The sequence below is a fragment of the Rhodococcus sp. IEGM 1341 genome (genome assembly GCF_030056895.1).
Lineage (GTDB): Bacteria > Actinomycetota > Actinomycetes > Mycobacteriales > Mycobacteriaceae > Rhodococcoides.
Map to the genome: position 1 here is coordinate 113,640 of NZ_JASHKV010000007.1, position 57,671 is coordinate 171,310.

The following is a 57,671-nucleotide window of genomic DNA, read 5'->3' on the forward strand; positions in this document are numbered from 1 at the left end:
ATCTCGCCGAGTTTGGTGTTCATGGCCTCGACGCTCCCCGCGTACTGCTCCGATGCGGTGTCGAGGGTGGACTTGAGCACGCTCATGCCTGGTACCCCAATCGTTTTGCAGCCAGCCCGGTGAGGATCTCGGTCGTCCCGCCGCCGATGCCGAGGATGCGCATGTCGCGGTACTGCCGCTCGACCTCGCTCTCGCGCATGTAGCCGAGCCCGCCGAAGAGCTGCACGGCTTGATTGGCGACCCACTCTCCGGACTCGACGGCGGTGTTCTTGGCGAAGCAGACTTCTGCGATGAAGTCGCTGTCCTCCAGCATGGACCGTTCGGCGATACTGCGGGTGTAGACGCGGGCGATGTCGATCTTGCGGGCCATCTCGGTGACGGTGTTCTGTACGGATTGCCGTGCGATGAGCGGCTTTCCGAAGGTCTCCCGATCACGGACCCACTGCAGCGTCAGATCGAGGCACCGTTGCGCGCTGGCGTAGGCCTGCGCGGCGAGGGCGATGCGCTCGGTGAGAAACGCCTGCGCGATCTGCGCGAAGCCGCTGTTCTCGGCACCGACGAGATTGGCGACCGGTACGCGGGCGTCGACGAAAGACAGCTCCGCGGTATCGGATGCACGCCAGCCCATCTTGTCGAGCTTGCTGGTGACCTCGAACCCTGGCGTGCCCTTCTCGATGACGAGCAGCGAGACGCCCGCTGCGCCCTCGCCTCCGGTGCGCACCGCGGTGACGATGAAATCTGCTCGGCACCCCGAGGTGATGTACGTCTTCGAGCCGTTGACGACGTAGTGATCGCCGTCCTTGACGGCCTTCGTCCTGAGGTGCCCGACGTCGGAACCGCCACCCGGTTCGGTGATGGCGAGCGAGCCGATCTTCTCCCCCGCCAGCGTGGGCCGCACCCACTTCTCGATCTGGTCGGCGTCGCCCGCAGCCACCAAGTGCGGCAACGCAATTCCACTGGTGAACAGCGATGCGAACAGTCCGCCCGACGCACCGGCCTGGTGCATCTCCTCACAGATCACGACGGCGTCGGCCAGATCTCCACCATCGCCGCCGACCTCCTCGGGAAAGCCTGCTCCGATCAGTCCGAGAGCCGCTGCCTTCTTGTGCAGCTCACGCGGAATCTCGCCGTCGGTCTCCCACTGATTCATGTGCGGCGCGATGTCCTGCTCCACGAAACTGCGGACGGTCTTGCGCAGCTGCTGACGCTCCGGCGTCGTCCAGATACTCATTCGAGTGCTCCCTTGTACGCGAGTGTTTCGGGGATGTCGATGTGCCGCGACCGCAGCCATTCACCGAGCCCCTTGGCCTGTGGATCGAACCTGGCCTGCGAGGCGACGCCTTGGCCGAGGATGCCCTCGATGACGAAGTTCACGGCCCGCAGATTGGGCAGTACGTGACGCGTGACGATGAGCGGCTCGGCCTCGGGCAGCATCTGTTTCAGAGCTTCGATCGTCAATGCGTGCACCAGCCAGGAGAATTCGTCGTCGGTGCGGACCCAGACTCCGACGTTGGCGTTGCCGCCCTTGTCGCCGCTTCGAGCCGCTGCGATGGTTCCGAGTGGAAGGCGAATGGTCGCTTCGGCTGCTCTGGGTGCAGGCAGCACCGGTTCTTCCACGGGCTCCAGTACCTGCGTCTCGGTCGACGGAGCGATGGTGGACTCGACGCCATCGGCCAGGTGCGCGACGTGGGTCACCTCGGCTGCGTCGACGAAGCCTGCGGTGAACACTCCGTAGGGCGCACCGTTGCCGGGTGGGGCGGTGACCGAGAATCCGGGATAGCTGGCCAGTGCCAGCTCGACTGCTACGGCGGAGAACTGACGTCCGACGGCATCGGGGTTGCTGTCCCGGGCAACACAGCGCAGCAGGGCGCTGGCCGTCTCCTCGGTCTCGGCGTCGGGCTTGTCGGTGCGCACCAGAGTCCAGTCGAGCTCGGTGGGGCGAGCCGGAAGCCAGGACTCGAATTGCCGTTGTGCCAGTGCTGCTTTGGCTTCGATATCGAGGCCGGTGAGCACCATCGTGAACTCGTTGCGGAACCCGCCGAGTGCGTTGAGCGAGACCTTGTAGGTGGGCGGCGGTGCTTCGCCGGTCACGCCGGTGATGGACACCCGATCACTCGACTCCTGCGTCAGGATCGCCGAATCGATGCGCGCGGTGACGTCGGGGTTCGCGTACCGCCCGCCGGTGATCTCGTACAGCAACTGAGCGGTGACGGTGCCGACGCTGACGGCACCACCGGTGCCCTCGTGCTTGGTGATGACGGACGAACCGTCGGACTCGATCTCGGCGATGGGGAATCCGGGACGGGACATGTCTGCGATTTCGGTGAAGAACGAATAGTTGCCACCCGTCGCCTGCGTTCCGCATTCGATGACATGTCCGGCGATCACGGCCCCGGCCAACGCGTCGTAATCGGTGGGTGCCCAACCGAAGTGGGCTGCAGCCGGTCCGACGATCACGCTGGCGTCGGTGACGCGCCCGGTGACCACGACGTCGGCACCGGAGTTCAGGCATTCGACGATGCCCCACGCGCCGAGGTAGGCATTTGCGGTCAGCGGGTTGCCGAGGCCGAGTTCGGCGGCTCGGCCGAGGAGGTCGTCTCCGTCGACGTAGGCGATCTTCGCGCCGGAGTCCAATTTTTCCAGTACCTCGGCCAGGCCTCGGGGGTTGAGGCCACCGGCGTTGGCGACGATCTTGACACCCTTGTCCAACGCCAGCCCCAGGCAGTCCTCTGCCTGCCGCAGAAAGGTTTTGGCGTAGCCACGGGTCGCATCCTTCATCCGATCGCGGCCGAGAATGAGCATCGTCAGCTCGGCGAGGTAATCGCCGGTGAGGTAATCGAGTTCGCCGCCCTCGAGCATCTCTCGCATGGCGGAGAGGCGGTCTCCATAGAAGCCCGAACAGTTGCCGATCCGTACGGTCATGCTTGCTCTCGTCCTGACTGTGTCCGTCCGGCCCTGTCTCGTCCTGCTCCGGGAGGGCCTGCGAAGGCTTGGGCGATGGTGAGCCAGTGCGCGGCGTCGGTTCCCTCGGCGTGAACGGCGAGGTCGTCTCGGTGGGCACGCTGAGTGACGAGAAGGCAGAAGTCGAGTGCCGGACCGCTCACTCGTTGGGTGGCGTTCTCGGGTCCCCAGATCCAGAGCTCTCCCGACGGTGCGGTGAGCTCGATGCGGAAAGGTTCGGCGGGAGGCGTCTGCTGGTTGATCGCGTAGGCGAAATCCCTTGTGCGGACGCCTATGTGTGCGACGCCGCGGATTCGGTCGGTGGCGACGCGGGTGACGCCCACCGCGTCGGCGACATCCTGACCGTGCGCCCAGGTCTCCATCAGACGCGCCGTGGCCATGGACGCCGCACTCATCGGGGGTCCGAACCAGTCGATCTTGGCCCCCGCCGGAACCTGTGTGAGCGCTTCGTTCATGGCACGGCGTCGAGTACGCCAGGTGCTCAGTAGTTCGGGATCACGCGATTCCTCCTCGGCCGCCTCGTCGACGAAGCCGGTGGGGTTCTCCCATGCCTTCTTCAGAGTGAGAGCGAACTCCTCCTTGGCCTCGACATCGCCGGATGCTCCGGACGTGGTCCGCTCCGCGACGTGATCGGTCCAGGAGAGGTGCGCAATCTGGTGCGCGACGGTCCACCCCGCGGCCGGTGTCGGTGCCGCCCATTGTTCGGGGGTCAACTCGGCCACGAGTGCATCGAGGTCGTTGCCCTCGGCGCGTAGGTCGTCGACGAGAGAGTCGAGGTCTGCCATGGGCCCAGCTTCACAGGAGGTCTTGAAAAAAGCAAGCACGCCTGCTTGTTAATTCGTAACCTCGTGTTCGCTTGCCATCCCTACGGTGACGAACGTGAGAATGTCGAGACTCGTGGCCGTCACCGTTACCCTCGCCGTCATGGCCGCCGGTTGTTCCTCTGTGAATCCAACCGCCACGGACCCGGCCCCCGACGAACCGTCGAGCATTCGGGTGGCGACGTTCAATGCCAGCCTCAATCGGCCGGTGGCCGGGCAGCTGGTGACGGACCTGAGTGGAGAGGACGTCCAGGCCCGCGCGGTCGCCGATGTGATCGCAGCGAACTCACCGGATGTGTTGCTGGTCAACGAGTTCGATTACTCGGGCCAGGACGCGGTGACATTGTTCAACGACAACTATCTCGAGGGGCAGTACCCGTATTTCTTCACTGCGCCGGTCAACACGGGCGTCGACTCGGGCCTCGACCTGGACCAAGACGGCAAGCTGGGCGGCCCGGGCGATGCCTGGGGATTCGGGCAGTTTCCCGGTCAGTACGGGATGGTCGTGTACTCGAAGTTTCCGATCGCGACCGATTCGGTACGTACGTTCCAGAACTTCCTGTGGAAGGACATGCCGGATTCGCTGCTACCGCGCGACTACTACGGAGAGGTGTCCCACGCGCTTCGACTGTCCAGCAAGGCCCATTGGGACGTGCCGATCGACGTGAACGGGAAGACGCTACATGTGTTGGCGTCCCACCCCACTCCCCCGTCCTTCGACGGGCCCGAAGACCGCAACGGCAAGCGCAACCACGACGAGATAAGGCTCAGTGCCGATTACATCTCGGGTGCGGACTACCTGTACGACGACAACGGTGTGCGCGGCGGGCTGGAGGACGGCGCATCGTTCGTCATGCTGGGCGATCAGAACAGCGATCCGGTCGACGGAGATTCGGTGGCCGGTGCCATCGCGCAGGTTCTCGACCTTCCGCGGGTGCAGGATCCGGCACCCATGTCGGCCGAACATGGCACGGACACAGCCGATTTCGCCGACCCTACGCCCGGCGACCTGCGCGTCGACTACGTGCTGCCGTCGGACGATCTGACGGTGATCGACTCCGCCGTCCACTGACCCTCGGGCACCGAGCACCCGTCGGACCACCGGCTGGTGTGGGTCGACCTCGAAATATGATGTGCGAGTGACCGATCTACCGATTGTCGAATTCGCGTACCCAGGACCGCTGCGGGACAGACATGTTGCGGCTGTGCTGTCCGGTGAGAAGACCAGCACAGCGAGCCTGTTGATTCAGTACACCGAAGAGGAGCTTCCGAGGGTCGGTGAACGCGGCGCGGTGGTGGATTCGGCCGGAGTCGTGGTGGGAGTCATCGAAACCACGGGTGTCGATATCGTTGCGCTGAAGAATGTTTCGCTCCAACATGCCCTCGACGAGGGTGAGGGATACATCGACGTGGCACACTGGCGAGCCGGGCACGAAAGATTCTGGCACTCCACCGAGGTTCGCGCGGAACTGGGTGATCCCGATTTCACCGTCGACGACGACACTCGAGTGGTGTTGGAGCGATTCATACTCGTTCCGGAGTGAGTTGGGTGGGGATCGATGCCACTGGCCAGCGCGAAGAGGTCGAAGAAACCGAGAGCTCGGGTTCGGAATTTCGGTCGATTCAGCGAGATTCGCGGGGGGACGGTGACGAACATCGGCATGCCCTACAGGCCGCACAGGAGCTCGGGTGCGACGGCATCAGTTCCGGGAATCGATACCGGGCTCACCTCGAAGGCGGGGTAGTTCTGGCTCGTGATCATCCTGGAGCCTTACGCGGCGTCGGAGTCGAATAAAATTGTCGGCGGCTGGGTGTATAGGCCGTTTCGATCAATCCTTCCTCGGCACAACAGAATTGGGGTTGACGAACTTCGTACTGCGCCGTACCATCGAACGTACGTTCTACTTCTAGTCGGAACACGTGCCGGGGGGCGACTACACAGTGATCACATCCAGTTCGACGCGCAGTCGGTTCGCGGCCTATCTCGGGCCGCAACCGAAGCCGTATATCGACAGCACAGTGCTGGGCGAAATTCGCGACGTTGCGATTCTGGAGAATCAGGCGTGCGCTCGCAAGGTCGCTCTGGCCGCAGCTATCTGGGACTCGTGCATCCATCAGAACGTGCTTGTCGGTGATGTCATTCAGGACGCGGGCAACTATGCGGCATCCGAAGTTGCACGCGTTCTCGGTTGCTCGAAGACTGTTGCGAACACGTACGCCGAGGTAGGAATGGACCTTCGGCTACGGCTTCCTACCGTCGCGGCCGCGTTCGAGGCCGGCGAACTCGACCTTGCCCGCGTCCGCGCAATATACCGCTGTACCCACAACCTGACGAAGGACGCGGCGACGGCCGTCCAAGGCGAGGTTCTGCACGCTGCCCGACGCCTGTCACCTGGTCCCCTGGCGACGGAAATCTGGTCGATCATGTATCGCATCGCGCCCGAGCAGGCCGCCGCTCTGCGTAAGGACTTGGAACGGCACACGAACGTCACGTACACCGACAAAGACGTGCTGTCGACGCTGAAGGCCGACCTCACCGCCGCCGACGCCGCAGCTGCCTGGCAGTTGATCAACGAGATGGCCGCTACCGTCTGCCGTCGAGATCCGCGGAACAAGGGGCAGAAGCGTGCAGCAGCGTATGTTGCTCTACTGCAGCAGGAGTCGTCGGTGGTCTGCAAGTGCGAACCCGATGACGACAATCCTTGTACGGCCGATTCTGTGCGTCCTGATCGACGGGCACCGCTGACGGTGATCACGGTGGACCTCGCCACGCTCGCCGGTCTGCTGTCCAATCCTGCCCACCTTGCCGGCCACGGTCCCATCGATGCCGAGTACGCCCGTGAACTCGCCGACAACGCACACTGGCAGATCCTGCTCACCGAAGCCCGCGATCTGGCGGAGAATCTCGGTTACGGCGAAGACCTGGAGTCACTCATCGACCTCGATACCGATACCGATACCGGCGCAGGCGCAGGCACTGGTGACAAAGGTGCCGAGAGCAGAGCCGACAGCGGCACCGGCACCGGCAGCACGAACAACAGCAGATCGAAAAATGGCCAGAAGAAGCCCAGAGGATCCAAGGTAGGCAAATCGAGTAACAGCAGGTCCAAGGGCAGCACCTCACATCTGGTGTTTCATCCGCTGGGGCGTGGTCGTCGCCGTGTCGGCGGTATTGCTCCTCGGCACCCGCGGGCGCCGAAGTCCGCACAACCACCACGGAACAGCTGTGTCGCCACTCCGTATCGCGGTACTTACACTTTCGTTGCCGAACTCGAAGCAGCGATCGCATCGGATCCAGCTCTCGGGATCGCGCTGTACCCGGACGGTCACGGCGGTCTCGAGCTGCCACCACCCGGAACCCTCATCTATCGCCCGACTGTCGCACTGGCGGAACGTATTCGGTACCGCGATCGCACCTGCCGACATCCGGGTTGCGACGTCCCGGCCGAACAGTGCGAAATCGACCACATCGTCCCGTACTTCCATCGCGATCCCTCGTCGGGAGGCTGGACCATCGACACCAACCTGCACTGCCTGTGCCGCTACCACCACAGCCTCAAGACCATGGGTCTGTGGACTCCGGTGATGCTCGCCGATGGCGTCGAGTTCTGGGTCTCGAATGCCGGCACTTCAGCGGTTACGGTTCCCGGCACCACGCAACTCGCAGACCTGAGCCACCTGCCCGCCGTCTATCGCAGGCCCAAAGGTCAAGCGATACAGTCGGATACGTCGAGCCTGGAGATCATCCAGCCGCTGCCCGCGCCGGTACCTACCTCAGCATCGGACGATGATCCTCCGCCTTTCTGATGAATCTCGGTTCAGTACACAGAAGTTCCACCGCAGTCGAAGTGTCCGCGGTGGAACAGCTGTGCCTTCTGGCTGTCGCTCCGTTCGGTCGGTGTCAGCCTGTGTAGGTGCTGAGGTCGTACACCGTCGCGCTGCCGACCGTGGTGGCGGTGAAGTTCGCCTCGACCCATTCCTGGATCTGTGAGGACGTACTCTCAGAGTCGCCGCCCAAACCTCCGCGCGCCATGCCCCCGCCCATACCGCCCGAGACGTAGTACGTCACTTCATGATCGGCCACGTACTGGATGAACTCGTCGAGCGACGGCGCAGGATCTCCGCTCCACCCGCCGATGGCCATCACCGCCGTGTCGGACGCCAACTCGTAACCCGCAGCCGACATCGAACCATTTACTGCAGCAGACCATTTCGTGGTCGTCGACTCGAGCAGCGCAGCCAACTCCTCGTTGGACTCACCGCCCATGCCGCCCATGGCCATCCCGCCGCCCACGTTGCCGCCGGCAAAACCGGCCGGAAGATCGGCAGCATCAGCAGGCAGGCCCGCATCACCGCTCGGCATAGCATCGCTTGGCATCGCATCGATCGGCATTCCGCCACTGGGCATTCCACCGCTCGGCATTCCACCGCCTGGCATTCCGCCGGGACCGCCGTCGCTGACTGCACCGGTCGGACCTGCGGTGGGGACGGAACCACTGTGCGCATTGGTCGTCGTAGCGATGGCATACGACGCGCCGCCGCCCAGACCTGCCACGGCTCCGAGAATCAGCGCAGCCGCAGTGAGCCTTCGGTATCGCCCGGCCGCCAGGATCATCACGGCCGCAACGATGGTTCCCACCAACAGGATCCACTTCAATGCCGGTAGCCAGTCCGCGTTGCGATGCAACAGTACCCAACTCCAGACCCCGGCTGCGATCATCATCGATGCCATACCGGCTCTGCCCCAGATCGATTCACGTCTGAGCCACAGTGCGTAACCACCGGTTCCGATCATCCCGGCCAAAGCCGGGGCGAGCGCGACGGTGTAGTACGGGTGGATGGTTCCGGACATGTAGCTGAAGATCAACGCCGTCACCAGGAACCACCCGCCCCACAGAATCAGGGACGCACGCAGGAGGTCGGTTCGCGGTGCTCGGCCACGAGCGATCAGCCCGAAGACCAGCGCCACCAGGGCCGTCGGGATCAGCCAGGAGATCTGGATGCCCATCTCACTGCCGAACAGCCGATCCAGACCGGTCGAGCCGCCGAAGCTGGACCCGGCTGCCCCAGCGCTCATCCCGGCCGGAGCCTCCATGCCACCTCCGCCGCTGTTGCCGAAGATGCGGCCGAGCCCGTTGTACCCGAGCACCAGATCCATCACGGTGTTGTCGGTGGACCCACCGATGTACGGTCGGGCACTTTCCGGCCAGAGCTGGACCGTCACCAACCACCCGGCGGCGACCACGAGAGCGGCCGAGGCCCCGACCAGATGCAGCAATCTGGCCCGCAACTGAGCCTGTCCTGCAACGAGATACGTGAGACCGAACGCCGGCAACACCAGCAGCCCCTGCAGCATCTTCGTGAGGAACGCGAACCCCAGCGCCACGCCGGCAAAAGCGAGCCACATCGCGGCCCGCCTTCCGGCCGCTGTCTGCAGAGATCGCACGACGAAGTAGCCGCCGAGTGTCATGAGAAGCACCAGCAGCGCGTCGGGATTGTCGAAGTTGAACATCAATGCCGCCGCCGGCACCGATGCCAGGGTAAAGCCGGCGAGCAAACCGGCCATGGGGTTCGCGACACGCTTGACCGCGGCATACACCGTCGCGACCGAGGCGACACCCATCAATGCCTGCGGCAGAAGCAGACCGAAGCTCGAGAACCCGAACAGTCGAGCCGACAGACCCATGACCCACAGCGAGGCCGGCGGCTTGTCCACGGTGATGAAGTTCTCGGAGTCGAGGGATCCGAAGAACCACGCCGTCCAGTCCTTGGTACCGGCCTGCACCGCGGCGGCGTAGAACGTGTTCGCGTATCCACTTGCCGTCAAATTCCACAGGTACAGCGTTGCCGTGGCCGCGAGCAGAATCAGCAGACCGAGCAGGTGCCGGCGGCGATACCACCACGTGTTCTGCCAGGACGGCTGGCGGGCGTGCGACGGAGGCATCGCGGCCGGTCGGTCGAGTTGGGCAGTCATCGCACATCCTGTTCGTCGAAGTTGTCGACTACGAGAGTGTGCGATGGACCGTCGGCCCGGCTGGGAGCAGCCTGCGAACTTGCTGTGAGCGAAAGAGCTCGTTCAGACGCGATCTGCGTACACGACGATGTTGTCGTCGTAACTCGATATGTCCGAATCGAATTGGCCGCCACAGGTGATCAAACGCAAGCCTGGGTGATCGATGTCTCCGTAGACCTTGTCGGTGGGGAAGGCATCCTTCGGATACTGCTCCACCGCGCTGACGACGAACCGGACAGTGTTTCCGTCCTGGCTGACGACGGTGACATCGTCACCCTGTCGGAGATCGCGGAGCCGGTAGAAAACGCCGGGGCTGCCGTCCCAATCCACATGCCCCGCAACGATCGACGGTCCCAGTTGCCCCGGAACCGGCGACCCGGTGTACCAACCGGCCGGGAAACCGACCGGTGGAACTTCCATCGTGCCGTCCGGACGCAGACCCAGACCCATCACATCGGAGTCGACACCGATCGCACCGATCTCGAGGCGCGCAGGCGGTGACCCGGCAACCGACGATTCGGAAACACCCTCGTCTGTCGGGGCGACGGCTGCAGGAGCAGAAGAAACCGAGGACGTCGAATCAGTCTGCAAGGGAACGGTATCCGACGGCGTTGCACACCCGGTAACCAGGAACAGCAGCATGAGGAACGCCGCTGCCACCGCCCGCACCACGACCCGATGACGGATCGTGGTGCGGGCGGATTCAGCGAGAGGTACTGATACCTCGACGGTAGGGTTCACCGATCAGTGCCGACGACGAGTCAGAGTCAAGGCAGAGACTGCACCGACCGCGAGCACGGCCAGCAATGTCCAGATCGCAGCGAACGGCGTTGCGTCAGAGGATGACACAGTGCTGCCGTCACCGGTGTCGACGCCACCGTTCGGGATCTGCGTGATCTGCCCGCCCGGGTTGTACGTGCCCGGCTGATCCGGGCCGCTCGGCGTGTTCGGCTGATTCGGAACACCGGGTGTGTTGGGGGTGTTCGGCTGATCAGGCGTGTTGGGCACGTTCGGCTGGTTGGGCACGTTCGGCACGTTCGGCACGTTCGGCTGGTTCGGCTGGTTCGGCACGTTCGGCTGGTTCGGCACGTTCGGCTGGTTCGGCACGTTCGGCACGTTCGGGATACCGGGGATCGCCGGGATCGTGATGCCGGGGACGGGCGGAAGGCCTGGGATCGGGGGCACTTCGATGACGATCGGCGGCGTACCGCCACCGTCACCCGGGGTACCCGGCGTTCCGCCGCCGTCACCGGGAGGGGTCGTGGTGACCGGAGGCGTCGTGGTCACCGGGGGCGTTGTCGTGACCGGAGGCGTAGTGGTCACCGGGGGTGTAGTCGTCACCGGGGGTGTCGTGGTGATCGGGGGCGTTGTGGTCGTCGGCGGAACGGTTGCGCAGTTCGGGCTGGTGATGCGGTTCGAGTCCAACGTCACCGCGCCGTTCCGGGCGAGCAAGCGTCCGTCGACGGTGGCACCGGTGGTCGCGGTGATGGACGCCAGCGCCATGACGGTGCCGACGAACTGGGTGTCGGTGCCCAGTGTCGCGGAGCTGCCGATCTGCCAGAACACGTTGCACGGGTTGGCCCCGTTGATCAGCGAGACACTGCTGTCGGATGCCGTGATCAGCGTCGATGCCGCCTGGAAGATGAACACGGCGTTGGAGTTGCCCTGCGCGTCGAGTGTGAGGGTTCCGGTCAGGCCGAACGTGCCCGAACCGTACAACCCGGCCAACAATGTCTGTCCGCCGAGTTCGACTCCGGTCGAGGTTGCTCCCGGTCGACCGGCCGCGTCGTCGTATCCGGTACTCAGATCCGCTTTCGCCTGCGCTGCAACCGAATTGCGGTCGTCGATAACTCCACTGGTGAGCTCTCCCGGTGGGAATCCCGTGATGAACGGTTCGACACCGACGCCGGGGCTCACTCCGACGTTGCCGCCGATCCTCGACGGGCCGGTGTTCGTGATCTTGGAGCCGGCCAGGACGGCATAACTCTCCGCGGTGCCGAGTTCGACGGTGGTGGGTTGAGCCTCGGCTGCGGGGACGTTGATCAGCATGAGTGCGCTGGTGGCCAAAGCGACCGAACCGGCAAGCGGAACGAGGGTTCTGCCCCTGCGCCTGATGGGGGTCGACGTGCACGTGTGCTGTGAAGCGGGCATGGATTGCATACCGTTCTGCTGGTTGGGCGAAGCGGACTTGTTGCCGGACTTCGTGAACCGCGCAATCGATCCCCCGACGAGTTCGATTGCGCAGCAGTTGATGTCGCGACGCTCAACGGCCGCCCCGGACCGATCCGAGTGCGTGGAGGTATCGCGGTTCCGTATTCGATGACGTCACCGGCCGACGGAGTTCGGCAAGGTGACACAACTATGCGATCAGCGGAGGCTCGTGCCCACTCCGCAAATAAGAGTTTCCCCGTATCTCTACGGTGTAGAGCTACAGCACACCATGTGTAGGATAATGAGTCAAGCGAAAAGTGTTGTCGAACAACAAGTTTGTTTGCCCCCTACTTACCGGTCGGTTCACTGCTTTCGAGAGGTTGCCTACCGATGTCCACGACGAACCGACCGGGCCCACACTCCAATATCAAGATCGACCGCGAGTACGTGGTGTCCGCCGCCCTGAGCATCGTCGATCGAACCGGACTCGACAGCCTGACGATCCGGAGCCTCGCGGCATCGATCGATCGCGATCCGATGACCGTCTACCGATACCTGCCCACCAAACAGGCGTTGCTCGACGCCATCGCAGATTCGGTACTGGGCACACTCGTCTGCGTCGACGGCGCAGACCCCGATTGGCAGCGTCAGCTCAGAATTTTTGCGCGGCACTACCGTGAGCTCGCCCTCCAACACCCGCACGCGGCGGTGCTGCTGACCACCTGCCCTCAGGCGACTCCACTGGGATTGGGCACGCCCCGGTCACTGGCCTCACTCGAGAACATTCTGATTCTGCTGACCACCGCGGGATTCACGCTGCCCGAGGCCCTGACGAGCTATCGGCTGATGATCTCCTTCCTACGCGGCCATCTACTGAGCGAGACCCAGGAAACGACCGCCAACCCGGACGAGACCGGCGACCGCCTCAGCCTCGCTCTGCGCCGACTCCCCATCGACACATTTCCCCTGCTGTCGACGCTGCCACCTCTGATCACCGAGTACGACGGTGCCCTCGAACTCGAGTTGGGTCTCGACGTGCTGTTCCGAGGCATCACCGCACCTTCGACCTGAGCGGATCGGCGCTCCCGGGGCCCGCACCGGACCGAGCCGTACCTGGTCCCAGGATTCACGGCATCGGACTTCACGCCATCAGAGCAGTCCGGTGCCTGCCTCGTTCGCTCGTTCTTCGTCTCGTTCCTGCTGCGCAGCGGCCAGGCCGGACATCGTGCGCAGCGGAACCTCCTTCAGGAAGAGCACCAGTACGAATCCGAGGACCATCAGGATCGACACGGCCAGGAACACGTAATCCATGGCGTCGGAGAACCCGATGCGGAACGGCTCGGCCAGAGCCGGTTCGAGCTTCTGAATGAACGAGCTGTCCTGCAGTGCACTGCCTGCGACGGAGGCGTCACCCGAGGCGATGGCTCGAGCGAAACCCGATTCGAGCGGATCGGAACCGGTGGCGGCGCTCTGTACTGCCTGCTGGAATGCCGGGGTCGAACTGGCGGCGATCAACGCGTCTCCCGTCTTCGGGGTGAGCTGGGTGAACAGCATCGACAGGAAGACGGCAACGCCGACCGTCGCACCGATCTGCCGGAAGAACGTTGCGGCAGAGGTGGATACACCCATGTCCTTGGGCGGCATCGCGTTCTGGATGGCCAGGGTCAACGGCTGCATCATCGACCCGAGACCGAGGCCGAACACGCCCATCACGACCATCGTCTGCCACAGCGGGGTATCGGCGTGCACGTAGTGGAAGACGAACATCGCGATGGCCATCAGTGCAGTACCGACGATCGGAAAGATTTTGTACCGCCCCGTCTTCGAGATCATGCGACCCGAGACGATCGACGCGACCATCAAGGCACCGACGAGGGGCAGGGTCTGGTAACCGGCCAGCGTCGGCGAGGATCCCTTGACCACCTGCAGGTACTGCGGCAGTAGCGAGATGCCACCGAACATGGCTGCGCCGGCGATGACGCTGACAGCAATACACAACGAGAACAACGGGTTTCGGAAGAAACGCATGGGGATCAGGGCGTCGTCGCCCATCTTGATCTCGGCGAGCACGAACGCGATGACGCCGACGATGCCGATTCCGAAGCACAGCAGGGCCCGCGGCGAGCTCCATCCCCACACGCGACCCTGCTCGGCGATGATGAGCAGCGGCACGAGGCCGACGCTGAGAAGCACTGCGCCCCAACAGTCGACGCGCGCCTCGCGGCGGTAGACCGGCAGGTTCAGCACTCGCCACACGACGACGAGCGCGATGATCCCCAGCGGGACGTTGATGTAGAAAATCCAACGCCAGCCGGTGATTCCGAGGATCGACGACTGCCCTGCGAGCAGTCCACCGATGACCGGCCCGAGCACGCTGGAGGTACCGAACACGGCCAGGAAGTACCCCTGATACTTGGCCCGTTCACGCGGCGGGACGATATCGCCGATGATGGCCAGCGCCATCGACATCAGACCGCCCGCACCGAGACCTTGAATGGCACGGAAGGCAGCGAGTTCGTACATCGACGTCGCGATCCCGCACAGCATGGACCCGACGACGAAGATGGAGATGGCCGTCATGAAGAACGGCTTGCGCCCGTACAGGTCGGACAGCTTGCCGTACAACGGGGTCGAGACCGTCGAGGTGATGAGGTAGGCCGTCGTCACCCAGGCCAGAACCGAGAACCCGTTGAGGTCGTCGGCGATGGTCCGAACGGACGTCGAGACGATGGTCTGGTCGAGGGCGGCGAGGAACATGCCCATCATCAGGCCCGACAGAATCGTCATGATCTCGCGATGCGAATACTCGCCGGTCGCGGGCTTCACTTCTGGCTCGGTAACCATCTCTTGGATTCACCTTTACGTAGCATTTACTTGTGTCTTACAACGATATTCGGGACACCAGCATGCGCGCAGAACGCCGTCTGCGCAAAGGTTTATTTGCGGCGAATCCGGTCCCGCACCTCACGCATCGTGTGCGGGTGAATGCCTTCGGCAGCGAGCACCCTACGAGTCTTGCGACGCGTCGACAGGACACCGATGATCGCGACAATCCACACCGGGAACTGCGCGAGCAGCGCCACCCGGAATCCGTCGAAGGTGTAGCCGCCCATCGCGTCGAGAATCCAGCCGATCGCCGCGATCACCAACAGCGACGCCAGGAAACCACCGATGTTCACCATCCCCTGCGCCGTCCCCAGATTGGCGCTCGGATTGAACGTTCGCGCGAGGTCGAACCCGATCACCGAACCGGGGCCACCCACCGAGATCACCACCACGAGCAACACCAGTAACCACAGCGGAGCGGGCCCGGGCAACGCCAACACGATCGCCCACATGGTCGCGTTGCCGATCATGATCGCCAGCACCAGCCACGACCGTCGCATCGGATAACGCCCGGTGAGAACACCAACCACGATGCCCGACGCCACCGCCGATGCCACCGACACCGTCAGCAACGCTCCGGCCGTCGACGCCGACAGGCCCTGTGCCGACGTCAGATACGGAACACCCCACAGCAACGCGAACACCGTGATGGAGAACTGGGTACCCATGTGCGAGAAGAAGCCGAGCCGGGTGCCGGGGCGTCGCCACACCTCGGCGATGGAGGCGAGGGTCTGTTTCAGCGTCGTCGGTTCGAACACGGGGGCAGCTCCGTCGTCGGGGCGATCCCTGACGAGCGCGAGAACCAGTACGAGAGCAAGGAGACCGAGTGCCGCTGCGCTACCGAACGCGAACGTCCAACCGGGGCCGTTCAGCAGAATCAGGAACGGGACCGCCGAGAGCACCTGGCCGAGCTGGCCGAGCAGACCGGTCAGCTGCGAGACGATCGGCACTCGCCGCGGCGTGAACCACACCGGCACCAACCGCAGCACCGAGATGAAGGTGAGAGCATCGCCCACGCCGACTAACGCGCGGGCGACCACCGCGACGGAAGCGACTCCGTCAACGCCAGCGTGATCTGTGCCGACGCCATGATCAGCGCGCCTGCGGCGATCATCTTGCGCGAACCGATGCGATCCAACAGCACCCCGGCCGGGATCTGCATCCCCGCGTAGACGATCACCTGCAGCACCACGAACGACGACAGCAGCGACGGCGACACCGAGAATCGATCCGCCGCACTCAGCCCGGCGACGCCGAACGACGTTCGATGCAGCACTCCGACGATGTAGGCGAAGACGCCGACGCCCCACACCACCCAGACTGCCTTGCCAGTACTCACCGGACGATTGTGTCAACCACGCTGTGGAATAGTCGTAGCCGGTAGTACTCGGAGCGGGCAGTAGTACCCGAAGCAAGAAATGGAGCGACGTCGTGGCCAAGCAGCTGTTGGTGCTCAACGGGCCGAATCTGAACATGCTCGGCACCAGGCAGCCGGAGGTGTACGGCCACGCCACCCTCGCCGATGTCGTCGCCCTGTGCGAGAAGACCGCCGCCGAGCACGGGCTCACCGTCAAGGCAGAGCAGTCCAACCACGAGGGTCAGCTCATCGACTGGATCCACGAGGCCCGCGGGGTGGCGTCGGGCATCGTCATCAACCCGGGCGGACTGACGCACACCTCGGTGGCGCTGCGCGACGCCCTCGTCATCCCCGAGGTGCCGATCATCGAGGTGCACATCTCCAACGTGCACGCCCGTGAGGAGTTCCGGCACCACTCCTTCGTCTCCCCCATCGCCAGCGGCGTCATCGCCGGACTCGGGATCGACGGATACCGATTCGCCATCGAACGTCTGGCTGCACTTATCTGACACAGCTCTCGTTCAACCCAGCTCTCATCTGACACTCAGGTTGTACTGCATAAACTGGTCGCCGTGAACACGAGCAAGAACGTCTCGAAAGACATCAAGGCCATGCAGAACGGCGACAAGAATCGTCGGACTCTGATCCAGATCGTCGTCGCAGTCGTTCTGATCGCGCTCGTGGCGGCGATTGCCCTCTTCATCCTCAACAAGGATTCGACGTCGGGGGATGCATCTTCCGCCGCAGGCTCCGGCGAATCGACCGGCACCCAGCTCACTCCCACGTCGGTGACGGACGACGGTGCCATCCGCTTCGGCAACCCCGATGCCACCACCGTCGTCAGCGTCGTCGAGGACTTCCAGTGCCCGGCGTGCAAGAACTTCGAGGCCATCAGCGGATCGACGTTGCAGCAGCTGGCCGACGCGGGAAATGTCGCCGTCGACTACCGCCCCATCTCCATTCTCGACCGGTTCTCGAACGGAACCATGTACTCCACCCGCGCGGCAAGCGCCGCCATCTGCGTCGCCGAGAACGACCGCGACAACTGGATGAACTGGCACACCACCATGTTCGAGCAGCAGCCGGCCGAGGGCGGAACCGGACTGACGAACGACGAGCTCGTCGCGATCGCCGCCTCTGTAGGGGCCGACTCCCCCGCCGTCGCGTCGTGTATCACCGACGGCAGCTACACCGATTGGGTCACCACCCAGACACAGTCGGTCCTCGGCGAAGGCATCAACGGAACGCCGAACGTGCGCGTCAACGGCACCGACATCTCCTTCCCGACGCCGGAGAACATCCTCGCCGCCGCTGCCGGTAACTGAGCGGCAGCCGGTCGCCATGAGGACACGCGCAGGCGCTGTTGTATTCACCGTCTTCAGCGCGCTCGGGCTACTCGCCGCGATGACGCTGACGATCGAGCGATTCAAACTGCTCGAGGACGCGTCGTACGTCCCGTCGTGCAGCCTGAATCCGGTGCTCTCGTGCGGCTCGGTGATGGTGACGAAACAGGCTGCGCTGTTCGGTTTTCCGAACCCCATCCTCGGCATCGTCGCCTTCTCCATTGCCCTCGTCGCCGGGGTTCTCTGGCTCGGCCGCGTCGAACTACCGCACTGGTTCTGGCTCGGACTGAGTGCAGGCCTGCTGCTCGGCGAGGTCTTCGTGCACTGGCTGATCTTCGAGAGCCTGTACTTGATCAACGCCCTGTGCCCCTACTGCATGGTGGTGTGGGCGGTGACGATGCCGTTGTTCGTGCTGGCTCTGAGCCGATTGGTCGGCTCCGGCCCGAACAGCGGCGGTACCGTCGGCCGACTCTTCCTGGAATGGCGCTGGACGCTGCTCGCCGTGTGGTACGCAATCGTCGTCGCGCTCATCGGAATCCGGTTCTCGGACTACTGGGCAACTTTGGTTTGAAAATACTGCTCCGACAACCCTGCATTTCCTTTTGCGAATCTCATGAGTCGAACGTCTGCACCGTGCATGATGGGTGCAGCACCCGAGTGAGACTGATCACAGCTCCTGGCTCGGGGAAGATCGTTCGAGTAGCAGGAGTCGATACATGGCAGGCGATCCATTCGCAGTCATCGTTGCCGTCATCGTGTCCGCCGCCGGTGTAGTCGCCGGAACCGACGCCCCGGCTCCGATTCCCGATCAGGCGGTGCAGGACCAGGCGGCAGACATTGCCGCCAACGCCGAAGATCAGGCGAAGACGATGAGCGATCAGTGGACCGAACTACTGGGCACCATGCCCGAACCGGCCGCCGACATCGCCGACCGCACCCTCTCCGACGCCGCCGAGGGCCTGCACACCGCCGCCGAACCGATGCTCCCCGATCTGCCGACGGTGGAAGACATCGAAGCAGTGGACACAGAAGCAGCCGATACCGCTGATCCGGCCAGTGCCACCGATCCTGCTGCGGCGGCGACAGATGTTGTTACCGCCGCTCCTGCCGCTCTCGCTGCGGCGGTACCCAGCGCGCCACTGCCGTTCAGTGTGTTCTCCTCGGGCGCTGGGTCGTCGAATGCGGTGTCCACCACTGCAGCCGCGCTCGGGGCCGGTGCCGTTCAATTCGCCGGCCGTACGTACACCGCCGCCGATATCGCCACCCAGACCGCGTTCATGGCGTCGGCCGAGGCCATCAGGCGTGCGCTGTTTCCCGGTCAACCCGCCACGTTCACCGGCATCAACGTGGGCGCGATCGGCTTGGGTGCCGTGGGAGCGATCACCGCCTTCGTGCCGTGGCTGCAGAAGGCGGGCAACATCTGCGGCGGCGTCAAAGCGACCACGATCGCGGCACTGTATGCCGCCGAGAACGGTTTTCGGCACGGCCCCACTGCTCCGGTCTCGAGCACCGGCGCGCAGGGGCCAGGGCAGTTCATGCCAGGAACCTGGGCGACCTACGGCAAGGACTACGACGGCAACGGTGTCACCGACGTCAACAGCATCGGTGATTCGGTGATGGCGTCGGGCACACTGCTGTGCGACATCTACGGGCAGGTCGACGGGTGGAAGCGCGAGGGCAAGGTGTCCGGTGACACCTTGGATCTGACCCTGGCCGGGTACAACGCCGGCGCGGGAGCGGTGCTGCGATCGGGCGGTATGCCCTCTGGCACATTCGATTACGAGACGCAGACCAAGCCGTACGTCTCTCGTATCCGGGCGACCGAAACGCAGTTCGCCGCCATCCTGACCCCGTTCGCCGGACTCGACCTCACCGGAATCGGCGGCCGATCGGTGCAGTTGGCGATGGACTATCTGGGACTTCCGTACGTGTGGGGCGGCGGCAACATCAACGGACCGTCCGGCGGCGGATTCGACTGCTCGGGTCTGACGTCGTATGCCCTCTACAAGGCCTCGGGCGGAAAGGTGACGCTGCCCCGAACCTCGGAAACTCAGTGGAACGTGGGCACCGAGATTCCGATGGAAATGGCGCAACCGGGCGATCTGCTGTTCGGTAACTTCGGGCCGGCCGGGCCGGGCCACGTGGCGATCTACATGGGCAACGGCCAGATGGTCCACGCACCCCAACGCGGCGACGTGGTGCGCGTGGCACCGGTGTTCGACGGTATGCGCGCCCGTCACATCGTGTAGGTGCGCGCGTACAGTGCGGACGTGACCAATGCACGTGTGGAACCGGCAGGATTCGACGACGAACTGGCACCGGAGCCGCCGCCCGGTGAGGGTTTCGAGACCGACTGGCCGGTGCGAACCGGCGACATCGATCCGAACAACCGACTACGGTTCGACGGCGTTGCCCGCTACCTGCAGGACATCGGTACGGACAACCTCGACGCCACTCCCCTGGGCAAGACGGATCCCATGTGGATCGTGCGGCGCACCGTCATCGACGTCTTCGAGCCGATCCATTTCCCGGACCGAGTACACATGCGGCGTTGGTGTTCGTCGATGTCGACGCGGTGGTCGAACATGCGCGTGGCACTGACGACACCGAAGGGTGGGCGCATCGAGACCGAGGGCTTCTGGATCAACATCAGCAAGGACACCGGGATGCCGACCCGCATCAGCGACGGTGCCCTGGAAATGCTGGCGCGAACCACCGATCAACACCGGTTGCGATGGAAGGCATGGCTGACCGAGCCGGTGCCGGCCGAATCGACCACGGATGTGCAGTTCCCCTTGCGCGCAACCGATATCGATCCGTTCGACCACCTCAACAATGCGGTCTACTGGCACGCGATCGAGGAGTTGCTGGTCGACGTGCCCGAGCTGGCCGCGTCGCCGCACCGCGCCGTCATCGAATACCTGAGCCCGGTACTGGCGGGTGAACGCGTCACTCTGCGCCACCGCTACGAGGGCGGCGCGTTGACCGTCTGGTTCGTCGTCACCGGAGCATCCGGCGAGCCCACGGTCCGCACCGTGGCCAAGGTTGCCGCCAGAGCCTGACGGTCGAGCTTGCCGCGCGGCGTACGCGGAAGAGCGTCCACGACGGCGATCACCACCGGCAGGCTCGGCCCCGGCAGCACGGTGCGCAGGTGGCGGCGAATCCGAGCCACGGATATCGAATCGGTCTGCGCCACAACAACTGCGGCAGCAGGTTCCTCACCGGTTCTGTCGTTGGGCAACCCGACCACCCCAGCCTCGAGCACACCGGGAACTGCGAGCAGGGCCGCCTCGATCGGGGTCAACTCCACCGTGAGACCGGCCCGGACGATCGTCTCGCTGCCGCGGCCGTGCAAGGTCAGTCGGCCCTCTTCGACACTGCCGCGATCGCCGACGGTCATCCACCCTTCGACCGGCCCGTTCGTCAGGGTCATGTGGCCTCCCACTCGGCTCAGGTAGCCGTCGAACAGCATGTCACTGCGGACGTGGAGCAGATCGTCCCTGATCTCGACCTCGACCCCGTCGAACAGCTGACCGCGGACCTCGGTGCCTTCGATTTCGCTTCGGTCGTAGGAAACGAAACTGAGCTCGGACGCCCCGTAGAAATGTGTCAGCGCCGCATTCGGAAGTACCGCCGCCAGAGCGGCCCTCCCCGGCTCCGCCCACCGCGCCGCGGACGAGAGCACCTCACGGACACTGTTCGATCGCACTCCCGAGCGAGCGATGTCCCACGCAATGGTCGGGACCGAATACAGATGTGTCGCAGCACCTTCGAGAGCTGCCGTGGGCCCTCGTAGGTCGACCGTCGCCCCGCGGGTGAGCCCGTGCAGTGCGCCGTAGAGAAAGTGCGTGTGATCGAGAGTGCCCGGTGCGGACACCCGATCTCCCGGACCGAGATCGAACAAGGCATCGGAGCGATCCAGCGTCGCCGCCCACGACGCTTGATTCCGCACGAACAACTTGGGCGGACCGGTGGTTCCCGAAGTGACGCCCACGAGCAACTCGGAATCCGGTGTGGGGGTGGGCGCGGCGGTTGTCTTGGCAGCCATGTCCTCGGGTGCGAACACGTCGACTGCACCCCAACCGTGCACTCTCGCGTGCTGACGCGGGTGCGCGACAATCAGCGAGGGCTCGCAGACCGCCACGACATCGGCGAATTCCGGAGCCAACAAATGCCGATGCAGCAGAACGACACTCACCCCGGCATGCATCGCCGCGACGACGACCACCAACGACCCGATGTCCGACGTCGGCAGAACCGCGATGCGACGCATCCCTGCCACTGCGGACGCCGCACGCGTCACCCGGTCCCAGAATTCGCGGTAGGTGATCGCCCCGGTCGCGTCGACCACGGCTGCCTCGGAGCGGTCGAAATGCCGCGCTATCCGGGCGGCGAGGAGTTCACTCGTCATCGTCACCGTCATCATCTACGCCGCGCGCGACGAGGGCGTCTCCCATCGCGTCGGCGGTGCGAAGGGCCCGCACCAGAACCGGCGTTGCCAGTGCCGTCATCGACCACTGCAGTCCGCGTGCCTTACGCGCCTGTGACACCTCTTGGACGATGGACGCGAGCAGAGGGATGCATCGGATGGCCAGGGCCAGCAGCAGCCCGATGCGATCCGGGTCGACGCCGAAGCGGCGGACGGGGCCGAGCGCTCGGGTGACGGTATCGAGCATGTCGGTCACGCGGGTGGTGAGGGTGACGAGAGCTGCCAGTGCAACGGAGATCACCAGCACCCCACACACCACGACGGCGCGCTGCCAGGTCGTGATTATCACCTGGAAGACGCCGATGATCAGCAGCATCCACAGCACCGGACGCAGTTGCGCCAGTGCGACTTTCGCTGGAATGCGAGCCACCGCGAACAATGCCGCGACCAGTACCGCTACCGCTGCGACCTCGAGCGGAGTGCGCGCGAAGATCACCGTCCCCAGGATCGCGAGGATCAGCGCCAGCAGCTTCGATCCCGGGCTCATCCGGTGCAGCAGCGAGGTACCGGGCCGGTAGAGACCGATCATCCGATCAGCTCCCGATAGGCCGGGACCGCGGCGGCGGGGGTGCCGTCGAACGCGATGCGGCCGTCGTCGATGACGATGACGCGCTCGAAGCTGTCCAGCAGGGCCAGTTGGTGGGTCACGACGATGACTTGCTGATCCATCGAATCCAGAGCCTGCGCGACGACGCGTCCGTTCCGCAGATCCAGCAGCGTGGTCGGTTCGTCCGCCACGACCACCTCCGGTCGTCGGATGAGGACGGCACCGATCGCCAGCAATTGCTTCTGTCCACCGGAGAGCAGATGCGCCGGATGGTCGCGGTGCTGATCGAGACGGAAGCGGACCAGAATCTCCTCCACCCGCTCGGCCACCTCGGCCTTGTTCAACCCGGACCTGCGCAGCGAGAACGCGAGATCCTCGGCGACAGTGGGCATCACGATCTGCGAATCTGGATCGGTGAACACGAAGCCGACCTTCTTGCGTACCTGCGCGCCCTTCTTGGCGGCGTCGATACCGTCGACCGTGACACGGCCCGTATCGGGTTTGATCAGACCGTTGATCATCCGCGCGAGCGTCGACTTGCCGGAACCGTTGGAGCCGATGATGCCGATCCGGCGCTCGTCGAACTCGAGATCGATGCCGTGCAGCACCTGCCGTTCTCCGAACGAGTGCGAAATGTTCTCGAACTTGATTGTGCTCATATGACCCTGCTCATGTCGCTCGTTCCACCAGCATCGCTATTCCCTGCCCGCCGCCGATGGCGCAGGCCGCCAGGCCCAGTGCCGGACCCCCGGGTTGCAGCATTCGAGAGGCCAACCGTACCAGCAGAATTGCGCCTGAAGCTCCCCACGGATGCCCCATCGCTATGGCTCCACCTTGCGGGCAGATGCGGTCCTCGTCGAGACCCAATTCATCCGAGACCGCGAGCACGACCGACGCGAAAGCCTCGGTGATTTCGATGGTGTCGATGTCGGCGAGGCCCACCCCGGTGCGGGCGAGCAGCTTCTCGATCGCCGGCACCGGACCCAGCCCGGGAAGAGCCGGGTCGGACCCTGCGACGGCACTGCCGAGGATGCGCAACGCCGGCATCCCGGCCGCCCGCTCGGCGGTGGTGATGGCCAGAACCGCTGCGCCGTCGGATATTCCGCACGAGTTGCCCGCGGTCACCGTGCCGGCTGGGGTGAACGTGCCGGCTGGGGTGAATGTGGGACGCAGTCTGCCGAGTCGCTGGGCGGTCATGTTTGGGCGGATGCGCTCGTCGGTTGCGACCTCGTTCACTTTGACGATTTCGGCCGAGAAGTCGCAGGCCGCCGCGCGCGCGAACGACCGTGCAGCGTAGGCATCTTGGCGTTCGCGCCCGATACCGCGGATTCGCGCGAGGTTGTCGGCTGCCACACCCATGTCCGGGTCCGCGAAGCCGTGCGGAGCGAACGGCGCTCGGGTGTAGCGGATAGGTTCTTCGCCGTCGACCGGTGGCCAGAACCTCCACGGGCTGGTGCTGGCAGATTCGACGCCACCGGCCAGTATCAGCGTCTCTTCACCGCTGCGGATGCGCGACGCGGCCTGCGCCACTGCGTCGAGCCCGGATCCGCACTGCCGATCGACGGTGACTCCGGGAACTCCGACACCGAGGCCCGCGAGCAGCGCCGAGACCCGTGCGACATCACCGCCGGGACCGAGGCAGTTGCCGAGCATCACGTCGTCGATGGGAATGTCGAGCGAGCTGATCTCTGCTGCAACAGCTTTCAGCACGGGCGCGGCGAGGTTCGGGGCGGTGACATCGGCGAAGCCGTGCCCGGCGATACCGATTGCCGAACGCTTGCCCGCAACGATGACTGGGCTGTTCGAAGCAGACACATTCACAGCAGGGCCCTTCGGGCGATCTTGCCGCTCGCGGTGCGGGGCAACTGCTGCACCACCGTCCAGCGTCGCGGCAGCGCCTCCTTGGCCATGATTGCGCGAGCGTCGGCGCGCACCAGGTCGAGGTCGCGGGTTCCGTCGAGTTCGATGACGGCTGAGACCGTTTCGCCGAGAACCGCGTGCGGTGTGCCGATTGCTGCCGCAGCTCGGACGCCGTCGAGCCCGGTCAGGATGCTTTCCACGTCCTCGGCGATGACGGTGGTTCCGCCCACGTTGATCGCTGCATCTCCGCGGCCGTAGACGAGGAGTTCGGAGCCGTTCAGTTCGGCCAGATCACCGACGCCGAACCAATCGCGCGCACCCAGCGCGGCGTACGGCGATCGAACGAACAGGTGCCCGTCCTCGGTGCGTGCTTCGACATCCCGGAGCAGCCTCAGCGACGATTGTTCGCCCACCACCCTCGCCGCCACCAGCGACAACTCCGCCGAGCCGTAGTATTCGACCAGCCTGACGCCTTGCGCCGAGATCGTCTGCGCGGCAGCATCATCGAGGCCGGCTCCGGCAGCGACGGCAATCCGGGCATGAGGCATCCGGCAGAGGACGTCACGGAGTACCGCGGGCACCGCGTGGACAGCAGTGGCCTGCGCGGGATCGTCGGTGACGCATGCCCCCAGCCACAGTGCGTGCACCGCGGCGAACAGGTGCATCGTGGCGTGCAGCGGTCCGGTTATGAGCACGGTGTCGGTCGGGCGGATATCGGATATGTCGGTGAACTCGGGGAAGCTGTCTACCCACGACGCGGCCGTGCGAGCGAGCGGTTTCGGCCGGCCGGTGGAGCCCGAGGTTGCCACCAGCAGGAACGCGTCGGGATCGATATGCGCAGGGCGCTCGGGACGGGCGCCCGGATCCTCGACCCGGACAGCACTGCCCTGCCTGGCTGCCGCGAAAACGCAGATCAACGCGTCCGGCAGCTCCAGTGCTGATGCGTCGTGAAATCGAGCGCCGTGCACCGGGAGGTGAGGCCACTGCTCGACGGCTGCGTCGAGTTCGGCGTAGGTGAGTGTGCGACCCGCCCAGGAGATGGCGGTGTCGTTGTCGCGGCCTCGACCTCCCAGCGTCAGATTCACGCCTTGATCAGGCCCGGGTACGCGCGATGGACGCTCTTGGCGACGACGGTGGCGACGACGACCTTCGCGATGTCGCCGGGCAGGAACGGTCCGTTGGAGGTGACGGCGGCCCAGAGTCCGACGTCGGTGCGCAGAACGAGTCCGATGATGCCGAACGCGTAGACGACCACGATTCCGCCGACGGCGTTGATCAGTAGGCCTAGCGCGATCGAGTACTTGGGCAGGATGCGCGCAGTGAGCAGGCCGATCAGGAACGCGGCCGGTATCCAGCCGACGAGGTAGCCGACGGTGGGCCCGGCCATGGCGGCGAGACCGGTGCGTCCTCCGGCCAGCAGCGGCAGGCCGATCATCGTCAGGGCGAGGAACACCAGGACCGCGGCCGTGCCCTTGCGTGGTCCGAGGATCGCGCCCGACAGGATGATGCCGAGGGTCTGCAGGGTGATGGGGACGCCCGAGAACCCGACTGTGATCGATCCCGGCAGACCGAGCGCGGCGATGAGTGCTGCGAACACTGCGATCTGCGCCATGTCGCGGGCGGAGACGTTCATTCGGCTGACCTTACGGCTCGGCTGGCGGGTACTGCTGTCGACATCTGACACGGTGGCTCCTCGAGGAGTGGGGCGGTGACCTGCCCCAGAAACTTGAACGGCGTTCAAGGTAGCAGGCCAGCGGCCTGTGCCACACCGGCACGGGTGTGGTTCAGAAGGGCGGAGGGTCGTATCGGGTGCGGTCGTATCGAACGCGTGCATGAACGACGCGACAGTGTTCCAGGTAGGACCGTCGCTTCTCCGCCAACTTCTTTCGGTCGATACCCGTTGTCGCAGAACGACAGTCGTCCAGAGTCGGTGGTGCACACCCGCTGTACTCGAGCTCCCAGCGGGTGGGTTCGAGCAGGCTCGCTCCCGGCCTCGACGAGACCCTTCGCCGTCGGCGGGATGCGCGGGGAGTCGCGATCGACAACTCCGGCAACGTGACTCTGCGTAGACCGAGCGAGTTCGACCACAGAATCGCGCCGCCTGCGAGCATCACCGCCGACCACGCCCCCGAGGTCTTGGCCTGATGATGGAACACGCACACCGGCTGAAGGTTGGTCACGATCGTCCAGCCGCCCCGCTCGGGATCGTCGTGATCGAACGGAACCAGATGATCGATCTGACACCGGGCCGCCGGCACGTCGCAGTTCGGGAAAGTGCACGTGCGATAGGCAGCCCGAACGAACGCCGCGACGCGGGCACCGGGCCGATACGTCACCGCAGACCGCGACGGAGCGGACTCGCCGCCATGACCGTCGGGAAAGATGCCGCGAGCACGCTCGGGCCGTTCGGCAATCCATGCAAGCCACCGTGCGACGAGCCCATCGCGGACAGACTCCTCCCCCAGTAGCGGGACTGCAGGTGGGAGGCAGTGGGCATCCCCGAGACGCGCGGACGGAAGCTGGGCGGCACCTCGTACCCGACCAATGCCGACCACCCGACGCAACAACGACGGCACCGCCGTAGGGAACGGTCCGAACGAACTCGACTGCATACCCAGCCCATCGCCGCTGCGGAAGCCGGTTTGGTCAGGGCCGGAGTGCGAGCGACTGCCGGGGCGTTCCGATGCCGGGCCGTCAGGGGTGCCCGTGGTGCCGCCGCTGCCGCCGTTGGGAGAACCGCGGCCGCCCGAACCACCGCCATCGGGGCCAATGTCGTCTGGACCACCGCTATCCGGGTCATCGCCATCCGGGCCGCCCCCGTCAGGACCGCCGTCGTCAGGGCCATCGCCATCCGGGCCGCCGCCGTCAGGACCGCAGTCGTCAGGGCCGCCGTCGTCAGGACCGCCATCGTCAGGGCCGCCTTCGGTGCCACCGTCCAGCCCATTGGTATCAGGGCTGTCACCGTTTCGGCTGTCATCGTTCGATCCGTCGTCGCCCGTGTTTCTCTGTTCCGGCTTCAGCATCTCGACCAGCTCGGTCAGCAGTGCCTGCCACTTGGCATCCGTGGAAACGATGCGCGCCACTTCGGGGTCGATGGGCGTCCCGTCGGGGAGGGTTGCAGGCTCCGAGGACAGTCCCAGCAATGTCTCCACAGCCACCACGATCTGGAGGAGATGCCCGCGCCGAGGAGGAATGTCGTCGACAGCGCCTGCCACCGGGCAGTCGTCGCCGCGATCGCACTGGCACGCCAGTGAATGCTCGCCGTGCAGCAACGCCATCAGACCCGCGGCCCGAAGTGTGCCCGTCGATCGTGGGTCGCGCTTGCAGACCGTCCCGACGATCTCGACGATGAGCGCATCCGCCTCTGCCGCTTCGAGATCTGTAATCTTCGCAATGAGCGACGCGATCCCACCCGGACCGGTGCGGTCGATCCGCACGCCGACCTCCTCGGACTTCGCGGTCTCACGGGCAGCTGCGGCACCGATCGGGTCGGCCTTCATCCACAGCCGCCAGATCCGATTACGCAGCGCCTGCGGACGCATCCGGCCACCCGCCGCACACACCTCGTACTCGATCTTCGCGATCGTCTCGTCGCTGGCACGATGCAGCACCGAGGTGATGGTGACCACCGTCGACCAGTCGAAGCTGCCGGTGACGAAACGCAAGGCAGTCAACGGCATTCGATGCAGACGCTCGGCGACGTCGTGCACCACGGACGCATCGCGGCGCGTTCCGGTCATCGTCACGGCCAGATCGCACAGGGCACCGCGGACTGTCTCGCCCGGATCTCCACCGGCAGCTTCGGCTGCCTCGAGGCGCATCTCGAGCACGTCGCTGTAGGCGAGCACGGTCGCTGCCCGAGCGAGATTCTCGTTGACACGGTTGAGTGCGATGACGTCGAGAAACCCCGCGATGCAGTCATCGACCGGCGGCGTCTCCGCCGCTCCCCACCCCCCGGTATCGAACATGAATTCGATGATACGAGAGGGGTACGACAAGAAAATCCGAGAACAATTCGAGTCGTATCGGTATAACTGCAACGGTGGCCAGCTACACGATCCGCGACATCCGCCCGGGCGACGAGGAGCAGCTGGGCGCAGCGCACGTGGCGATCTGGAAGGCGACGTACGCGGGAATGATGAACAGCGCCAAGCTCGATGCGATACGCCCTCGCGATCGCATCGAACGATGGGAGCAGATCATCGCCCGCCTCGACGAGCAGTCGAGCCGCGGTGTGCGCACCCGATGCGCCGTCGACACCAGCGATTCACGCATCGTCGGTTTCGCCACCGGCGGCCCACCACGCGACGAAAATCCGCCGGCACCGACCGAACTGTGGTCACTGAACGTTGTGCCCGAGCACCACGGCACGGGCGTCGCGACAGAACTCAGGACCACCGTGATCGACCGGGAGGCATCCACATATCTGTGGGTGGCAGCGGCCAACCATCGCGCGGTGGCGTTCTACCGCAAGCATCGGTTCGAGCTGGACGGCACCGAGAAGTTCGACCCGCTCTGGGAGTGCCTCGAAGCCCGGATGGTCAGGGCTTGACCGGCGGTTCTCGTCTGGACTCGTCGGGATCGAGCTTCTCGGGGTTCAGTACCACCTCGGCCACCATCGGAGTCGTCTCGACGGTCGAATCGCCGTACCGAACGGCCACCGTGTTCGGCAGGAAAGCTTCCAGCGCACGCGGAGTGATCCACCACAGCAGCGCCGAGAACAGGATCAGAATGTTGACCCACTGCAGAACTGTCGCCGCATTCTCGGACGGAATCACGCGATCGAACACCTGGATGTTCATCACCAATCCGTGGATGGCGATCAACACCCACAGTCGTCGGTAGCGGTAGAACACCCAGACCGCCGCGGCACCCCAGCACAGTGCCCACAGAAAACCGCCTCCGCCGAAGTACATGTAGAGGAGGCCCCGCATCGTGCCCGACAACGCCATGATCGCCCAGATCGGGACTCGGCCGACGAGCAGCAGCACCGGCAACGCGACCAGGATCGGCTCCTCCCGTAGACCCACGACGAGAGCGGAAACCACTGCGAGCCAATCGGACTCGACCGAGGCCGGGATCGAGAAGCTGAATCGGACGATGTCCAACCGCGACAACACGAGCAGCGAAGCAGAAGCGGCACCGATCGCGGCACACCACGTGAGCGCAGCCTCGAACGCGGTCCCACTGCGGGCCGGCCACACCGTAGGCAGCTTCCGACGCCGAACGAACCAGACGATGGCGATCGCGACGGCACCCACCAACACCTGCGCCGCGCCGACAGCGAGATCGGCCCACTGATCCCCTATCGACAGAATCGGGGCCGGCGCGTCGGGCTCACGGAAACGCCACAGCGCACCCATCAGGCCGACCAAGTAGACGACGACCCAACCGGCCACCAAACCCAGGACGATGACGGCGGTACCGGCAGCGGTCAGACCACGCCGAGGCGAGCGCTCAGCAAGCCCCGCGTCGACACCGGTCGTCACCAGGCCACCACCATTCCGCTCGATACAGCACCGCCGAACAGCTTGTCTATCACGCCCGGGCCGAGAATTCAGTACCGTCCTGGCGATACGAGCCGGCGGAGCACTCACGGCCGACGAGGTGCGGCGGTTGTTGCGTACTTACTTGGAGCCGCGCTCCTGAGCCGAGTCGACGGGGAATCTGCGGCCGTAGTACCACCCGATCACCGCGACGACGACGCCCGCCGCGGCAATGGCACCCAACACCGATCCGAAGCCCGACGCATCCACGACGCGACCGACGACCAAGGGAGCCACGAGAAATCCGATCCGAGAGACGAGCGAGACGATCGAGATGGCCGCTGCCGAGGACACACCGGGAAGCCGCCCGGCCAGGCTGAAGACGATGGGAAACAGCGGGCTCGCACCCAGGCCGGCAACCGCGAACGCACCGATGACCAGGACCGGTAGATCCGCGGCCAGAAGCGACAGACCCAAGATGACGAGGAACGCCCCCGCCACCAGTGACGCGCCTCCGGTCAGCACCGCCGACGGTCCGAACCGATCGACGATCCGGTCCCCGACCAACCGGCCGATCAGCATCGCGGCCGAAAACGCAACGAACGCCATACCGGCCGCACCCGGGCCCGCACCCTCTTCCGTCGTCATGTAGACAGCGCTCCACGATTGCGGGAAATCCTCCATCAGCCCGGCGAGCAGCACCACGGCCCCGAGCAGGGCCAGTGCAGCCGTCGGCCGGACGAGAACGGGCCCCGGCGCTCGGTCTTCGTGATCGACGCGCGCCACCGATTCCGGACCCACCAGACCCCGGCCGACGGCAGCGAGAGCGAGCATCAGCACCACCGCGATCAGAGCGAAGTGCGCTACCACCGGCATCCGGATACCGGCCGCGGCCGCGCCGGTCACTCCCCCGACGACGGCACCGACACTCCATGCGGCATGAAAGCTGCTCAGCAGCGACTTCCCCGCGCGTTCCTCGACGAGGACGCCCTGCGCGTTCATCGAAATGTCCATCACTGCGTCTGCCCCGCCGAGCAGCACCAGCGCCGCCAACAGCGTCCACCACGACACAGCCACCGCAGGCAGCACGAACGCCGCACACAGCGACAGACCCGAGGCGAGAATCGCCCACCGACTGCCGAAGCGTCGGACCAAGGCAGCTGCGACAGGCGCGGCAGCCAGCCCGCCGAGACCGATTCCGGTCAGCGCGAGGCCGAGGGTGGCAACGTCGATCGACAGCGACCGCTGGATCTCCGGAATGCGCGGAGCCCAGTTGGCGAACACCGCTCCATTGACGAAGAAGACGACGAGAACGGACAGCCGGGCGCTAGTCATATCGCTGCGAGCCTATCGTTCGCGAGCCGGCCGGATCCGTTACTCGAGGTAACGTCGATGGGATGCATGTGTCCGACCGCCTCACCGACCACGTTCCCCAGCGCTGGCTCGAGCCCCTCGTCAAGCACGCCGAGGCCCTCAAGTTCCTCATCGTCGGAGCGATCACCTTCGTTGTCACCGTCGTACTGTTCTTCGGTCTGAAGTGGACGATCCTGCAGGACAAGCCGGTGACAGCGAACGTTCTGGCCGTGCTGATCGCGACGATCGTGTCGTACATCCTCAACCGGGAATGGTCGTTCACTGCGCGCGGCGGACGACGACGTCACCACGAAGCAGCGCTGTTCTTCGCCGTTGCCGGAACCGGCCTGGCAATCAACCAGCTACCGCTGTGGGTGTCGAGTTACATGCTGGATCTGCGGTCGCCGAACGTGTCCTTCCTCACCGAGAACATCGCCGACTTCGTCAGCGGATCCATCATCGGCACGTTGTTGGCAACCGCATTCCGATGGTGGGCGATGCGCAAGTTCGTCTTCCCGGAGCAGGTGGACGTTCTCCCCGATCCAGTCGCCCTGACCGTTTACGGTGGACGGCATGGCGACCACTAGGACCCTCGTGCTGATGCGGCACGGCAAATCCGGCTACCCCGACGGAGTACCGGATCACGAACGACCCCTGGCCGCCCGCGGCCAACGCGAGGCGGCACTCGCCGGAGCCTGGATTGCCGAGCACGTCGGCAGAGTCGACGCAGTGCTGTGCTCGACGGCCCTGCGCACCCGCGAAACCCTGGCCGCCACCGGCTTGGATGGCGCTCCCACCCGCTTCGAGCGAGACATCTACGGCGGATCCGCCGACGAGATCATCGACGAAATTCGGCTGGCCGACACCTACTTCGACGACGTGACGGTATCCACCTTGCTGGTCGTCGGGCATGAGCCCGGAATACCCTGGACCGCACTCGAACTGGCGGCAGACGACGACACCGACCTGGCCCGAGAGGTGCGACACCGCTTCCCCACCTCGGCAATCGCAGTGCTGACCACCGAGGCGTCCTGGGCAGAACTGGCCGCAGGCTCGGCCACCATCACCGAGTTCTGCATCCCCCGCGCCGAGCAGTGATCAGGGCTGGTCGGTAGTCAGTGCTATCGGTAGTCAGCGGTTCCTGAGGTAGAGGTAGCCGGCACCGCCTGCTGCGATCAGCAGAATCAACGCTGCGGGGAACCCGAGCAGCCACCACACCAACGCCAGCACCACCAACGCGGGCGCGGCGGCGATCAACGCGATGCCGGGATTCTCGCGAACCGTCTCCAACGCGGACTGTGCGTGCACTCTGTCGATCTTCTTGCCTGCCATCGTCGACTCCCGGGTTTCGTATGTCCTGTATGCGTACTTCCACAGTAGCGCGGTCAGCTACGACTTTTGGTGGAGCGCAGCGTCGTACCTTCGGCCGAACCACCAGGTACGACGCCTCCGCAGGGGTATCGCGCACGCATCGGCTGCGGTGAGATCAGGGCCATGAACAATCCGATTCTGCTCACGATCGCGATCTGCGAGGTCGGCTTCTGGGTTCTGGTGATCGGCGGCCTGTGCCTGCGCTACGTGGCACGCATGCGACGCGCCAGCACGATCACGCTCGCCCTGCTCCCTGTCCTCGACATCGTATTGATCGCGGCCGTGGCGCTCGATCTGCACCGGGGCGGAGACGTCGAATTCGCGCATCGCCTCGCCGGTATCTACCTCGGCTGGACCGTCGTGTTCGCGCACTCGACGGTGGCCTGGCTCGACGTGCGCTTCGCGCACCGATTCGCCGGCGGACCCGCACCGGTCAAGCCCCCGAAGACCGGTCCACAGGCCTACCGCAACGAGATCCGAGGATTCGTGAAGTGGCTGGCCGCTGCCGCTATCGCGCTGGCGATCACCTACGCATTGGCCTACACCGTGGCAGACTCGGAGCAGGCAGCAGCGCTGAAGACCGTGATTCAGCCTCTCGGCGTCATCACATTCTTCTGGTTCGTCACCGGGCCGCTGTGGGTGGTCGGTAAGAAGAATTCGAGCTCGAAAGATGTGGCAGGAGAAGGTCGACTCTGATGCTGGGTGATTCCCGGATACGGGGTTTTCACCGCGTAGTGCGCACGTTTCGCCCGTCCTGGCGGCCGCGCAATCCCATGGTGCTGCCGATCGAGATGCTCCTGGCCACACTCGTCTACGCCGGATTCCAACTCTCGACGGGCATGGTCGGTGACACGAGAGACGAACTCGTCAGCAGCCCACCCCTGATCGCGGCGAGTGTCGTTGCCCTGCTGGCGATGACCGCGGTGACGTGCGTGCGCCGATCCTTTCCGGTCACGGCATACTTGTCGGTGGTGGCCATCAGCATCGCACTGATTCTCGTTCTGCCGGACCGGACTCTCGGGTTCACCCCGCTGTACTGGTTCGCCATCGCCGCCTTGGCAATTCGGGTGGCCGGGCCACGCCTGTTCGCCCCCATCGCCGTCGGGTTGATCCTCGAAATCGCTGTCAGCGTCGACACCGGCCCCGGTGGCACGATCGGCGTGGTCGTCGAGCAGATCGCGAACCTCGCCATCAACTACACGGTGCTCATCGCACTGGGCAAGTACATCGCACGCGGACGGGCGCAGGAACTCGAGAGCGAGGCTGCTCTCGGCCGAGCCGAAATCGAACACCGGCAACGGCTGAACGCGGCACTGGACAACGAACGGAAGACCATGGCACGCGAACTGCACGACGTCGCGGCTCACCACCTGACAGGCATGCTCATCCAGGCCAAGGCATCGAGGACGCTCATCACCAGCAACCCCGAGCAGGCACGCGAACTAATCACCGGCGCAATCGGACACGGCCAGCGCACCCTCGACAGCCTGCGTCAGATCGTCGGAATCCTGCGCCCGAGCGACACGACCGACAGTAGCTTCGACACCGACAGTGCTCCGCAGCCGATGATCTCCGATATCGCCGAACTGATCGAACAGTCACGAATATCGTTCGGGCGCATCGAGATGAGCATTGTGGCAGACAGCGACGATACCGACAGCGCCGTGCAACTGACGTGCTACCGCATCGTTCAGGAATCGCTGTCCAATGCCCGACGTCATGCGCCGAACTGCGATGTGCGCGTTGAGGTATCGAATCGATCCTCGGCCATCGAGGTGACCGTCACCAACACGATCACCTCGGGCAGCTCCGAACCGGACGAGCCCTCGGGTCAGGGATTCGGAATTCCGGGAATGCGGGAGCGGGCAGCACTGCTCGGCGGCACCCTCGATGCCGGATTGTCCGGCGACCGAGCGACGTGGACCGTGCGCGCTCGACTGCCCATCGGCGGGAAAATCTCTCGGCCACTGGAGGTGCCGGCATGATCACCGTACTCATCGCGGACGATCAACCGGTGGTTCGGCAGGGATTCGAGCTATTTCTGGCCGGCCATCCCGACATCGAGGTCGTCGGGCACGCGAGCTCGGGAAAACATGCCGTGCACCAGGTGTCGGCATTGCGACCGGACGTCGTACTGATGGACATCAGGATGCCGAACGGCGACGGGCTGACCGCCACGCGCGAGATACTGGCGCAGTTCGACGGCGTTCGCGTCATCGTCGTCACCACGTTCGACCTCGACGAGTACGTGTTCGCAGCTCTCGACAGTGGAGCGTCCGGCTTCCTGCTCAAGGACACCGATCCCGACGAACTCGCCGACGCGGTGGTCACCGTCGCCGGCGGCGGATCGGTCCTCTCCCCCAGACTGACCCCGCGCTTGATGACAGAGTTCGCTCGCCGGGGCAGTCCGAGTCGAGCCACTACCGTTGCACCGCAACACGACCTGAGTCTGCGCGAAATGGAAGTGGTGCAACTGTTGGCGCAGGGCCTGGGCAACAACGAGATTGCCCGGGCCCTGCAACTCGAACAGAGCACGGTGAAGACTCACGTCGGCAACATCTGCCGCAAGCTCGACGTCAACACCCGAGTGCACGTGGTGATCTGGGCCTACCGCAACGGCATTGCGACGTAGGTCTTTACAACTAGGCCGCTCTGCGCTCGTCTTCGTCAGCAGTCTCGCTGGTGTGCTCTACCAGCGAAGCGGAGTGGTCGGTGTACTGGAAGTGCGGTCGCTTGTCGCCGATGTACGAGGTCATCCACGACACCACCGCGACGTAGCGGTTTCGGAAGCCGACCAGGTACATCAGGTGCACGGCCAGCCACATGAGCCAGGCGATCGGGCCCGACATGTCGACCTTGCCGAACAGCCGTGCCACAGCACTGAATCGGCCGACGATCGACATGCTGCCCTTGTCGGTGTATTTGAACGGCGTCCCGGCATCGACCTTGCCGATGATCATCTTGGCGACGTGCCTGCCCTGTTGCATAGCCACCGGCGACTGACCGGGGAGCTTGTTCAACGACGTCACGTCGCCGATCGCGTAGATGTCCTTCGCCGAACCGACCGTCAAATCGTCGTGTACGAGAAGCCTTCCGGCACGGTCGGTCTCGCACCCGGTGCGCTCGGCGACGGTCGACGCCAGATCACTGGCCTGCACTCCCGCCGACCAGATGACCGTCTTGGCCGGGTACGTCCGCGACGTCTTGGTGTCGACATCCTGCACCGTGACGACGTCGTCGGCAATGTCGGTGACCATGGCACCGGTGACGACGTCGACGCCCGACTTCTCGAGCTTCGTGCGGGCGTACGCGCTGAGCTTGCCGCCGAATGCGGGCAGCACTTCCTTGACTCCGTCGACGAGGGTGACCGTGACATCGCTCGGGTCGATGTCCGGGAACGATCCGGCGAAGTAGCGGTGCGCGAGATCCCTGATCTGGCCGGCCAATTCGACACCCGTCGCGCCTGCACCGACGACGACGAAGCTCAGCAACTCCTTGCGAGCGGCCGGATCGGTTGTCAGGTGCGCGGTTTCGTAGCAACTCAGGATCTGCTCACGCAGAGCGATCGCGTCGTCGACGGTCTTGAGTGCGAACGTGCGGTCCTTGAACTCGTCGCGGCCGAAGTACGCCTGCGTGGCACCCGTGGCGACGATGAGACGACCGAAGCCGATGGTGTGGTTCTGCCCGGCACCGACGTAGGTGACCTGGTGAGCGTCGGGATCGACATCGACGACGCGTCCGAGACGCACGTCGGCGGAGTCGTACTGCGCGAGGATGCGCCTGATCGGAGGGGCGATCTCGCCCGTCGAGAGCATTCCGGTGGCGGCCTGATAGAGCAGCGGCTGAAAGAGGTGTTCGGTGGTGCTGGAGATCAGCGAGAACGTCACACCGGCCTTGCCCAGAGACTTGGCGGCGGCCAATGCTCCGAATCCCGATCCCACGATGACGACGTCGTACGTTTGCACAGCACTTTCCTTTTCGGCTCGAGTCTTTCCCTCTACGAAGAACTACCTCCATGAAACTCCGACCGCGAAGCTCTATCAACGCGGAAGTTGAAATAGCATCTATGAGCAGAACTCATGATTGAATGGCAGCATGGAACTGCGGCAGCTGAAGTACTTCCTCGCGGTCGGGGAGGAACTGAACTTCTCTCGCGCTGCCGAACGCTGCTACGTCTCGCAATCGGCGATCAGCCTGCAGATCTCCAAGCTGGAACGAGAAATCGGTGAGCCCCTGTTCGAGCGGACCTCTCGTACCGTCCGATTGACCGTTGTCGGAGCACAATTGGTCTCCATCGCCCGGCACATGGTGGAGCTCGAGCAGTCCGCCCTGGCGCTGACGACCCGAAGGCGGAATCAACTGCGCCTGACCGGAAACATGACATTCGCAGCCAACGCCATCTCCGCCATCGTCGCGGTCCGCGAGCGCCATCCCGACGCCGAGATCGACTTCGTCCTGAAACGATTCGCAGAACAGATCGAAGCGGTGACGTCCGGCGACTGCCAGGTGGCGCTGATCCGCGGCAGCGTCGAACGCTCCGGTCTGCACGTGACCGAGCTGTGGACCGAGGACCTCGTCGTCGTCCTCCCCGAGGGCCATCCGCTGGCGGGTGAGGACAACCCGAGCCTGAGCCAGCTCGCCGGCTACCCCCTGCTACTTCCCAAACGGAGCGAGCAGATCCTGCTGCACCGGGTGATCGAGCGCGAGATGAAACGCAGCGGACTGCCGCTGAGCTTCGGCCCACCCGTGGCGTCCGACCACACCGCCAGCGCCGAACTCCTCAAGAACCCGCAATGCTGGTCCATCCTGTACGCCAGCACCGCCGACAGCACCCCCAAGACCGGCCTGGTCTTCTGCACCGAGGCCGACCGGAGGCTTCGGCTACCGGTATCGGCCGTCGTCGACGCGACCGTGCCCGCCACCGACATTCAACGCGACCTCGTGGCGGCTCTGGCCGCGACGGCACCTGTCAAACCCACGGCACCGGTTCAACCCGCCACTCCGGCGAGCTGAGCGAACGCGGCATCGGCGTCGAACAATTCGGCGCGATCGTACGTCGACGTCGAGGCCATGATCTCGTTCGCGCCGGTGCGCTCGACTACCTCCTCCAGCCGCGGACGGACCTGCCCGGCCGTACCCAGGATGCTCGACGCCAACGACGCCTCGATTCGGTTCCGCGTCTGCGGCGTCCATTGCGATTCATCGATCGCCGACGCCGGTTCGAGAGCCGAAAACTCGCCCTCGCGTCTGGACCTGGCCATCGCCCATGCCTCCGGGACGGCGAGCCTGCGGGCATCGGCGGCGTCCGCTGCGATGGTCACGTCCAACGACACGATCACGTACGGTTCGGGATTCGCGGGCGTGGGCCGAAAGTGCTTGCGATAGAGCGCCAATGGATCGTCTTGCTGCAATACCGGTCCACCGACAACGACCGGAAGACCAGCGCGGGCGGCCACCTCGAGGCCTGCTCCGGTGGCGAGGACGAACACCGGCGGAGAAGACACAGCCGGCCGGGCCGTCACCGGGCCCGAACCATCCAGATACGAACGCAATTCGGCGATATCGGCTTCGAACGTGTCGGTCCGCTCACTGCGCAATGCTGCCCGAACCGGTTCGGTGAAACCGAGGGAACGGCCGACACCCAGATCGATCCGGCCGGGAAAGAGTGACGCCAACATCAGGAATTGCTCGGCCACGACCAGCGGCTGATGATTGGGCAGCATCACCCCGCCGGATCCGACGCGAATGCGTGAGGTGCGCGACGCCACCGCCGCGGCGAGAACCGCAGGCGCGCCCGACGCGATTCCGGGGACGCCGTGATGCTCGGCCACCCAGAACCGATGCAGCCCGATCTTCTCCGCATGCACTGCCCGCTCGACGGTATGGCGCAACGCCGAGGCGTCGTCGAAACCGGTTCGAGTGCGGGATCTGTCGAGGAGTGAAAGCAACACTGCTGGAACAACCGACGAGGCGTCGGGCATATTTCTCGAAGTGCTCGTCCACTGCGGACCGAATATGTCCGCAATAGCGGTCAGTCTGTATCCATGAACCTCACCATGAAGATCGAACTCGTCACCCTCGCCGTCACCGACGTGGACCGCGCCAAGGACTTCTATACCTCGATCGGCTTCAACGCCGACCATGACGCCCGCCCCTGGGACGGCATCCGGTACGTCCAGCTCACTCCGCCGGGTTCGGCCTGCTCCATCGCGATCGGCGAGGGCATCACCGACGCCGAGCCGGGCAAGAGGGCCGGGATTCTGATGGTCGTGGACAACGTCCAGGAGGCCTACGAGCACCTCACGTCGGCGGGCCTGACCATCGATCCGCCCAAGGACGAGGGCTGGGGCACGTTCGTGTACTTCGCCGACCCCGACGGCAACAAGTGGTCGGTGCAGCAGTTGCCCGCAGAGTCCTGACTCGCCGGATCTAGGACTGACCGAAGGCCAGCCGGGCCAGGATGCCGCGGTGATCGGAACCGGGAATCGTCACGGCTTCGACCGATCGAACGGCCAGGTCTGCCACCAGAACATGGTCGATGGCGATCACCGGCGGGTACCAGGTATGCGCCGGGTACGTCCTGAGCATGCCCGCCCCGGTGGCCACCGCGGCATCGACGAACCGGCCGTCCTGCAGATCCCGGTACCGCCGATGATCCTGCGTCGCGTTGAAGTCGCCCGCGACCACCACGGGACCGTCGTCGACGGGGATCTTGGCCAACAGCTGGCGCAGTAACCCCAGCTCACGTACCCACTCCGACGGCTCCCGCGGCCACGGCGGCACCGGATGGACCGCGAACACCAGCGGCCGGCCCGGCATCTCCACCCGCGCGGAGAGCAGTTCTGTCACGAAACCGTCGTGCCTGCGCTGGTCGACGAGCGGGAAGCGGCTGTAGATTCCGCCGCCTTCGCCGCCGGGAGCTGCACTGACGTGCGCGTGCGGCAACGAGCCGGACAGTCTCGGGCGCAGACGGGCGTCGGCCTCCGGCGTCAGTTCGACGAGAGTGAGCACGTCGGGTCGGTACTGCACGACCAGCGCTGCCAACGCGTCGAGATCGGCCTGCCCCAGCCAGATGTTGGCGTGCAACACCGTCAGACTCGATGCCTCGACCGTCGTCCGGGAGCGGTGCCTGAACAGAGGAATCTGCGTGGCCGCGGCAATCATCGATACAACCGCGCCCGCTGCCAACCCCCACCAACCGAACGCCACTGCCGCGAGAGCAGTGCCGGGCACGGCGGCGAGCATGAGGACATGTGCCAAAGCACCGAAGACGAGCATCGCCTGCCCCCGGGCGTCGACGAGGTGCGCTGCGATGCCCAGTGCCGCTGCGAAGAGCAGTAACAGAGCCACCGATCCCGAAACCATGAGCGGAGTGTGACAGGCAAACCTGAGGCCGAGCTGGGAGCCGTCCCTATATCCGACCGAAGTGTTCGCTTTCTTGCAGCAAACACGACACAATCGACAGCGCTGTCCGCACGCACTAGGGGGAAGTTTTCCGTGAATCGAAGGCAACTGCTGCGTTTGGCCGCTGCCGGAATGCTCGGCGCTGCCGCCGCTCCGGTCCTGAGCTCAGCCGGACTGCCGGGTTCTGCCACAGCAGGCGCACTCCCCATCGGTGCCGAACGAATCCGATCACTGGTCCCCGAGCTGTTCGCCGATCCCCCGCGCCCACCGGACCACTCCCCCGTACTCGTCATCGGCTCCGGGTTCGGTGCCAGCGCCGCCGCCCTCCGGATGGCGCAGGCCGGCACCCAGGTCACCGTCCTCGAACGCGGACTGCGCTGGCCACGTGACCCGTGGCGCGAGATCTTCACCGCTGACATGACCGCCGACGGACGCGGACTGTGGCAACAGACCTCGTTCACCAACATCACCGGAATGCCCGTCGGACCGGTCGACCTGTTCGGCGGCGTACTCGACACCACCCGCTACGAAAACCTCTCGGTCTGGCGCGGCGCGGCCGTCGGCGGCGGCTCGATCGTGTACACCGGCGTCACCATCGCCCCCGACAAGAAGTTCTTCGACCTCTCCTTCGGCGGACGACTGAACTACGACGAGATGGCCGCCACCTGGTACCCGAAGGCCCGCTCGATGCTCCGGCCGTCGCCGATGCCCGAGGACGTCTACAACAGCCCGAACTTCGCACACTCGCGCACCTGGGACGACCACGCCCGGCGGGCAGGCTTCACCCCCCAGGCAGTGGACGGCAACTGGAACTGGAACGTCGTCCGCGACGAGATCGGCGGCCGCTCGAGGCCGTCCGCAACCGTCGGTGCCAGCACCTTCGGCAACTCCAACGGCGCCAAGCACGACCTGACGCAGAACTACATCCCCCAGGCCGAGGCCACCGGCCGCGCGACGGTATGTCACAGCCACCGCGTCGCGGCGATCGGTGCCGAATCCGGCGGCCGCTACCGCCTCGAGATCGAACGCCTGGATCCGTTCGGCAACGTCGTCGAGACACGCGCTCTCACCTGCGACACCCTCGTCCTCGGAGCTGGATCCATCGGCACCACCGAACTGCTGATGCGCGCCCGCACCACCGGAGCGCTGTCGAACCTCAACGAATTCGTCGGCACCGGCTGGGGCACCAACGGCGACGCATCGATGACCCGCTCCCTCGGGCCGATGTCCGCCGGACCGCAGGGTGCGCCCTGCGCGTCACGCATCGTCGACGACTCGGGACTGCCACTGACCGTCGAGAATTGGTACGTCCCGGGCGTTCCGATGAACCTGGGTTTCATCGGCTCACTCGGTATGACCATCGACCCACTGCGCGGGAACTTCGGATTCGACTCCGCCACAGACCGATTGACGCTGAACTGGCCCAAGGGTGGCAGCCGGGACACCGTCGAAGCCCTGCGCTCCGTGCAGAATCGGATGGCCCAGGCCGGCGGCACCATCGTCGCGGCCGAGCCGTTCACCCGCGACGTCGACGACACCTTCACCGCCCACCCCCTCGGCGGCGCGGTACTGGGCGACGTCACCGACGGCTACGGCCGGGTGAAGGGCCACCCCGGGCTCTACGTCGTCGACGGTGCGTTGATCCCCGGCAGCACCGGAGCCGCCAACCCGTCGCTGACCATCACCGCGCTCGCCGAACGCAACGTCGCGCAGATCATCGCCGACGGTCGCTGACCGTTCGAAAGTGGGTAGACCCGCGCGAAACGGGTAGCCCACAGGTATGCCCGTCAACGATCCGACCGAACGCACCATCGCCGACCGCGACGTCGAAAAGCGCTGGAGCGATCCCGGAGCCTTTCGCAAAGCGGCGGGATACTGCGCGGCCGTGGTGGCGGTGGCTGCGGCATTGACCGCAGTATTCCTGGTCGTCGACCGCACGAACCCCGTGTTGGCCGCATCGGTGCCCGCGGTGTGCTTCCTCGGCGGAATCGGAGCTCTGACGTTGGGATACAAGTCCTACCGCGCCGGTGGCACGTGGCCGATCTGGCAGGGCGCGGCATGGTTCCTGTTCACCGTGATGCTGCTCGGTCTGGCGATGCCGATGTTCGCAATTCGTCAGTGACCGTTGGCGTCAACCGAGCTGAATATCGGGGCGGCCTTCGGGGACGGTGACGGTCGCGGCTGTGCGCACCGCCTTGCCGGGCGTCGACACCGCATCGAGAACCCTTACCTCCGAATGCCATTCGGTGTTAGTCAGCGTGCTGCGGAGATAGCCGCGCCGAGCGTTGCCGTACTTGACGTGCGGTGAGGCTTCGGCGATGGCCGCACCGGCGGTGTCGACGTCGGCACCGTCCTTGCCCGACGCGATCGAGGTGGTCGCGATCTCCACGCCTTGGATCGGCGACGCCTGATCCTGGTAGTCGCGGCGTAGTTCGGAGACGATCGTGCGATGGATGTCGCCGACGATCGACGCGACGTTCTTCGTGCCACGATCCCTGGCCCCGTCCAGAATTCGGTGCCGAGACGCCTCGTAGCCGCTCCACGGGTCCATCCCGACCTTGCGATCGCTGCCGAGCCCACGGGCCAAGTCCGAGATGACCGTCTGGTGCGCCAAGAAGTTCCACGTCGACGATGATGCGAACCCGTCGAGTATCCACTTCTCCTGCGCCGCACCGGTGATCGTGCGCGACGGATCAGCCGTCTCGGCGTCCTGGGCATGCTCGCCGTCCCCGTGCGCCTGATCGCTGCGGTACTGCCGCGTGTCCAGTACCGAGAAGTCCACCAGATCTCCGAACGAGAACCGGCGATAGACCGTCATGTCCGGTCCGACGGGCTTCAGATTCGCGCGAACCGGCGTGTTCTCCCACCACGCCTTGAACGCATCGGCTCTGCGCAACAGGAACTCTCGCGGGTCGTCATCGTCCTGACTGATCTGCGAGGCCCAGTTGTTGTCCACCTCGTGATCGTCGAACGTCGAGACGAACGGCGCCGACGCATGTGCCGCAGCGAGATTCTCGTCCGCCTTGTACAGCGCATATCGGTCGCGATAGTCGCTGAGCACCATGGTTTCTCGGGCAGCCGAATCGGTGCGCGGCTCGCCCTTGCGTGCGCCCTCGTCCTTGATTGCGTACTCGTAGATGTAGTCGCCCAGAAAGAACACCACATCGAGATTCGACGCAGCCAAGTCCTGGTACGCGCCGAAGTAGCCGTCCTCCCACTTCTGGCACGACGCCCAGGCGAAATCGAGCTTGCTGAGCGGCTGGCCCAGTGCCGGAGCAGTCTTGGTGCGTCCGACCGGACTGGCATGCGGTCCGACGAGGAACCGATAGAAGTATTCGCGAGCAGGCTCGAGACCTCGGACGTCGACGTGAATCGACCAGCCGTCGAACTCGGTCGCCAGCTCGATACCTTCGCGGGTGATGCTCGCGAATCGCTCGTCCGCCGAGATCTGCCACCGTACCGGCACCACTCCGGGAGTCATCCCGCCCAGTGGCGCAAAGGGATCGGTGGCGAGCCTGGTCCACAGCACGACCGAATCGGGCAGTGGGTCACCGGATGCCACGCCGAGACGGAACGGATAGTCGGGAGTCACCACGGACTGTGCGTTCGCCGTCGTTCCCGCGAGTCCCGGAGTGAACGCCAGCGCCCCCACCAGCGCACTCCAGGTCAGGAACTGTCGACGCGTGGCCCCCGCCCGCAAGGAGATGTCCTGCCCGATCCGTATCTCGTTACCCCGTCTCACCATTATTCGAGGCTCTCGCGCCCGGGAGAACTGTGCCCATAATCGGGTCTACCGCGAAGTGAACACGACGTTTCGAATCGATTCAGGACCGAATATGTCCGCGATCTCGGCAACACTCGAGCGCATGACGAACACCGACCGCACAGGCTCCCAAATCGACCAACTCAACATCGGCGTCGCCGATCTCGGTGCCAGCGCCGAGTTCTACGGTGCTGTCCTGGAACCGCTGGGGATCACCGAAATCATGCGGGTACCGCACACCCCCGAGGCGAACCAGCTCGCGATGATCGCGTTCGGTTGGGCGCAGGTGAAGCCCTTCTTCTGGATAGTCGACGCCCCGGGTTCGGCCATCGGTCCGCACACCCATCTCGCCTTCAGCGCCGCGGATCGCGCGACGGTCGATGCCTTCCACGCCGCAGCACTGTCGGCAGGAGCAGTCGAGCTCCGGCCGCCGGGACTGCAGCCGGAATACCACGCCACGTACTACGGATCATTCGTGCGCGACCTCAACGGCATCGACCTCGAGGCCGTCTGCCATCACTGACGATCGACAGCATCCGCGAAGGGGACCGGTCAGCTGCTGCCGAACATCGGAGGCAGGGTGGGGCGCTTCAGATCAGCCGCGCCCCCGGCCCCGCCTTGCCCAGCTCGTCGCCGGGATTGAGCAGGGTGCACTTGTTCAGCGAGAGGCAGCCACAGCCGATGCACCCGGTCAGTTCCTGTTGCATTCGCGCAATCGACTGCTTTCGATCCTCCAACCTCTGGTTCCAGGCGGACGAGATCTTGGCCCAGTCACGCTTGTTCGGGGTGCGACCCGACGGCAACGACGCGAAGACCTCGGCCACCTCCGCCAGTGGGATCCCGAACCGCACCGCCACCTGAATCAGCGAAATTCTCCTGATGGCGTGACGTGGAAACTTGCGTACGTTTCCGGCCGTCCGCTCGGCAGGAACGAGCCCGAGGGTCTCGTAGTACCGGACCGCCGACACTGCGGCACCGGTTCTGGCCGCAACCTCACCGATGGACAACAGCTCGTCGCTTTTGCGGATCATTTTGCCTCCCAACCGGTGAACGGATTTGACCTGAAGTGCACTCGAGATCCTAACCTTCGTCATCATGCACCCCTCCACCGAACCCACGACCGGAACCTGGCGACAGCTGCTCAGCACCCGCTACCTCGGCACCGCAACCGTCCTCGCGGGCGGCGTAGCGCTGTACGCCACCAACGTCTACCTCACCACCAGCCTGCTCCCCACTGCCATCGACCAGATCGGCGGCCAGCGCTACTACGCCTGGACGGCAACGGTTTTCCTCATTGCGTCCGTCATCTCCTCGATGCTGGTCAGCAACATCCTCGCCGCCCGCGGACCACGAGGCGCCTACCTGATCGACCTGACCATCTTCGCTCTCGGAACCGTCGTGTGCGCGCTGAGCTCCACGATGGAACTGCTGCTGGTGGGCCGAACGATCCAGGGTGCAGGAGGCGGCCTCCTGGCAGGACTCGGCTACGCCGTCATCAATGCAGCTCTGCCACAACACCTCTGGACTCGCGGCGCTGCACTGGTCTCGGCCATGTGGGGCGTCGGAACGTTCGCGGGCCCGGCCATCGGCGGCATCTTCGCTCAATTCGGAGCGTGGCGAATGGCGTTCGGTGTGCTCGTGGTCGCAGCTCTGGCCGTCGCCGCCCTGGTCCCCAAAGCACTCCCGGCCCGCACGAACGAGACCACCGAGACGAGCCCGGTGCCCACCCTGTCGCTGACCTTGCTCACCACAGCTGCACTGCTGGTCAGCGCGGCCGGAGTGATGTCCAACCTCGCGACCACCGCAGTGATGGTCCTGGCCGGCGTGCTGCTCCTGGTCGCCTTCGTGGCCGCAGACCGTCGCGCGCCCCACGGCGTGCTTCCGCCGTCTACATTCAGCGCATCGTCCCTGAAGTGGGTGTACCTGACCATCGTCGTCCTCGCCGTCGCCTCGACGGTGGAGACGTTCATTCCGCTGTTCGGCCAACGACTGGCAGGCTTGGCACCGTTGGCCGCCGGATTCCTCGGAGCTGCGCTGGCATTGGGCTGGACTCTCGGCGAGATACCCAGCGCATCGGCCACAGCACCACACGTCGTACGACGCATCGTCATCGGTGGACCAATCCTCGTTGCCGCCGGATTGTGCACCATGGCAGCACTTCTCACCGATCGGGCGGGTGCAGGTGCGATCGCGGTGTGGGTGGTGGGTCTGATCGTCGCGGGTGTCGGAATAGGCATCGCGTGGCCGCACCTGGCGGTCGGAGCCATGACCTCGGTTGCCGAACCGGGAGAAGGCGCACGAGCCTCCGCCGCCATCAACACCGTCCAACTGATCGCCAACGCCTTCGGCGCAGCCCTCGCGGGTGTGCTGGTGAACCTCGGCGAACCATCGACGCTGCGATCGGCTCAGTTGCTGCTGTTCACTTTCGCCGCGCTGGCTTTGATCGGGGTGACAGCGGCGGCGCGATCGCAGCGGACGTAGGTTCGGGAGCTGTCCGGCGAGCCGGTTCAGGCGTGCGGGTATCGAAAACACCCCCGGGACGAACCAGCTCGCCATGACCACCCGTTGTCACGCGAGGTGAAGGTTGTCACTGCGGCCGAGGCAGTGTCCCATTGGTTCGCACATGATCGCGTAGACGCGTGAGGATCGACTCCAGAACGGGGATCTCCTCGGGTACGAGCCCGTCGAAGAACAATCGACGCACCACATCGACATGACCCGCGGCAGCTCCGTCCAGAGCCGCCCTGCCTGCACCGGTGAGAACCGCATCCGTGGCGCGCCCGTCGGTGGTCGAGACCGCGCGATCGGTGAGCCCCCGTGCGCACATCCGAGCAAGATGGTGCGAGGCCCTGCTGCGCTCCCAGCCGATCTCGGCTGCCAGGTCGGTCACCCGGCGACGGCCGTCGGGACTGTCCGCGAGCGCAACGAGCACCGAGTAGTCGGCCAAGGAGAGACCGTGGTCCTCGGTCAGCTGCCGGTTCATCTCGAACGTCATCTGCAGCGACAACCCCATGTAGGCGCGCCAAGCCGACTCCTGAACCGGCGTCAGCCACGGGCCGCCTTCGGGGTTATTAGGTGACATGTCACGTTCTTTCTGAGATGCTGGGAGCCGGGGCGTTGTTACACCGAACCCCGACCACCAACCTTAGGGGCCCACCATGGACAGCACTTCTCACGCCGAGTTGGTACGTCGCAACGTAGTCGAGGTATTCAACGCAACCGACGCCGACCGACGACGCGAGCTGATCGAAGCCATGTACCACCCGGACGCGGTGTTCTACGACGCCGAGAACACCGCGACCGGACGCGACGCCGTCATCGATGCGATCGCCGCACTCCTCGCGGACTCCGCCGGCCTGTCCTTCTCCGTCACCGTCGAACCCGCCGTGCTGGGCGACGTCGCACGCATCTCCTGGGCACTCTCGCCGCCCGACGCCCCAGCGGTCGTCACCGGCCAGGACTTCGCCGTCGTCAAGGACGGCACGATCGCCGAGTTGTACACGTTCGTCGATCGGAAATAGCCAGGCCGATCCGTCAGGCCTGAACCACCCACACCGAATTGTCGTCGGGATCTCGCAGTACGAACATGGGCGGCGCACCGTCCTCTGTCCCGGAAATTGCGTCCATGTCGACACCGCCGATCGCGGCCAGTCGCGCGTGTTCCGCCTCGACGTCGGGAGTTTCGACACCGATCGAGGACCCGCCGGGCGAGTCACCCATCGGCGGATTCAGGGCGAGCCGTGCCGTCGAACCGGGCGGTGCCACCTCGACCCACCGATACTCGCCCTCGGGGCCGAAACGCGTGTCGTCGCGTAGCTCGAAGCCGAGTACACGCGAATAGAACTCGAGAGCCGCGTCCTGGTCTGAGACGGTGAACATGGCCACGCCGATGTTCACGATGGTGCTGGATTTTGGGTTGGTCATACCGTTACTGACCCGAGTGATACGGAAAACTCACCGCGCACCCCAGACACGACAGAGCCCCGCACCGACCGGAGTCGATGCGGGGCTCTGTGTGTCGAGCTCTGCCGTCGTGAGCGGAAATTCGTAGTGGACTACGAGGTTCCGCTCACGTGCGACGGAGTCGCTCTAGCGGTACTCGTTGGAGAAACCGTAGTCGTCGAGCGGCACTGCAGCGCCGGTTCCCTGGCCGAAGCCGTCCGGGCTGTAGTACTGATCGTCGTACGACGGCACCGCGTATGCCGCGGCACGCGCCTCTTCGGTCGGCTGCACCGTGATGTTCCGGTACCGGTTGATGCCGGTACCAGCCGGGATGAGCTTACCGATGATGACGTTCTCCTTGAGACCTATGAGCTTGTCGCTACGGCAGTTGATCGCCGCATCGGTGAGCACACGAGTGGTCTCCTGGAAGGACGCTGCCGACAGCCACGAGTCGGTGGCCAGCGACGCCTTGGTGATACCCATCAGGACCGGACGTCCGGCTGCGGGCTCGCCACCCTCGGAGACGACGCGACGGTTGCTCGACTCGAATTCGCTGCGCTCGGTCAGTGAACCGGGCAGGAATTCGGTGGAGCCGCTGTCGATGATCGTCACGCGACGGAGCATCTGGCGCACGATGGTCTCGATGTGCTTGTCGTGAATCGACACACCCTGCGACCGGTACACCTCCTGGACCTCGTTGACGAGGTGGATCTGCACCTGACGGGGACCCATCACACGCAGGACCTCGTGCGGATCGGCAGCACCTTCCATGAGCTGCTGGCCGACCTCGACGTGGTCACCGTCCGCCAGGAGGCGCTCGGTGCCGTCGTCGTGCTTGAAGACGCGCAGACGCTGACGCTTGGAGAGCTTGTCGTAGACAACCTCTTCGCCGCCGTCGTCCGGGACGATGGTGATCTTGTAGAAACGATCGCCGTCCTCGAGCTGAATGCGTCCCGACACGTCCGCGATCGGAGCCTTGCCCTTCGGCACACGTGCCTCGAACAGCTCCTGCACGCGAGGCAGACCACCGGTGATGTCATCTCCGGCGACACCACCCTGGTGGAAGGTACGCATGGTCAGCTGGGTTCCGGGCTCGCCGATGGACTGTGCGGCAACGATACCGACGGCCTCACCGATGTCGACCAGCTTGCCGGTGGCCATCGAGCGGCCGTAGCAGGTGGCGCAGACGCCGGTTCCCGTGGTGCAGGTGAGCACCGAGCGAACCTTGACCGATGTAATGCCCGCAGCGAGCAACGCGTCGATGGCCGGGTCACCGAGATCGTGTCCGCGAGCGACGATGACCGTGCCGTTCTCGTCGACAGCGTCGTTCGCCAAGGTGCGGGCGTACGTGCTGGTCTCGACGTGAGCGTCGCGGATCATCTTGCCGTCGGCCATCTTCTCGGCGATCGTCGTGACGATGCCGCGCTCGGTGCCACAGTCGGTTTCCCGAACGATGACATCCTGCGAGACGTCGACCAGACGACGCGTCAGGTAGCCCGAGTCGGCGGTACGAAGCGCCGTGTCGGCCAGACCCTTACGAGCACCGTGCGTGTTGATGAAGTACTCGAGGACCGTCAGGCCTTCCTTGAAGGAAGACTTGATCGGACGCGGGATGAACTCACCCTTCGGGTTGGTCACCAAGCCCTTCATGCCGGCGAGCGAGCGAACCTGAGTCATGTTTCCGGCTGCGCCGGACTTCACGATCATCGGGATCGGGTTGTCGTCGGGGAAGTGCGCCTCCATTGCCTTACCGACCTGCTCGGTCGCGTCCTGCCAGATCTTGACCAGTGCGGAGTTGCGCTCGACCTTGTCGAGTGCGCCACGCTGGTACTTCTTCTCGATCTGATCGGCCTGGGCCTCGAAGGTCTCCATGATCTGCGGCTTCTCCGGCGGCACGAGCACGTCGGAGATCGAGATGGTGACACCCGAACGCGTGGCCCAGTAGAAGCCTGCGTCCTTGAGCTTGTCGACGGTCTGCGCGACGACGATCATCGGGTAACGCTCGGCGAGATCGTTGATGATGGTCGACTGACGCTTCTTCGGCATCTGCTCGTTGACGAACGGGTAGTCCGCCGGAAGCAGCTCGTTGAAGAGCACGCGTCCCAGAGTGGTCTGCGCGGTCCATGCCTCGCCGCGGTTCCAGCCGTTCGGGAACAGCTCGTTCTCGACGTCACGCGGCGGGCGCTGCGTGGTGAGACGAACCCGAATCTGCGACTGAACCGTCAGCGATCCACGATCGACGGCCATCTGAGCCTCGGCCGGGGAGGAGTACGCCCCGAACTCGGCCTGGTCGGTCTTGGCGTCGGAACGCTCACCGACAGCACCGGCGTCGAGACGCGTCAGGTGGTACAGACCCGTCACCATGTCCAGACGCGGCATAGCAAGCGGACGGCCCGATGCCGGCGAGAGGATGTTGTTCGAGGACAGCATCAGCACGCGTGCCTCGGCCTGAGCCTCGGCGGACAGCGGGAGGTGGACAGCCATCTGGTCACCGTCGAAGTCGGCGTTGAACGCCTCACACACGAGCGGGTGCAGCTGGATGGCCTTGCCCTCGACGAGCTGCGGCTCGAACGCCTGGATGCCCAACCGGTGCAGGGTGGGTGCACGGTTCAGCAGCACGGGGTGCTCGGCGATGACCTCTTCGAGAACGTCCCACACCTGCGGACGCTGACGCTCGACCATGCGCTTGGCCGACTTGATGTTCTGCGCGTGGTTCAGATCCACCAGACGCTTCATCACGAACGGCTTGAACAGCTCGAGAGCCATCAGCTTCGGCAGACCACACTGGTGCAGCTTGAGCTGCGGGCCGACCACGATGACCGAACGGCCCGAGTAGTCGACGCGCTTGCCGAGGAGGTTCTGACGGAAACGACCCTGCTTGCCCTTGAGCAAGTCCGAGAGCGACTTGAGCGGACGGTTGCCCGGTCCGGTGACCGGACGTCCACGACGACCGTTGTCGAACAGGGCGTCGACCGACTCCTGCAGCATCCGCTTCTCGTTGTTGACGATGATCTCGGGAGCACCGAGATCGATCAGACGCTTGAGGCGGTTGTTGCGGTTGATGACGCGGCGGTACAGGTCGTTGAGGTCGGACGTCGCGAAACGTCCACCGTCGAGCTGCACCATCGGACGAAGCTCCGGCGGGATGACCGGGACGGCGTCGAGAACCATGCCCATGGGCGAGTTACGGCCGGCCTGGAATGCGGCGACGACCTTCAGACGCTTGAGCGCACGCAGCTTCTTCTGACCCTTGCCGCTACGGATGGTCTCGCGAAGAGACTCCGCCTCGGCGTCGATGTCGAAGGTCTGCATGAGCTTCTGGATCGACTCGGCACCCATGGCACCGGTGAAGTACTCGCCGTACCGGTCGATGAGCTCGCGGTAGATGAGCTCGTCGACGATGAGCTGCTTGGGAGCGAGCTTGGTGAACGTGGTCCAGATCTCTTCGAGACGATCGAGCTCACGCTGCGCACGGTCACGGAGCTGACGCATCTCGCGCTCGCCGCCGTCCTTGACCTTGCGGCGCACGTCGGACTTGGCACCCTCGGCTTCGAGCTCGGCGATATCGGCTTCGAGCTTCTGCGCACGAGCCTCGAGATCGGCGTCGCGCTGATCTGCGACGGCCTTCTTCTCGACCTCCATCTCGGCCTCCAGCGTCGAGAGCTCGTTGTGACGGAGCTCGTCGTCGACCGTGGTGATGACGTAAGCAGCGAAGTAGATGATCTTCTCGAGATCCTTCGGAGCCAGGTCGAGCAGGTAGCCCAGACGCGACGGCACACCCTTGAAGTACCAGATGTGCGTGACGGGAGCCGCCAGTTCGATGTGGCCCATGCGCTCACGACGCACCTTGGCGCGAGTGACCTCGACGCCACAACGCTCACAGATGATGCCCTTGAAGCGGACGCGCTTGTACTTGCCGCAGTAGCACTCCCAGTCCCGAGTGGGGCCGAAGATCTTCTCGCAGAAGAGGCCGTCCTTCTCGGGCTTGAGCGTGCGGTAGTTGATGGTCTCCGGCTTCTTGACCTCGCCGTAGGACCACTGACGGATGTCGTCCGCAGTGGCAAGGCCAATGCGAAGTTCATCGAAGAAGTTGACGTCGAGCACGTAACTTCCTTTCCCCGTTATGGGTGTTGTGCTGGAAGAGCAAATGAGAGAAACGCCTGCCGGACCCGCACTGGGCGGATCCGGCAGACCACAGAACTACTGAGCGAGGTCGTCGACCGTGGCAGCTTCGTTGCGGGAGAGGTTGATTCCCAGGTTGGCTGCGGCACGCTCGAGGTCTTCGTCGTCACCGTCGGCCATCGTGATGGCTGCGCCGTCCGAGGACAGCACCTCCACGTTCAGGCACAGCGACTGGAGCTCCTTGAGGAGCACCTTGAAGGACTCGGGGATACCGGGCTCCGGGATGTTCTCGCCCTTGACGATCGCCTCGTACACCTTCACGCGGCCGACAACGTCGTCCGACTTGATGGTGAGAAGCTCCTGCAGCGTGTACGCGGCACCGTAGGCCTGCATGGCCCAGCACTCCATCTCACCGAAGCGCTGACCACCGAACTGCGCCTTACCACCGAGGGGCTGCTGCGTGATCATCGAGTACGGCCCGGTCGAACGAGCGTGGATCTTGTCATCGACCAAGTGGTGCAGCTTGATGATGTACATGTAGCCCACCGACACCGGGTACGGGAACGGCTCGCCGGAGCGGCCGTCGAACAACGTGGCCTTTCCGTCGGATCCGACCATCTGCTCGCCGTCGCGGTTGGGAATCGTGCTCTCCAGCAGGCCGGCGAGCTGATTCTCCTTGGCACCGTCGAACACCGGGGTGGCGATGTTGCTGTCGGCCGGAGCCGCCAACATCTCCTCGGGCAGACGCTCGGCCCAATCGGGCTTCGTGCCGTCCGCGGCGATCTGGACGTTCCAACCGGTCTTGCCGATCCAACCCAGGTGGGTTTCGAGGACCTGACCGATGTTCATTCGACGCGGAACACCGTGGGTGTTGAGGATGATGTCGATCGGAGTGCCGTCGGGCAGGAACGGCATGTCCTCCTGCGGGAGGATCTTGCCGATGACGCCCTTGTTGCCGTGACGGCCGGCGAGCTTGTCGCCGTCCTGGATCTTTCGCTTCTGAGCCACGTAGACGCGGACCAGCTCGTTGACGCCGGGAGGCAGATCGTCGTCGTCGTCGCGCGAGAAGACGCGGATGCCGATGACCTTTCCGTTCTCGCCGTGCGGAACCTTGAGCGAGGTGTCGCGAACTTCGCGAGCCTTCTCACCGAAGATGGCGCGCAGCAGGCGCTCTTCGGGGGTCAGCTCGGTCTCGCCCTTCGGCGTGACCTTTCCGACCAGCACGTCGCCGTCACGAACCTCGGCACCGATACGGATGATGCCGCGCTCGTCGAGGTCTGCGAGGACCTCGTCGGAGACGTTCGGGATATCGCGAGTGATCTCCTCGGCACCGAGCTTGGTGTCGCGAGCATCGATCTCGTGCTCCTCGATGTGGATCGAGGTGAGAACGTCCTCTTCCACGAGGCGCTGCGACAGGATGATCGCGTCCTCGTAGTTGTGGCCCTCCCACGGCATGATCGCCAGCAGCAGGTTCTTGCCGAGAGCCATCTCACCGTTCTCGGTGCAGGGGCCGTCGGCGAGGACCTGGCCGGACTCGACGCGCTGTCCCTCGTCCACGATCGGACGCTGGTTGGCGCACGTGCCCTGGTTGGAGCGCGCGAACTTACGCATCCGGTAGGTCTTGCGCGATCCGTCGTCGGCCATGACCGTGACGTAATCGGCGGAGACCTCTTCGACGACACCGGTCTTCTCGGTGATGACGACGTCACCGGCATCGACAGCTGCACGCAGCTCCATACCGGTTCCGACGATCGGCGACTCGCTGCGAACCAGCGGGACGGCCTGACGCTGCATGTTCGCGCCCATCAGGGCACGGTTTGCATCGTCGTGCTCGAGGAACGGAATCATCGCGGTTGCGACGGACACCATCTGGCGAGGCGAGACGTCCATGTAATCGATGTCGTCGGACGAGACGAACTCGACCTCTCCACCCTTACGACGGACGAGAATCTTGTCCTCGATGAAGTGACCCGAATCGTCGACCGGAGAGTTCGCCTGCGCGAGCGTGTGGCGATCCTCCTCGTCGGCGGTCAGGTAATCGACATCGTCGGTGACCTTGCCGTCGACGACCTTGCGGTACGGGGTCTCGATGAATCCGAACGGGTTGACGCGTGCGTACACCGAGAGCGATCCGATCAGGCCGATGTTCGGGCCTTCCGGGGTCTCGATGGGGCACATGCGGCCGTAGTGCGACGGGTGAACGTCGCGGACCTCGAGGCCGGCGCGCTCACGAGAGAGACCGCCGGGTCCCAGTGCCGACAGGCGACGCTTGTGCGTCAGACCCGACAGCGGGTTGTTCTGGTCCATGAACTGCGAGAGCTGGGACGTTCCGAAGAACTCCTTGATCGCAGCGACGACGGGACGGATGTTGATCAGGGTCTGCGGCGTGATCGCCTCGACGTCCTGAGTCGTCATACGTTCGCGAACGACGCGCTCCATGCGGGACAGACCAACGCGGATCTGGTTCTGGATGAGCTCGCCGACGGTACGCAGACGACGGTTGCCGAAGTGGTCGATGTCGTCGACCTCGACCGGAACCTCGACGCCGTCGGGTGCGGTCATCGAGGTCTCACCTGCGTGCAGACGCACCAGGTACTCGATGGTCGCGACGATGTCTTCCTCGGTGAGGGTCGACGCCACGATGGGCTGACCCGAGTTGAGGCCGAGCTTCTTGTTGATCTTGTAGCGACCCACGCGAGCGAGGTCGTAGCGCTTGTCCTTGAAGAACAGGTTCTCCAGCAGGGTCTGCGCCGACTCCTTGGTCGGCGGCTCGCCCGGACGCAGCTTGCGGTAGATGTCGAGGAGTGCCTCGTCGGTACCGGCGGTGTTGTCCTTCTCCAGCGTGGCCATGAGGATCTCGGAGAAGCCGAAGCGCTCCGTGATCTGCTCGGTGGACCAACCGAGAGCCTTGAGCAGCACCGTGACGGGCTGGCGACGCTTACGGTCGATACGGACACCGACGGTGTCGCGCTTGTCCACGTCGAACTCGAGCCATGCGCCACGACCGGGGATCACCTTGACGCTGTGCAGGTCCTTCTCGGTGGTCTTGTCGATCGAATGATCGAAGTAGACGCCCGGAGAACGCACCAGCTGCGACACCACGACACGCTCGGTGCCGTTGATGATGAAGGTGCCCTTGTCGGTCATCATCGGGAAATCACCCATGAAGACCGTCTGGCTCTTGATCTCACCGGTGTTGTTGTTGATGAACTCGGCCGTGACGAACAGCGGAGCCGCGTACGTCATGTCCTTGTCCTTGCACTCATCGGTCGAGGCCTTGACCTCGTCGAATCGTGGGTCGGAGAAGGAGAGAGACATCGAGCCCGAGAAGTCCTCGATCGGAGAGAGCTCGGTCAGGATGTCCTCGAGTCCACCGGCGACACTGCTGTCTCCCCGGGCGGCGGCACGGTCACGCCAACTCTGCGCACCTACCAGCCATTCGAACGAATCCGTCTGTACATCGAGGAGACCGGGTACCTCCAACGGCTCGCGAATGTTCGCGAACGAAACCCTCCTCGGGGCTCCCGGTGTTCCGACAACTGCCTTGGTCTGGCTAGAGACTGCCAAGATGCGTCCTTCCAGCACCTCACGCGGGTCGCTCGTGCAGTGCGACCGCCGCTGTATCTGTTTGCTATATGTGGGGCGAATTTCGGCTGGTGCAACCAGACCGAATCCCCATCACAGCGGCCCGAAAACGTGCTTTCGGGTAACAGCGATCGAGAGGTGGACAGGAGGCAGCCAGCGCAACGTCCAAAGGTACCCCAAATGTGCGCAGAGCGCAACGGGGGCATCAAAAGTAGCACCCGGGGTCCATTCGTGCGCTGACTCGACGAAAGCGTGTCGCCTGCCGTACGCCCGAAACCACTGCACTTACGAAACCACTGGGGGTGCTCCTGACGACAAGAGTGAACCGTGCCGCCCCCTTCGTCAAGAGGTTCGGCCCGATCCGTTTTCGTGAGACCGCACTCGAACCGGTCGCGTCGATGGACCACTGCACCGCCGAGACGTGTGTGATGGTCCATTGACGCAGCCGGGGGCGGGAACACCGACGCGCCCCGCCCCCCTGCCGTCTACCTGTTGCTCTCCCGCCACCGCGTGGCCTCGGCGAGCGCGAACCCGTGAACATCCGCCAACTCACCCAACCGCTCCACGCTGTCGCCGTCGAGGGTGGTGCCGATGCTGCGCAGTCCGAACTCACCCGACAACGCGATCAGCATCGTCTCGGCCATGCAGGCATACGTCAGCCCCGGAGCCAACCCGTAGGTCAACCCGAAATCCGAACCCGACGGCACCCGCACGATGCCGCCGTCGAACACCGTCACGTCGGGCCGCTCACTGCGCACGTCCCGGCCGATGTTCGGCGGCTGCGCCACGTCACAGACGATGGCACCCTCCATCAGGTCCGTCGGATCGATCAGCGCATGCGGTGCCGACGTCGCAGCGATGACGATCAACGAATCCTTCACCGCAGCAACAGGATCGGTGAAGAACTCGACATGACGCGACCTGATCAGGTCGTCCAGATCGCCGTCGACCGCGTGCGCGGCACCGGCCAGATCTCCCGAACCCGCACCGGCCCGAGCGCTCGCCACCATCTCCTGCGCAGCCGCCCACAGCTTGGGCGCGATGACCGAACTCTCCCCCTGCCTACCGACCAGCACGACGGCGCCGACCTCGCCGGCCAACTGCTTGCCGATGGTTCGCCCGATCGCCCCGGCAGCACCGAGAATCGTCACCCGAGCCCGCGCGACATCGATACCGCGTTCACGGCACACGCGTCGAACAGCCCGCAGACTCGCCGCAGCGGTGAACGTGTTGCCGGTGGTGATCGGTCGCGTCGTCGCGCCGAGGCCCAACCCGTTCCCGGTGATCACCGACGAATAGCCGCCCAACCCGACAACAGTCGCACCGCGCGAGATTGCCAGCTCGACGGCCCCGCCCACCACTGCCAGTGCACGCTCGGTCGGCAGATGCAGCAACTGCGCGGAGGTGTACGGCAGCCCGATCAGATCGCCGTGCGCCGTCGCCTCCTCACCTCCGACGACCCGTCCACTGCCGATGACGAACGAGGCGGGTTCGAGCTCGGACGTCGACGCCGCGAACCGCTCGAGCAGATCCTGCCGCTCGCCGTGGTCGAACACCTCGAGTGCCGGATCGAACGCTGCGAAGAACCCGAGATCGAGAGGATGAGCGATGAACGCGAAGCGTCGATCGGTCGGCCGTACCGCGATATCGGGCGTCCGGCCCGGACGCAGCGCCGCGAGGGCAGGCGGCGTAGCGACGGTCGGACGGCCCAACAGGTGCCCGAACAATCCGTCCAAGTCTCCCGCTGCCGCGTAGCCCAACGCCCGGTCCAGTGCGGCGACCAGACGCGAGCACTGCACCCCGGACACCGTGAGCGGCGGCTCGATGCGAATCACCCTGTTGCCGAACAGAGTCGGAGCCACTCGGATCCCCTCGACATTGAGCAGGTACGAGCAGATCACCGCGGAGAGGTTGTGCTGATCTGCGATCGATCCGAGCAGTGACTGCCGTCCGACGAAGTTCACGTCCGCGGTGAGTTCGATGCCCAGCAACAGTCCGCGGCCGCGTACCTCGGTGACCACCGACGGATACTTCTCGGCCAGCGCGCTCAGATCGTTCTTCAGCCGATGGCCGAGTACGGCCGCATTTTCCACCACCGCGCAGCCGTCCCGAGTCAGTTCTTCGAGTACCGCGATACCCACCCGTGCAGCCAACGCGTTCCCCGCGAAGGTCGACGTGTGCCGTAGCGCGAAGCTCTCCCCCACCAACTCCGGGCGG

General features: G+C 64.9%; 50 protein-coding genes and 1 pseudogene (2 of these 51 cut by a window edge). 22 read left to right on the top strand and 29 right to left on the bottom strand.

What is annotated here, in order from left to right; genetic code table 11:
• The 4 genes in view from QM615_RS16485 to QM615_RS16500 are tightly spaced (each overlapping or abutting the next) and all read right to left on the bottom strand, a layout consistent with a single transcriptional unit that may run on beyond the window.
• A protein-coding gene (locus QM615_RS16485; RefSeq protein ID WP_094670945.1) for an acyl-CoA carboxylase subunit beta crosses the window boundary here: on the bottom strand, positions 1 to 86 show its start. Its footprint begins 1,513 nt before the window's first position; the window shows 86 of its 1,599 coding nt (coding positions 1-86); its start codon is at positions 84 to 86; its stop codon lies beyond the left edge, outside the window.
• A complete protein-coding gene (locus QM615_RS16490; protein WP_269595331.1) occupies positions 83 to 1,231 on the bottom strand; it encodes an acyl-CoA dehydrogenase family protein in 1,149 nt (382 codons plus the stop codon). Before QM615_RS16490 ends, QM615_RS16485 begins: the two co-directional genes overlap by 4 nt.
• A complete protein-coding gene (locus QM615_RS16495) occupies positions 1,228 to 2,922 on the bottom strand; it encodes an acyclic terpene utilization AtuA family protein (RefSeq protein ID WP_283347674.1) in 1,695 nt (564 codons plus the stop codon). Before QM615_RS16495 ends, QM615_RS16490 begins: the two co-directional genes overlap by 4 nt.
• Positions 2,919 to 3,746 (bottom strand): TIGR03084 family metal-binding protein, encoded by an 828-nt coding sequence (locus tag QM615_RS16500; protein WP_283347675.1) that lies wholly within the window; start codon positions 3,744 to 3,746, stop codon positions 2,919 to 2,921. The genes QM615_RS16495 and QM615_RS16500 overlap by 4 nt, the downstream gene beginning before the upstream one ends.
• Before the next feature lie 100 nt (positions 3,747 to 3,846).
• Between QM615_RS16500 and QM615_RS16505 the strand changes: the two genes are divergently transcribed.
• From QM615_RS16505 to QM615_RS16515, 3 genes are all read left to right on the top strand, one after another.
• The gene (locus QM615_RS16505; protein ID WP_283347686.1) at positions 3,847 to 4,854 is read left to right on the top strand and encodes an endonuclease/exonuclease/phosphatase family protein; all 1,008 of its coding nucleotides are present in this window, start codon (positions 3,847 to 3,849) and stop codon (positions 4,852 to 4,854) included.
• A gap of 67 nt (positions 4,855 to 4,921) precedes the next feature.
• Positions 4,922 to 5,326: an ASCH domain-containing protein gene (locus QM615_RS16510; RefSeq protein ID WP_269595334.1), complete on the top strand. Its 405-nt coding sequence runs from the start codon at positions 4,922 to 4,924 to the stop codon at positions 5,324 to 5,326.
• 397 nt (positions 5,327 to 5,723) lie between these two features.
• Positions 5,724 to 7,589, top strand: a complete 1,866-nt coding sequence (locus QM615_RS16515; RefSeq protein ID WP_269595335.1) for an HNH endonuclease signature motif containing protein — start codon at positions 5,724 to 5,726, stop codon at positions 7,587 to 7,589.
• A 94-nt stretch (positions 7,590 to 7,683) separates the two neighbouring features.
• Here QM615_RS16515 and QM615_RS16520 read toward each other — a convergent pair whose 3' ends face one another.
• From QM615_RS16520 to QM615_RS16530, 3 genes are all read right to left on the bottom strand, one after another.
• Positions 7,684 to 9,756, bottom strand: coding sequence for an ArnT family glycosyltransferase (locus QM615_RS16520; RefSeq protein WP_283347676.1), 2,073 nt, complete (start codon positions 9,754 to 9,756; stop codon positions 7,684 to 7,686).
• A gap of 102 nt (positions 9,757 to 9,858) precedes the next feature.
• On the bottom strand, positions 9,859 to 10,455 hold the full coding sequence (locus tag QM615_RS16525) for a class F sortase (protein WP_283347677.1): 597 nt from the start codon (positions 10,453 to 10,455) through the stop codon (positions 9,859 to 9,861).
• A gap of 84 nt (positions 10,456 to 10,539) precedes the next feature.
• Positions 10,540 to 11,946 carry an ice-binding family protein gene (locus QM615_RS16530; RefSeq protein WP_283347678.1) on the bottom strand — a complete coding sequence of 469 codons (1,407 nt, stop codon included), beginning with the start codon at positions 11,944 to 11,946 and terminating at the stop codon, positions 10,540 to 10,542.
• A gap of 390 nt (positions 11,947 to 12,336) precedes the next feature.
• On the opposite strand from QM615_RS16530, the gene QM615_RS16535 reads away from it, so the two are divergent.
• Positions 12,337 to 13,017 carry a TetR/AcrR family transcriptional regulator C-terminal domain-containing protein gene (locus tag QM615_RS16535; protein ID WP_032393995.1) on the top strand — a complete coding sequence of 227 codons (681 nt, stop codon included), beginning with the start codon at positions 12,337 to 12,339 and terminating at the stop codon, positions 13,015 to 13,017.
• A 78-nt stretch (positions 13,018 to 13,095) separates the two neighbouring features.
• Here QM615_RS16535 and QM615_RS16540 read toward each other — a convergent pair whose 3' ends face one another.
• Both QM615_RS16540 and QM615_RS16545 read right to left on the bottom strand, forming a co-directional pair.
• Positions 13,096 to 14,790 (bottom strand): MDR family MFS transporter, encoded by a 1,695-nt coding sequence (locus QM615_RS16540; protein ID WP_300524778.1) that lies wholly within the window; start codon positions 14,788 to 14,790, stop codon positions 13,096 to 13,098.
• A 92-nt stretch (positions 14,791 to 14,882) separates the two neighbouring features.
• Positions 14,883 to 16,171, bottom strand: a pseudogene (locus tag QM615_RS16545) (MFS transporter).
• Positions 16,172 to 16,263: 92 nt separating this feature from the next.
• Here QM615_RS16545 and aroQ point away from each other — a divergent pair.
• From aroQ to QM615_RS16570, 5 genes are all read left to right on the top strand, one after another.
• Positions 16,264 to 16,698: a type II 3-dehydroquinate dehydratase gene (gene aroQ, locus QM615_RS16550; protein ID WP_082899543.1), complete on the top strand. Its 435-nt coding sequence runs from the start codon at positions 16,264 to 16,266 to the stop codon at positions 16,696 to 16,698.
• 63 nt (positions 16,699 to 16,761) lie between these two features.
• Positions 16,762 to 17,514, top strand: coding sequence for a DsbA family protein (locus tag QM615_RS16555; RefSeq protein WP_269595341.1), 753 nt, complete (start codon positions 16,762 to 16,764; stop codon positions 17,512 to 17,514).
• Between the two features lie 16 nt (positions 17,515 to 17,530).
• Positions 17,531 to 18,103 (top strand): vitamin K epoxide reductase family protein, encoded by a 573-nt coding sequence (locus tag QM615_RS16560; RefSeq protein WP_283347680.1) that lies wholly within the window; start codon positions 17,531 to 17,533, stop codon positions 18,101 to 18,103.
• 145 nt (positions 18,104 to 18,248) lie between these two features.
• On the top strand, positions 18,249 to 19,781 hold the full coding sequence (locus QM615_RS16565; protein WP_283347681.1) for a C40 family peptidase: 1,533 nt from the start codon (positions 18,249 to 18,251) through the stop codon (positions 19,779 to 19,781).
• A gap of 21 nt (positions 19,782 to 19,802) precedes the next feature.
• Positions 19,803 to 20,594: an acyl-[acyl-carrier-protein] thioesterase gene (locus tag QM615_RS16570; protein WP_394855307.1), complete on the top strand. Its 792-nt coding sequence runs from the start codon at positions 19,803 to 19,805 to the stop codon at positions 20,592 to 20,594.
• On the opposite strand, the gene QM615_RS16575 is transcribed toward QM615_RS16570, so the two are convergent.
• The 7 genes from QM615_RS16575 to QM615_RS16605 form a co-directional block, all read right to left on the bottom strand.
• Positions 20,498 to 21,943 carry an AMP-binding protein gene (locus QM615_RS16575; protein ID WP_283347682.1) on the bottom strand — a complete coding sequence of 482 codons (1,446 nt, stop codon included), beginning with the start codon at positions 21,941 to 21,943 and terminating at the stop codon, positions 20,498 to 20,500. The genes QM615_RS16570 and QM615_RS16575 overlap by 97 nt on opposite strands.
• Positions 21,933 to 22,550 (bottom strand): energy-coupling factor transporter transmembrane component T family protein, encoded by a 618-nt coding sequence (locus QM615_RS16580; RefSeq protein ID WP_269595345.1) that lies wholly within the window; start codon positions 22,548 to 22,550, stop codon positions 21,933 to 21,935. Before QM615_RS16580 ends, QM615_RS16575 begins: the two co-directional genes overlap by 11 nt.
• Complete coding sequence (locus QM615_RS16585; protein WP_269595346.1) at positions 22,547 to 23,227, bottom strand: energy-coupling factor ABC transporter ATP-binding protein; 681 nt, start codon at positions 23,225 to 23,227, stop codon at positions 22,547 to 22,549. Before QM615_RS16585 ends, QM615_RS16580 begins: the two co-directional genes overlap by 4 nt.
• Positions 23,228 to 23,237: 10 nt before the next feature.
• Positions 23,238 to 24,389, bottom strand: coding sequence for a thiolase family protein (locus QM615_RS16590; protein WP_269595347.1), 1,152 nt, complete (start codon positions 24,387 to 24,389; stop codon positions 23,238 to 23,240).
• Positions 24,386 to 25,513, bottom strand: coding sequence for an AMP-binding protein (locus QM615_RS16595; protein WP_269595348.1), 1,128 nt, complete (start codon positions 25,511 to 25,513; stop codon positions 24,386 to 24,388). The genes QM615_RS16590 and QM615_RS16595 overlap by 4 nt, the downstream gene beginning before the upstream one ends.
• A complete protein-coding gene (locus QM615_RS16600) occupies positions 25,510 to 26,061 on the bottom strand; it encodes a biotin transporter BioY (protein WP_269595394.1) in 552 nt (183 codons plus the stop codon). The genes QM615_RS16595 and QM615_RS16600 overlap by 4 nt, the downstream gene beginning before the upstream one ends.
• 151 nt (positions 26,062 to 26,212) lie before the next feature.
• Positions 26,213 to 28,396, bottom strand: coding sequence for an HNH endonuclease signature motif containing protein (locus QM615_RS16605; protein WP_283347683.1), 2,184 nt, complete (start codon positions 28,394 to 28,396; stop codon positions 26,213 to 26,215).
• Positions 28,397 to 28,470: 74 nt separating this feature from the next.
• On the opposite strand from QM615_RS16605, the gene QM615_RS16610 reads away from it, so the two are divergent.
• Positions 28,471 to 28,980 carry a GNAT family N-acetyltransferase gene (locus tag QM615_RS16610; protein ID WP_269595350.1) on the top strand — a complete coding sequence of 170 codons (510 nt, stop codon included), beginning with the start codon at positions 28,471 to 28,473 and terminating at the stop codon, positions 28,978 to 28,980.
• On the opposite strand, the gene QM615_RS16615 is transcribed toward QM615_RS16610, so the two are convergent.
• Positions 28,970 to 29,917 (bottom strand): CPBP family intramembrane glutamic endopeptidase, encoded by a 948-nt coding sequence (locus QM615_RS16615; RefSeq protein ID WP_269595351.1) that lies wholly within the window; start codon positions 29,915 to 29,917, stop codon positions 28,970 to 28,972. The genes QM615_RS16610 and QM615_RS16615 overlap by 11 nt on opposite strands.
• Positions 29,918 to 30,055: 138 nt before the next feature.
• The gene (locus tag QM615_RS16620; protein WP_149407512.1) at positions 30,056 to 31,249 is read right to left on the bottom strand and encodes an MFS transporter; all 1,194 of its coding nucleotides are present in this window, start codon (positions 31,247 to 31,249) and stop codon (positions 30,056 to 30,058) included.
• A gap of 62 nt (positions 31,250 to 31,311) precedes the next feature.
• Here QM615_RS16620 and QM615_RS16625 point away from each other — a divergent pair, with 62 nt between their 5' ends.
• Positions 31,312 to 31,854, top strand: a complete 543-nt coding sequence (locus QM615_RS16625; RefSeq protein WP_121873393.1) for a GtrA family protein — start codon at positions 31,312 to 31,314, stop codon at positions 31,852 to 31,854.
• The gene (locus tag QM615_RS16630; protein WP_121873604.1) at positions 31,841 to 32,365 is read left to right on the top strand and encodes a SixA phosphatase family protein; all 525 of its coding nucleotides are present in this window, start codon (positions 31,841 to 31,843) and stop codon (positions 32,363 to 32,365) included. Before QM615_RS16625 ends, QM615_RS16630 begins: the two co-directional genes overlap by 14 nt.
• Positions 32,366 to 32,398: 33 nt before the next feature.
• Here the strand turns inward: QM615_RS16630 and QM615_RS16635 are convergent, their stop codons facing one another.
• Positions 32,399 to 32,599 (bottom strand): hypothetical protein, encoded by a 201-nt coding sequence (locus QM615_RS16635; RefSeq protein WP_068053408.1) that lies wholly within the window; start codon positions 32,597 to 32,599, stop codon positions 32,399 to 32,401.
• A 162-nt stretch (positions 32,600 to 32,761) separates the two neighbouring features.
• Here QM615_RS16635 and QM615_RS16640 point away from each other — a divergent pair, with 162 nt between their 5' ends.
• The 3 genes from QM615_RS16640 to QM615_RS16650 are packed head-to-tail and all read left to right on the top strand — an operon-like array spanning position 32,762 to position 35,270.
• Complete coding sequence (locus QM615_RS16640) at positions 32,762 to 33,334, top strand: hypothetical protein (protein ID WP_183130528.1); 573 nt, start codon at positions 32,762 to 32,764, stop codon at positions 33,332 to 33,334.
• Positions 33,335 to 33,372: 38 nt separating this feature from the next.
• On the top strand, positions 33,373 to 34,623 hold the full coding sequence (locus QM615_RS16645; protein WP_188078804.1) for a sensor histidine kinase: 1,251 nt from the start codon (positions 33,373 to 33,375) through the stop codon (positions 34,621 to 34,623).
• Positions 34,620 to 35,270, top strand: coding sequence for a response regulator transcription factor (locus QM615_RS16650; protein WP_121873395.1), 651 nt, complete (start codon positions 34,620 to 34,622; stop codon positions 35,268 to 35,270). Before QM615_RS16645 ends, QM615_RS16650 begins: the two co-directional genes overlap by 4 nt.
• Positions 35,271 to 35,280: 10 nt before the next feature.
• Here QM615_RS16650 and QM615_RS16655 read toward each other — a convergent pair whose 3' ends face one another.
• Positions 35,281 to 36,603 (bottom strand): NAD(P)/FAD-dependent oxidoreductase, encoded by a 1,323-nt coding sequence (locus QM615_RS16655; protein ID WP_121873396.1) that lies wholly within the window; start codon positions 36,601 to 36,603, stop codon positions 35,281 to 35,283.
• Between the two features lie 130 nt (positions 36,604 to 36,733).
• Here QM615_RS16655 and QM615_RS16660 point away from each other — a divergent pair, with 130 nt between their 5' ends.
• Positions 36,734 to 37,651, top strand: a complete 918-nt coding sequence (locus QM615_RS16660) for a LysR family transcriptional regulator (RefSeq protein ID WP_121873397.1) — start codon at positions 36,734 to 36,736, stop codon at positions 37,649 to 37,651.
• Here QM615_RS16660 and QM615_RS16665 read toward each other — a convergent pair.
• Positions 37,627 to 38,589 carry an MsnO8 family LLM class oxidoreductase gene (locus tag QM615_RS16665; RefSeq protein WP_183130530.1) on the bottom strand — a complete coding sequence of 321 codons (963 nt, stop codon included), beginning with the start codon at positions 38,587 to 38,589 and terminating at the stop codon, positions 37,627 to 37,629. The genes QM615_RS16660 and QM615_RS16665 overlap by 25 nt on opposite strands.
• A gap of 93 nt (positions 38,590 to 38,682) precedes the next feature.
• Between QM615_RS16665 and QM615_RS16670 the strand changes: the two genes are divergently transcribed.
• The gene (locus tag QM615_RS16670; RefSeq protein ID WP_149407510.1) at positions 38,683 to 39,057 is read left to right on the top strand and encodes a VOC family protein; all 375 of its coding nucleotides are present in this window, start codon (positions 38,683 to 38,685) and stop codon (positions 39,055 to 39,057) included.
• Between the two features lie 10 nt (positions 39,058 to 39,067).
• On the opposite strand, the gene QM615_RS16675 is transcribed toward QM615_RS16670, so the two are convergent.
• Complete coding sequence (locus QM615_RS16675; RefSeq protein ID WP_121873400.1) at positions 39,068 to 40,003, bottom strand: endonuclease/exonuclease/phosphatase family protein; 936 nt, start codon at positions 40,001 to 40,003, stop codon at positions 39,068 to 39,070.
• A 132-nt stretch (positions 40,004 to 40,135) separates the two neighbouring features.
• Here QM615_RS16675 and QM615_RS16680 point away from each other — a divergent pair, with 132 nt between their 5' ends.
• Together QM615_RS16680 and QM615_RS16685 are read left to right on the top strand one after the other, a co-directional pair.
• Positions 40,136 to 41,776, top strand: a complete 1,641-nt coding sequence (locus tag QM615_RS16680; protein ID WP_149407509.1) for a GMC oxidoreductase — start codon at positions 40,136 to 40,138, stop codon at positions 41,774 to 41,776.
• A gap of 46 nt (positions 41,777 to 41,822) precedes the next feature.
• On the top strand, positions 41,823 to 42,164 hold the full coding sequence (locus tag QM615_RS16685) for a hypothetical protein (protein ID WP_121873402.1): 342 nt from the start codon (positions 41,823 to 41,825) through the stop codon (positions 42,162 to 42,164).
• Between the two features lie 9 nt (positions 42,165 to 42,173).
• Here the strand turns inward: QM615_RS16685 and QM615_RS16690 are convergent, their stop codons facing one another.
• A complete protein-coding gene (locus QM615_RS16690; protein ID WP_149407508.1) occupies positions 42,174 to 43,787 on the bottom strand; it encodes an alkaline phosphatase D family protein in 1,614 nt (537 codons plus the stop codon).
• A gap of 121 nt (positions 43,788 to 43,908) precedes the next feature.
• On the opposite strand from QM615_RS16690, the gene QM615_RS16695 reads away from it, so the two are divergent.
• Positions 43,909 to 44,328, top strand: coding sequence for a VOC family protein (locus tag QM615_RS16695; protein WP_121873606.1), 420 nt, complete (start codon positions 43,909 to 43,911; stop codon positions 44,326 to 44,328).
• Between the two features lie 67 nt (positions 44,329 to 44,395).
• Here QM615_RS16695 and soxR read toward each other — a convergent pair whose 3' ends face one another.
• Positions 44,396 to 44,833, bottom strand: coding sequence for a redox-sensitive transcriptional activator SoxR (soxR, locus tag QM615_RS16700; RefSeq protein WP_183130555.1), 438 nt, complete (start codon positions 44,831 to 44,833; stop codon positions 44,396 to 44,398).
• Positions 44,834 to 44,900: 67 nt separating this feature from the next.
• Between soxR and QM615_RS16705 the strand changes: the two genes are divergently transcribed.
• Positions 44,901 to 46,286 (top strand): MFS transporter, encoded by a 1,386-nt coding sequence (locus tag QM615_RS16705; RefSeq protein ID WP_149407507.1) that lies wholly within the window; start codon positions 44,901 to 44,903, stop codon positions 46,284 to 46,286.
• A 106-nt stretch (positions 46,287 to 46,392) separates the two neighbouring features.
• Here the strand turns inward: QM615_RS16705 and QM615_RS16710 are convergent, their stop codons facing one another.
• Positions 46,393 to 46,887, bottom strand: a complete 495-nt coding sequence (locus QM615_RS16710) for a MarR family winged helix-turn-helix transcriptional regulator (protein ID WP_121873405.1) — start codon at positions 46,885 to 46,887, stop codon at positions 46,393 to 46,395.
• 76 nt (positions 46,888 to 46,963) lie between these two features.
• On the opposite strand from QM615_RS16710, the gene QM615_RS16715 reads away from it, so the two are divergent.
• Positions 46,964 to 47,326: a nuclear transport factor 2 family protein gene (locus QM615_RS16715; protein WP_121873406.1), complete on the top strand. Its 363-nt coding sequence runs from the start codon at positions 46,964 to 46,966 to the stop codon at positions 47,324 to 47,326.
• 13 nt (positions 47,327 to 47,339) lie between these two features.
• Here QM615_RS16715 and QM615_RS16720 read toward each other — a convergent pair whose 3' ends face one another.
• The 4 genes from QM615_RS16720 to QM615_RS16735 all read right to left on the bottom strand — a co-directional run.
• A complete protein-coding gene (locus tag QM615_RS16720; RefSeq protein WP_121873407.1) occupies positions 47,340 to 47,729 on the bottom strand; it encodes a VOC family protein in 390 nt (129 codons plus the stop codon).
• Positions 47,730 to 47,894: 165 nt separating this feature from the next.
• A complete protein-coding gene (locus QM615_RS16725) occupies positions 47,895 to 51,851 on the bottom strand; it encodes a DNA-directed RNA polymerase subunit beta' (protein ID WP_149407506.1) in 3,957 nt (1,318 codons plus the stop codon).
• Between the two features lie 96 nt (positions 51,852 to 51,947).
• Positions 51,948 to 55,454 carry a DNA-directed RNA polymerase subunit beta gene (rpoB, locus tag QM615_RS16730; protein WP_037191275.1) on the bottom strand — a complete coding sequence of 1,169 codons (3,507 nt, stop codon included), beginning with the start codon at positions 55,452 to 55,454 and terminating at the stop codon, positions 51,948 to 51,950.
• A 485-nt stretch (positions 55,455 to 55,939) separates the two neighbouring features.
• A protein-coding gene (locus QM615_RS16735; RefSeq protein WP_149407505.1) for an aminotransferase class III-fold pyridoxal phosphate-dependent enzyme crosses the window boundary here: on the bottom strand, positions 55,940 to 57,671 show its 3' portion. It continues 845 nt past the right edge of the window; only the last 1,732 of its 2,577 coding nucleotides appear in the window; the start codon falls outside the window, past its right edge; it ends in the stop codon at positions 55,940 to 55,942.

What these genes read in the sequence shown, in the direction of transcription:
- QM615_RS16490 (WP_269595331.1), bottom strand. Translation starts at nt 1,231, where the DNA reads ATGAGTATCTGGACGACGCCGGAGCGTCAGCAGCTGCGCAAGACCGTC.
- QM615_RS16670 (WP_149407510.1), top strand. Translation starts at nt 38,683, where the DNA reads ATGAACCTCACCATGAAGATCGAACTCGTCACCCTCGCCGTCACCGAC.
- QM615_RS16690 (WP_149407508.1), bottom strand. Translation starts at nt 43,787, where the DNA reads ATGGTGAGACGGGGTAACGAGATACGGATCGGGCAGGACATCTCCTTG.
- QM615_RS16620 (WP_149407512.1), bottom strand. Translation starts at nt 31,249, where the DNA reads ATGACTAGCGCCCGGCTGTCCGTTCTCGTCGTCTTCTTCGTCAATGGA.
- QM615_RS16495 (WP_283347674.1), bottom strand. Translation starts at nt 2,922, where the DNA reads ATGACCGTACGGATCGGCAACTGTTCGGGCTTCTATGGAGACCGCCTC.
- QM615_RS16660 (WP_121873397.1), top strand. Translation starts at nt 36,734, where the DNA reads ATGGAACTGCGGCAGCTGAAGTACTTCCTCGCGGTCGGGGAGGAACTG.
- QM615_RS16530 (WP_283347678.1), bottom strand. Translation starts at nt 11,946, where the DNA reads ATGCCCGCTTCACAGCACACGTGCACGTCGACCCCCATCAGGCGCAGG.
- QM615_RS16650 (WP_121873395.1), top strand. Translation starts at nt 34,620, where the DNA reads ATGATCACCGTACTCATCGCGGACGATCAACCGGTGGTTCGGCAGGGA.
- QM615_RS16720 (WP_121873407.1), bottom strand. Translation starts at nt 47,729, where the DNA reads ATGACCAACCCAAAATCCAGCACCATCGTGAACATCGGCGTGGCCATG.
- QM615_RS16505 (WP_283347686.1), top strand. Translation starts at nt 3,847, where the DNA reads ATGTCGAGACTCGTGGCCGTCACCGTTACCCTCGCCGTCATGGCCGCC.
- QM615_RS16695 (WP_121873606.1), top strand. Translation starts at nt 43,909, where the DNA reads ATGACGAACACCGACCGCACAGGCTCCCAAATCGACCAACTCAACATC.
- QM615_RS16565 (WP_283347681.1), top strand. Translation starts at nt 18,249, where the DNA reads ATGGCAGGCGATCCATTCGCAGTCATCGTTGCCGTCATCGTGTCCGCC.
- QM615_RS16635 (WP_068053408.1), bottom strand. Translation starts at nt 32,599, where the DNA reads ATGGCAGGCAAGAAGATCGACAGAGTGCACGCACAGTCCGCGTTGGAG.
- QM615_RS16585 (WP_269595346.1), bottom strand. Translation starts at nt 23,227, where the DNA reads ATGAGCACAATCAAGTTCGAGAACATTTCGCACTCGTTCGGAGAACGG.
- QM615_RS16520 (WP_283347676.1), bottom strand. Translation starts at nt 9,756, where the DNA reads ATGACTGCCCAACTCGACCGACCGGCCGCGATGCCTCCGTCGCACGCC.
- QM615_RS16500 (WP_283347675.1), bottom strand. Translation starts at nt 3,746, where the DNA reads ATGGCAGACCTCGACTCTCTCGTCGACGACCTACGCGCCGAGGGCAAC.
- QM615_RS16715 (WP_121873406.1), top strand. Translation starts at nt 46,964, where the DNA reads ATGGACAGCACTTCTCACGCCGAGTTGGTACGTCGCAACGTAGTCGAG.
- QM615_RS16605 (WP_283347683.1), bottom strand. Translation starts at nt 28,396, where the DNA reads ATGTTCGATACCGGGGGGTGGGGAGCGGCGGAGACGCCGCCGGTCGAT.
- QM615_RS16675 (WP_121873400.1), bottom strand. Translation starts at nt 40,003, where the DNA reads ATGGTTTCGGGATCGGTGGCTCTGTTACTGCTCTTCGCAGCGGCACTG.
- QM615_RS16540 (WP_300524778.1), bottom strand. Translation starts at nt 14,790, where the DNA reads ATGGTTACCGAGCCAGAAGTGAAGCCCGCGACCGGCGAGTATTCGCAT.
- QM615_RS16560 (WP_283347680.1), top strand. Translation starts at nt 17,531, where the DNA reads ATGAGGACACGCGCAGGCGCTGTTGTATTCACCGTCTTCAGCGCGCTC.
- QM615_RS16630 (WP_121873604.1), top strand. Translation starts at nt 31,841, where the DNA reads ATGGCGACCACTAGGACCCTCGTGCTGATGCGGCACGGCAAATCCGGC.
- QM615_RS16705 (WP_149407507.1), top strand. Translation starts at nt 44,901, where the DNA reads ATGCACCCCTCCACCGAACCCACGACCGGAACCTGGCGACAGCTGCTC.
- QM615_RS16685 (WP_121873402.1), top strand. Translation starts at nt 41,823, where the DNA reads ATGCCCGTCAACGATCCGACCGAACGCACCATCGCCGACCGCGACGTC.
- QM615_RS16625 (WP_121873393.1), top strand. Translation starts at nt 31,312, where the DNA reads ATGCATGTGTCCGACCGCCTCACCGACCACGTTCCCCAGCGCTGGCTC.
- QM615_RS16710 (WP_121873405.1), bottom strand. Translation starts at nt 46,887, where the DNA reads ATGTCACCTAATAACCCCGAAGGCGGCCCGTGGCTGACGCCGGTTCAG.
- QM615_RS16640 (WP_183130528.1), top strand. Translation starts at nt 32,762, where the DNA reads ATGAACAATCCGATTCTGCTCACGATCGCGATCTGCGAGGTCGGCTTC.
- QM615_RS16535 (WP_032393995.1), top strand. Translation starts at nt 12,337, where the DNA reads ATGTCCACGACGAACCGACCGGGCCCACACTCCAATATCAAGATCGAC.
- QM615_RS16600 (WP_269595394.1), bottom strand. Translation starts at nt 26,061, where the DNA reads ATGAACGTCTCCGCCCGCGACATGGCGCAGATCGCAGTGTTCGCAGCA.
- QM615_RS16575 (WP_283347682.1), bottom strand. Translation starts at nt 21,943, where the DNA reads ATGACGAGTGAACTCCTCGCCGCCCGGATAGCGCGGCATTTCGACCGC.
- QM615_RS16580 (WP_269595345.1), bottom strand. Translation starts at nt 22,550, where the DNA reads ATGATCGGTCTCTACCGGCCCGGTACCTCGCTGCTGCACCGGATGAGC.